This window comes from Microcoleus sp. FACHB-SPT15, assembly GCF_014849525.1.
GTDB lineage: Bacteria > Cyanobacteriota > Cyanobacteriia > Cyanobacteriales > Coleofasciculaceae > Symplocastrum > Symplocastrum torsivum.
This window is the reverse complement of sequence record NZ_JACJNU010000063.1, coordinates 1-46,115: the sequence shown is the minus strand read 5'-3', so window position 1 is coordinate 46,115 and position 46,115 is coordinate 1. Positions and strand designations below refer to the sequence as shown.

At 45.5% G+C, this 46,115-nt stretch carries 45 protein-coding genes and 1 pseudogene; 31 read left to right on the top strand and 15 right to left on the bottom strand.

All coding sequences use genetic code 11. The features are described from left to right. Positions 1–182: 182 nt before the first annotated feature. The 8 genes from H6F98_RS27150 to H6F98_RS27115 form a co-directional block, all read right to left on the bottom strand. Positions 183–377, bottom strand: coding sequence for a hypothetical protein (locus H6F98_RS27150; RefSeq protein ID WP_192221851.1), 195 nt, complete (start codon positions 375–377; stop codon positions 183–185). A gap of 2 nt (positions 378–379) precedes the next feature. Then, positions 380–706, bottom strand: coding sequence for a hypothetical protein (locus tag H6F98_RS27145; RefSeq protein WP_192221850.1), 327 nt, complete (start codon positions 704–706; stop codon positions 380–382). Positions 707–994: 288 nt separating this feature from the next. Then, a complete protein-coding gene (locus H6F98_RS27140) occupies positions 995–2,140 on the bottom strand; it encodes a sensor histidine kinase (RefSeq protein WP_192221849.1) in 1,146 nt (381 codons plus the stop codon). Positions 2,141–2,146: 6 nt separating this feature from the next. Continuing rightward, the gene (locus tag H6F98_RS27135) at positions 2,147–3,298 is read right to left on the bottom strand and encodes an FIST signal transduction protein (RefSeq protein ID WP_192221848.1); all 1,152 of its coding nucleotides are present in this window, start codon (positions 3,296–3,298) and stop codon (positions 2,147–2,149) included. A gap of 101 nt (positions 3,299–3,399) precedes the next feature. Next, the gene (gene glsA / locus H6F98_RS27130) at positions 3,400–4,431 is read right to left on the bottom strand and encodes a glutaminase A (RefSeq protein WP_192221847.1); all 1,032 of its coding nucleotides are present in this window, start codon (positions 4,429–4,431) and stop codon (positions 3,400–3,402) included. Positions 4,432–4,463: 32 nt separating this feature from the next. Further along, positions 4,464–5,291, bottom strand: coding sequence for a PHP domain-containing protein (locus H6F98_RS27125; protein ID WP_192221846.1), 828 nt, complete (start codon positions 5,289–5,291; stop codon positions 4,464–4,466). A 201-nt stretch (positions 5,292–5,492) separates the two neighbouring features. After that, a complete protein-coding gene (locus H6F98_RS27120) occupies positions 5,493–5,861 on the bottom strand; it encodes a hypothetical protein (protein ID WP_192221845.1) in 369 nt (122 codons plus the stop codon). 260 nt (positions 5,862–6,121) lie between these two features. Next, complete coding sequence (locus H6F98_RS27115) at positions 6,122–8,152, bottom strand: zinc metalloprotease HtpX (protein WP_192221844.1); 2,031 nt, start codon at positions 8,150–8,152, stop codon at positions 6,122–6,124. A gap of 189 nt (positions 8,153–8,341) precedes the next feature. Here H6F98_RS27115 and H6F98_RS27110 point away from each other — a divergent pair, with 189 nt between their 5' ends. Both H6F98_RS27110 and H6F98_RS27105 read left to right on the top strand, forming a co-directional pair. Beyond that, on the top strand, positions 8,342–9,658 hold the full coding sequence (locus H6F98_RS27110) for a glutamate-5-semialdehyde dehydrogenase (protein ID WP_192221843.1): 1,317 nt from the start codon (positions 8,342–8,344) through the stop codon (positions 9,656–9,658). A gap of 768 nt (positions 9,659–10,426) precedes the next feature. Next, positions 10,427–10,585 carry a ribbon-helix-helix domain-containing protein gene (locus H6F98_RS27105; RefSeq protein ID WP_192221842.1) on the top strand — a complete coding sequence of 53 codons (159 nt, stop codon included), beginning with the start codon at positions 10,427–10,429 and terminating at the stop codon, positions 10,583–10,585. Between the two features lie 98 nt (positions 10,586–10,683). Here the strand turns inward: H6F98_RS27105 and H6F98_RS27100 are convergent, their stop codons facing one another. Continuing rightward, on the bottom strand, positions 10,684–10,827 hold the full coding sequence (locus H6F98_RS27100) for a hypothetical protein (protein WP_192221841.1): 144 nt from the start codon (positions 10,825–10,827) through the stop codon (positions 10,684–10,686). Between the two features lie 498 nt (positions 10,828–11,325). Next, the gene (locus H6F98_RS34240) at positions 11,326–11,490 is read right to left on the bottom strand and encodes a plasmid partition protein ParG (RefSeq protein WP_313929952.1); all 165 of its coding nucleotides are present in this window, start codon (positions 11,488–11,490) and stop codon (positions 11,326–11,328) included. Positions 11,491–11,675: 185 nt separating this feature from the next. On the opposite strand from H6F98_RS34240, the gene H6F98_RS27090 reads away from it, so the two are divergent. The 3 genes from H6F98_RS27090 to H6F98_RS27080 all read left to right on the top strand — a co-directional run bounded on the left by H6F98_RS27090 (position 11,676) and on the right by H6F98_RS27080 (position 13,729). After that, positions 11,676–11,867 carry a hypothetical protein gene (locus tag H6F98_RS27090; protein ID WP_192221840.1) on the top strand — a complete coding sequence of 64 codons (192 nt, stop codon included), beginning with the start codon at positions 11,676–11,678 and terminating at the stop codon, positions 11,865–11,867. 107 nt (positions 11,868–11,974) lie between these two features. Further along, positions 11,975–12,874, top strand: coding sequence for a hypothetical protein (locus H6F98_RS27085; RefSeq protein WP_242058718.1), 900 nt, complete (start codon positions 11,975–11,977; stop codon positions 12,872–12,874). Between the two features lie 552 nt (positions 12,875–13,426). Continuing rightward, the gene (locus tag H6F98_RS27080) at positions 13,427–13,729 is read left to right on the top strand and encodes a 2Fe-2S iron-sulfur cluster-binding protein (RefSeq protein WP_192221838.1); all 303 of its coding nucleotides are present in this window, start codon (positions 13,427–13,429) and stop codon (positions 13,727–13,729) included. 72 nt (positions 13,730–13,801) lie between these two features. Here the strand turns inward: H6F98_RS27080 and H6F98_RS27075 are convergent, their stop codons facing one another. Continuing rightward, on the bottom strand, positions 13,802–14,935 hold the full coding sequence (locus H6F98_RS27075) for a cob(I)yrinic acid a,c-diamide adenosyltransferase (RefSeq protein ID WP_192221837.1): 1,134 nt from the start codon (positions 14,933–14,935) through the stop codon (positions 13,802–13,804). 343 nt (positions 14,936–15,278) lie between these two features. Here H6F98_RS27075 and fraC point away from each other — a divergent pair, with 343 nt between their 5' ends. The 5 genes from fraC (at position 15,279) to H6F98_RS27050 (ending at position 20,248) form a co-directional block, all read left to right on the top strand. After that, positions 15,279–15,839, top strand: a complete 561-nt coding sequence (gene fraC / locus H6F98_RS27070; protein ID WP_192221836.1) for a filament integrity protein FraC — start codon at positions 15,279–15,281, stop codon at positions 15,837–15,839. Positions 15,840–15,852: 13 nt separating this feature from the next. Next, positions 15,853–16,881: a DUF5357 family protein gene (locus tag H6F98_RS27065; protein WP_192221835.1), complete on the top strand. Its 1,029-nt coding sequence runs from the start codon at positions 15,853–15,855 to the stop codon at positions 16,879–16,881. Positions 16,882–16,935: 54 nt separating this feature from the next. Further along, complete coding sequence (locus tag H6F98_RS27060) at positions 16,936–17,709, top strand: ABC transporter permease (protein WP_192221834.1); 774 nt, start codon at positions 16,936–16,938, stop codon at positions 17,707–17,709. Further along, a complete protein-coding gene (locus H6F98_RS27055) occupies positions 17,699–17,893 on the top strand; it encodes a hypothetical protein (protein WP_192221833.1) in 195 nt (64 codons plus the stop codon). Before H6F98_RS27060 ends, H6F98_RS27055 begins: the two co-directional genes overlap by 11 nt. A gap of 105 nt (positions 17,894–17,998) precedes the next feature. After that, the gene (locus H6F98_RS27050; protein WP_192221832.1) at positions 17,999–20,248 is read left to right on the top strand and encodes a GAF domain-containing protein; all 2,250 of its coding nucleotides are present in this window, start codon (positions 17,999–18,001) and stop codon (positions 20,246–20,248) included. Positions 20,249–20,300: 52 nt separating this feature from the next. Here the strand turns inward: H6F98_RS27050 and H6F98_RS27045 are convergent. Continuing rightward, positions 20,301–21,621: pseudogene (locus tag H6F98_RS27045) on the bottom strand (IS4 family transposase). A 248-nt stretch (positions 21,622–21,869) separates the two neighbouring features. On the opposite strand from H6F98_RS27045, the gene larE reads away from it, so the two are divergent. From larE to H6F98_RS27030, 3 genes are all read left to right on the top strand, one after another. Beyond that, positions 21,870–22,697: an ATP-dependent sacrificial sulfur transferase LarE gene (gene larE / locus H6F98_RS27040; RefSeq protein ID WP_192221831.1), complete on the top strand. Its 828-nt coding sequence runs from the start codon at positions 21,870–21,872 to the stop codon at positions 22,695–22,697. Between the two features lie 115 nt (positions 22,698–22,812). Beyond that, positions 22,813–23,151, top strand: a complete 339-nt coding sequence (locus tag H6F98_RS27035; protein ID WP_199348974.1) for a PadR family transcriptional regulator — start codon at positions 22,813–22,815, stop codon at positions 23,149–23,151. Positions 23,152–23,155: 4 nt separating this feature from the next. Continuing rightward, positions 23,156–23,809 carry a sugar transferase gene (locus H6F98_RS27030; protein ID WP_192221830.1) on the top strand — a complete coding sequence of 218 codons (654 nt, stop codon included), beginning with the start codon at positions 23,156–23,158 and terminating at the stop codon, positions 23,807–23,809. A 257-nt stretch (positions 23,810–24,066) separates the two neighbouring features. Here the strand turns inward: H6F98_RS27030 and H6F98_RS27025 are convergent, their stop codons facing one another. Continuing rightward, the gene (locus H6F98_RS27025; protein ID WP_192221829.1) at positions 24,067–24,402 is read right to left on the bottom strand and encodes a hypothetical protein; all 336 of its coding nucleotides are present in this window, start codon (positions 24,400–24,402) and stop codon (positions 24,067–24,069) included. Between the two features lie 645 nt (positions 24,403–25,047). Here H6F98_RS27025 and H6F98_RS27020 point away from each other — a divergent pair. From H6F98_RS27020 to H6F98_RS26980, 9 genes are all read left to right on the top strand, one after another. Continuing rightward, positions 25,048–25,359, top strand: a complete 312-nt coding sequence (locus H6F98_RS27020) for an urease subunit beta (protein WP_192221828.1) — start codon at positions 25,048–25,050, stop codon at positions 25,357–25,359. A 20-nt stretch (positions 25,360–25,379) separates the two neighbouring features. Further along, positions 25,380–25,916, top strand: a complete 537-nt coding sequence (locus tag H6F98_RS27015) for a DUF1349 domain-containing protein (RefSeq protein ID WP_192221827.1) — start codon at positions 25,380–25,382, stop codon at positions 25,914–25,916. A gap of 12 nt (positions 25,917–25,928) precedes the next feature. After that, positions 25,929–27,656 carry an urease subunit alpha gene (gene ureC / locus H6F98_RS27010; protein WP_192221826.1) on the top strand — a complete coding sequence of 576 codons (1,728 nt, stop codon included), beginning with the start codon at positions 25,929–25,931 and terminating at the stop codon, positions 27,654–27,656. 256 nt (positions 27,657–27,912) lie between these two features. Further along, positions 27,913–28,587, top strand: coding sequence for a hypothetical protein (locus tag H6F98_RS27005; RefSeq protein WP_192221825.1), 675 nt, complete (start codon positions 27,913–27,915; stop codon positions 28,585–28,587). Positions 28,588–28,880: 293 nt separating this feature from the next. Beyond that, the gene (locus H6F98_RS27000) at positions 28,881–30,029 is read left to right on the top strand and encodes a HEAT repeat domain-containing protein (RefSeq protein ID WP_192221824.1); all 1,149 of its coding nucleotides are present in this window, start codon (positions 28,881–28,883) and stop codon (positions 30,027–30,029) included. A gap of 209 nt (positions 30,030–30,238) precedes the next feature. Then, positions 30,239–31,336, top strand: coding sequence for a glycosyltransferase family 4 protein (locus H6F98_RS26995; RefSeq protein WP_192221852.1), 1,098 nt, complete (start codon positions 30,239–30,241; stop codon positions 31,334–31,336). Between the two features lie 139 nt (positions 31,337–31,475). Beyond that, on the top strand, positions 31,476–31,946 hold the full coding sequence (locus tag H6F98_RS26990; RefSeq protein WP_192221823.1) for a tetratricopeptide repeat protein: 471 nt from the start codon (positions 31,476–31,478) through the stop codon (positions 31,944–31,946). Between the two features lie 175 nt (positions 31,947–32,121). Further along, positions 32,122–33,117 (top strand): LD-carboxypeptidase, encoded by a 996-nt coding sequence (locus tag H6F98_RS26985; RefSeq protein ID WP_192221822.1) that lies wholly within the window; start codon positions 32,122–32,124, stop codon positions 33,115–33,117. A gap of 210 nt (positions 33,118–33,327) precedes the next feature. Further along, a complete protein-coding gene (locus H6F98_RS26980) occupies positions 33,328–35,238 on the top strand; it encodes an ATP-binding protein (RefSeq protein WP_192221821.1) in 1,911 nt (636 codons plus the stop codon). On the opposite strand, the gene H6F98_RS26975 is transcribed toward H6F98_RS26980, so the two are convergent. Next, a complete protein-coding gene (locus H6F98_RS26975) occupies positions 35,219–35,734 on the bottom strand; it encodes a hypothetical protein (protein WP_192221820.1) in 516 nt (171 codons plus the stop codon). The genes H6F98_RS26980 and H6F98_RS26975 overlap by 20 nt on opposite strands. Before the next feature lie 730 nt (positions 35,735–36,464). Here H6F98_RS26975 and H6F98_RS26970 point away from each other — a divergent pair. The 9 genes from H6F98_RS26970 to H6F98_RS26930 all read left to right on the top strand — a co-directional run bounded on the left by H6F98_RS26970 (position 36,465) and on the right by H6F98_RS26930 (position 45,748). After that, on the top strand, positions 36,465–37,688 hold the full coding sequence (locus H6F98_RS26970; RefSeq protein ID WP_192221819.1) for a NupC/NupG family nucleoside CNT transporter: 1,224 nt from the start codon (positions 36,465–36,467) through the stop codon (positions 37,686–37,688). A gap of 68 nt (positions 37,689–37,756) precedes the next feature. After that, complete coding sequence (locus H6F98_RS26965; RefSeq protein WP_192221818.1) at positions 37,757–39,106, top strand: adenosine deaminase; 1,350 nt, start codon at positions 37,757–37,759, stop codon at positions 39,104–39,106. A 24-nt stretch (positions 39,107–39,130) separates the two neighbouring features. Further along, positions 39,131–39,286, top strand: coding sequence for a hypothetical protein (locus tag H6F98_RS26960; protein WP_192221817.1), 156 nt, complete (start codon positions 39,131–39,133; stop codon positions 39,284–39,286). Positions 39,287–39,598: 312 nt separating this feature from the next. Then, positions 39,599–40,096, top strand: a complete 498-nt coding sequence (locus tag H6F98_RS26955) for a DUF2231 domain-containing protein (protein WP_192221816.1) — start codon at positions 39,599–39,601, stop codon at positions 40,094–40,096. Beyond that, entirely contained in the window at positions 40,093–40,689 is a 597-nt protein-coding gene (locus tag H6F98_RS26950) for a DUF2231 domain-containing protein (protein ID WP_192221815.1), read from the top strand. The genes H6F98_RS26955 and H6F98_RS26950 overlap by 4 nt, the downstream gene beginning before the upstream one ends. Positions 40,690–40,777: 88 nt before the next feature. Further along, entirely contained in the window at positions 40,778–41,776 is a 999-nt protein-coding gene (locus H6F98_RS26945) for a cytochrome c oxidase subunit II (protein WP_192221814.1), read from the top strand. Between the two features lie 124 nt (positions 41,777–41,900). Continuing rightward, positions 41,901–43,610 (top strand): cbb3-type cytochrome c oxidase subunit I, encoded by a 1,710-nt coding sequence (locus tag H6F98_RS26940; RefSeq protein WP_192221813.1) that lies wholly within the window; start codon positions 41,901–41,903, stop codon positions 43,608–43,610. Then, complete coding sequence (locus H6F98_RS26935; protein ID WP_192221812.1) at positions 43,607–44,236, top strand: heme-copper oxidase subunit III; 630 nt, start codon at positions 43,607–43,609, stop codon at positions 44,234–44,236. Before H6F98_RS26940 ends, H6F98_RS26935 begins: the two co-directional genes overlap by 4 nt. 9 nt (positions 44,237–44,245) lie before the next feature. Continuing rightward, positions 44,246–45,748, top strand: a complete 1,503-nt coding sequence (locus H6F98_RS26930; protein ID WP_192221811.1) for a GMC oxidoreductase — start codon at positions 44,246–44,248, stop codon at positions 45,746–45,748. 100 nt (positions 45,749–45,848) lie between these two features. Here the strand turns inward: H6F98_RS26930 and H6F98_RS26925 are convergent, their stop codons facing one another. Further along, positions 45,849–46,037: a DUF3368 domain-containing protein gene (locus H6F98_RS26925; protein WP_192221810.1), complete on the bottom strand. Its 189-nt coding sequence runs from the start codon at positions 46,035–46,037 to the stop codon at positions 45,849–45,851. Positions 46,038–46,115 lie beyond the last annotated feature (78 nt).

The window sequence follows — 46,115 nt, the reverse complement described above, 5'->3', positions numbered from 1 at the left end:
ATCAGCGTTCGATGGGGCTGGTCAAAGCCGTGCGCCAACGACAACGACGCACTGCCTCTCAATCTCTTGACATTTGGCTAGATGCCTTAACTTGACGCCTATGGCAGGATGCCCACCCCACAATGAATTATTTCTGCAAAAATGGGATGCACCCGTGCGATCGCACTTTGTTGAAAAACCTGTTACAAACTTACTTGTGAAACGTTTTGCGCTTCTTGGGCTTCCAATCTAGCCAGCGTTGTAGCGGCATCGGCTAGCTGTAGAGCCAGATTTGCTCGACTAGTCGGGTCTTTCTCCTTCCAGAGATCTTGCCCCAAGCAATACACTCGATAACGGAATGCCTTGATTGACTGTGATGGAATGACCTTGACTGTCATGGTTACAATCGGCTTTCTACAGAAGCTTGAATTTGCAGTAAGATTCGTTCCGGTTCCAGGTAAACAAACGTGAGCAAGATTACCTTATCCTCAGCATTGATGATTACATCATAGATTGCTTCTGTTGGTTGAACCTGTTCATGCTTCACAATTACAGTGTATTCACCCGTAGGAAGGTCATCAAAGCCTGCATCTGCATAGATCAAATCAACAAGTTCTTCCGCCAGCACTTGCCCATCTTGTCGAAGTAACGTAATAAAGGCAATACCATCAATTGAAGTCAGGGCGCTGTTATCCTGATTACGAATCATGACAAAGATATCCGACATTCAGCCACCCTTGAGTTGCAAGTGTCACGAAATTATTGCATAGGAAAGCGATCGCCTCTCATATAGCAATCAGCAGTCAGCTTTGGGCGGTCAGCTTCCAGTCAAAAAGCCTCCGGTTAATGAACTCGGCTTCCGCCGATGTCCTAACCTTAGTGGCTACTGCTATATTTCAAATCTGTTCTTGAGACTTGGATAAGGCAGAGATACTACTGTCCTTCATTTCGTGAAAAGGACAATCTTGCCTTGACTTATTTTAAGTGAGAGCGGAAGCATCGCTTTGAGTTCCGTTTAGCAAGGATGGGGATCGTGAATTGACTGCCGCAGGGGAATCTGAACCACAAACTCTGCACCTTGCCCTGGTGCTGAATAGCATTGCATTTTGCCACCATGCTTTTCCACCACAATTTGGTAACTGATCGATAAACCCAACCCAGTACCTTTGCCTACAGGTTTGGTGGTGAAGAAGGGGTCAAAAAGCTTCGAGTGAACGTCCTCACTCATCCCTAACCCATTGTCACCAATCCGAATTGCCACCCAGTTGTCCTGAACAATCTCTGTGCGAATCTGAATAATTGGAACTTGGGATTGGGAATTAGAGATAGAGGAGAAACTCTTCCCTTGCATTAAGTGCATCTCTTCAACTTTTTGCCCAGCCTCCAGTTCCCAGTCCCTAATCCCCTCATCTAATGCATCAATAGCATTGGTTAAGAGATTTATAAATACCTGATTCAGTTGACCAGGGCAGCACTCAACTGGGGGTAGTTGTCCATACTCTTTGATAACCTCAATACCGGGATGATCTGCTTTAGGTTTCAATCGGTTATGCAGAATCATTAAGGCACTATCAAGACCTTCGTGGATATCTACGACCTTGAATTCTGCTTCATTCAGGCGAGAGAAGTTGCGTAGAGATTTGACAATCTCACGAATCCGCTCAGTCCCCACATTCATGGACTTTAGGAGTTTAGGTAGATCTTCACACAAGAAATCAAGATCACTTGCTTCGATCATCTCCTGGATTTCGCTAGTGGGATTGGGGTAACACTGCTGATACAGTTGCACCAATTCTAGTAAGTCGTGGGTATATTTCTGAGCGTGAATCAGATTGCCATAAATAAAGTTGACAGGGTTGTTGATTTCATGAGCAACACCTGCCACCAAAACACCCAAAGCCGACATTTTTTCCGAGGCAACCAGTTTGGCTTGCATCGCTTGGAGATTTTTGAGGGCTTGCTCTAAATCCCAGCTTTTTTCCTCAAGTGTTGTTTTTGATTCCTCCAACTCACGGATCACACTTTTGAGCAAAGCCTGATTTTTGTCATTAGTCTTCTCTAAGTCAACGCGATCGGCTTCAGAGCGTTCTAGTTTTTTTTGAAGAATTCGATTCGCTTTTTCGAGTTCCTGGAGTCTTTTTTCGTAGTCTGCAAGTTCCATCAGCTCTCATTTCGTCCCTAGAAGCAACGTCACGAAAGTTTTGTTATGAAATTCAGTCTGGCCTTTTTGCTCTAGGGGAGCAATCTCACCACTACTATAGAAACCACAAATTGGTAAAGCCTTGGTAAGACAGCTTTTCGCAAGCTCATACTCTTCCTTGGTTCGTGTACCAAGAATTTTCCGGCGACTGGCACAGGAAAAAAATAGAGCCGCCTCTGGCTCACTGCCTGGATAGCTTGCGATCGCATTTCTAATTGATGTTTGAGAAGCTGCTAGGATATCTTCACGAGTTGCTTCTGCGATTTGAACAACTGCCTGTTCAGAAATATCTGCAAAAAGGGTGATGCTCCCTGACTCTTCGTCGAAAACGTTAGCAGCTCTTAGAAAAAAATGCTTCTCTTCTCGATCAAAGACAGCTAGGGGATATTCAGCGGAAGGAGGAAGGTCGCCAAAATAATGACGATAGAACTCTATCGCAGGTTTGTCATCAATTTCATAGATGATGTTTTTATTGACCTTAGTGACTCTGCTTTTTTTCCCGATGGGATGCCAACCACTGGCTAAGCTATGGGAGAAAAGTAATGCTCCTGAAAAGAGCAGGATTGGCACAGCATCACTCAAAACTTCTGTGCGAAAGAATTGGTAAGTCTTTTGAAATCTCCAGTGATCAGCGGCTAATCCACCCAAAATAGGCACATTCTGCCCAAGAACTCGCTTCAAACCATCCAAAATTGAAACTCCGCTGGCTGTAAAGCCTTCTGGAACAGTCAGACACAACTGAGGTGTGGTCGTACTGTTGCCTTGTGCTTGATCAACGGCTTGCCTGATTACTTCAACGGGGTTCTTTGAAACCTCACGTCCAACTCCTGCTTTGATTTCAATTTCTTCTGAGCAGAACACCATTAAAGTCAGAGAGTCTTGCTGAAACTCAAGAACGGAAGAAAGTTCTCCATCAGTTGTTCCACCAATTAGCTCAATGCCAGGAAAAGCCTGATGAATTTGTTTCAGAATTAAGGAATGCTCAAAGTCGATCGCAGCAAAAAGGATACCAGCCTGTGGGGTTACTCCTGCTAAAGAGCGGATGCATTGCTCTAGAACCTCATCGATTGCTGACTGGGAATCCGGGTCGTTGCTGTGACCAACAGCTACCTTCAACATACATCTTCTGTAGGGGATATCCTAGGTTTCTCTTACTTTCTCAATGGCTGCTAGTTGGATGGATTTGTAAGATTACGTTGTGTTTAACTGAGTTGTTCTACTTAGTTTATCTTGGATGTGTCTTCGGTTTCAGGAGTAGTGTCAGGCAACGTCTGATAATACAAAGAGTTAAGGAACTGGGCGTTATCCATCTGTAAGTCAAACATGTGTAGTCCAATTCGTTCGGAGAGGTCTTCACAAACTCTCATTCCCCTAACACTGCTACCGTGAGAGTCAAGGGGTGGCGAGAAAACGGCAATACCCATTTTCTGAGGAACGACGACAATAATTCCACCCGATACGCCACTCTTTGCAGGCAAGCCAACTTTGTAAGCCCACTGTCCGGCAACGTTGTACATCCCGCAGGTGTACATCACAGTCAGAATATCTCGGATGTAGCGTGCTTCAACAGCACGTTGTTGAGTGACGGGGTTAATACCACAATTAGCAAGGGTCGCTGCCATTGTCGCCAAATCTCGGCAGTTGACCATCACCGAACATTGCTGAAAGTAAAGGTCGAGCGCTTCATCAATTTTTTCATCGATCATGCCAAAGTTGAGCATCAAGTGTGCCATTGCTCGGTTGCGATGCCCCGTCGTTCGCTCTGACAAGAATACAGGCATATCAATGAACAGGTTATGACCGACATAGCGCTCAAACATACTGAGTAGACAGTTGAGTCGCTCACTTGGACTTGAACCTTTGATTAAACTAGTAGTTGCGATCGCGCCTGCATTGACCATTGGGTTATACGGTCGCTTCGAGGACTCTTCCAACTGAATAATCGAGTTAAAAGCATCTCCTGTTGGCTCCACCCCAACTTTGGTCAAGACGTAATCCCGCCCATGTTCCTCAAGGGCGAGTCCATAGACAAACGCTTTGGAAATTGACTGAATTGTGAATAATTGCTCGTAATCGCCCACTTCATAAACTTGACCATCCACTGTCACTACGCAAATGCCAAACCAGTTAGGGTCGGCTTTCGCAAGTTCCGGGATGTAGTTTGCCAATCTTCCATGCATGAGTGACTTGTACTTGTCGTACAACTCCGAAAGCAAATTCTCAAGGACAGGACTTCTTGATGCATTCCCCATATCAAGCAACTTGCTATAGGCAAGAACAATGATTAATTTAAAGTGTGCGCCGCCTCTTTAAGCGGGTCAAGTAAGGTTAATGGCAAACGCATCATATTGAGCGTGCTACTACTGGGGCTTTTACCATCAGGACTGGGCCCGTGGTAATCACTGCCACCTGTCATCAGTAAGCTGTATTGAGAACATAGCGCCTCAAGATGTTTTCTCTCTTTTGGCGTGTGGCTGGGATGGTAAACTTCAATTCCCATCAACCCCGCATCAACCAGTTCCTTTAACACGTCTTCAACTTCACCACCTCTAAACAAGTAAGGATGCGCCCAAACTGGCACAGCACCGCAGTTGTGTAACAACGTAATGCCTTCAGAAATTGAGAATTTCTCGTAATGCACATAGGCGGGTTTATCATCACCCAACAGACGGTCAAACGCTTCGCGCATCGACTTGACATGACCCGCGTCTACGAGTGCTTTAGCAAGATGAGGACGCCCTGGTGCCATTCCTTCCCCCAGTTCCGGTAGCGAGATTGGATAGCCTAGTGCTTCCAACTTGGCGATCATTTTCTGAGAACGGCGTTTACGTCCTTCTAAGCGTTCCGATAAAGGGGCACTTAGCTGTTGGGCATTTGGGTAAAAACCCAAAATGTGTAGGGAACGGTCGTTGTGTACCGTACTCAATTCAACACCCGGAACGATTTCCAGGTTATGAGGTTGAGCCGTCGTAATCGCTTCTTGCCAACCAGAGAGCGTATCGTGGTCGGTAATCGCTAAAGCCAAGACTCCTTCACGAACTGCCGCATGGACAAGTTCGCTTGGGGTAAGGGTGCCATCGGAGCAGGTAGTGTGACAGTGAAGTTCAAGCATTCCTTCATTATGTACGTCTACCTGCTGAGTGGAAGATTAAACTTTTCTTTAAGCACAACTTAGTCATTTTTTAGAACACAATATTGTTGTGCCTCTACCACCTTCAAAGACTCTTTTGCTTTCAGGCGATCGCAAGAGGTTTAGATTCCCGACTTCTTTGAGAAGTCAGGAATCTCGACTTCACGAATCCTTTAGAACTGCTTAGTTTTGCTCGTTAGGTATAACTCGAAAGAAAACACGCCAAAAGTTTTGCTTTCTTCTGATTGGCTGTTGAAGCGTCTCATCAACTTCTTGGATTGGATAGGCAATCCAATTTGCCCTTTCGTAAAAGTCTCTCCCCTCTCTCTTCGTGCGGTTGAGAGTTTCAGAAGAGACATCCAAAAGACTAGCAGCCCTTTCAGTAAGGCAACAATGCTCAATCTCAATGAGTTGATGATTGAGTTGATGCTGTAACACTAACTGCTCAGTTTTTGAATTGACCAATAAGTCTGATTCATTGACCTGATAGGTATCAGATAATTGGCTTGCATTTACTTTGGTTTCTGAGCTATTGTAGGTAGAGAGAATCATTTAGTCTTAGCAAAGAGTAGTGAACAAAGCCAACAAGCAAACTTGCAATTTGCTTAGTTTATCAAAAGTGCCAATAGCGGCTATTCAGTAACGATTATCACTTCTTAATTATAGCAAAATGCACCTCCAAATGCTTGGAGGAGAAAAGGGTTTATCTCGCTAGCTATAACGAAAAACTTTAGACGTTTCAAATCAAAAGTTTGGCAAACTAACTAAGATCGTTACTGAAAGGACACAGCGTACTGTGCCCCTTCAAAGTCCTAAACGAAGTTTAGTAAAAACAAACCAACTAGAATTGCCACTCCTCCCCAAATGAAAGCCCAGAGGCGGTGAAAACTCTTAACCGTGGTACCACTTTCGCTAGTTAGGTGAGTTAGGTCAACCCAAGCGACAACACTGCGTCTGAACCAACCAGTCGTGCTAACCTGTGCCCCAAGCAGATTCTTTACACGATTCATTCCGAATAGGAAATTCCCGATCGCACCAAAGCGGGAAGCGTAGCGTAAATAAATCATGCCAGTGCTGTCTTGGAGTTTCAGATCTGACCCAAACTGATAACCAGCATCACCACGACCAATTAACTCACCTTGAAGTTTCACGGGTTGACCACGCAACGGACTGGCATAAGGATTGGACATTAACTTGAGTACATCTGATTCCGGTGCTTGCTTGATGCTGGGGAACATCACAAAGGTTCGGATGAGGGTTCCTAATCCAAAGCCAAGGAAGGCGAAGGCGAAGGGTGCCGTTGGGAAGCTACCCATAACCGCAACTCCAATCAGCAAACCAATAACCAATCCGATTGGCATGGCACAAAAGAGCAAGAGGTCTAAGGCAAAGGTGCGATAGAGCTTTTTTTTGCTGAGGTTTCTGCTCTCACCTACAACTTGACCCATGTCAAACTCGGTTGGCAAACCCAGTTGTTCTGCATAACGGCTGAGGGCGCGGATACGTTTACCCGTTAAAGGGTGAGTGGAATTTAATTCCATCAATCCTGCCCAAGGGTTAAACAAATCCCACAAAAATACTCGACCCATCTGTCGAGGTTTTTGGGCAATGCGGTAGGCAGTGCCAGTACTCACGGCGGCTTTGTGGTCATAAATACCCAAGGCACGAGTGCCTTCGATTAAGCGGCCGGGTTCTGAAGCTTGCTTGCTCTCTTCTAAAATGCCGTAAGCAATTTTCACCAAAGCACGCGAGAGGGCGTTAGGATTGCCAGTTGTTTCTGCGGCAAAGTGGTCAGCAAAGTATTCCCGTGTCCGGGATAGGTACAGCAACAAATAGGTACCAATGATGTAAAACACATAAGCCGCGATCGCAGCCGTCCCAGCCGCATCTTTGAGTTTACTGTTACTACCACGTCCCAAGCGTCTGGCAAAGAGGTAAATCAGGTAGGTGATATGTACCAACGTCGATGCCAAAGTCATCACTGCAAAGTCCCAATGGACAATATGACCGAGTTCGTGAGCATAGACGGTAGCAATTTCCTCCTCATCCAAATAGGTAAACAACCCCTCACTAACTACCAGACGAGCGCGGTTGGGGAGAGAACCATAGGTGAAAGCGGTTGGATTTTTGTCGTCAATGATTCCCAGTCGGGGTGTTTTCAGTTTTTTCGCTTGGCAGACACGCTGAATTACCTTTGCTGCCTCAGGACTATGACGCTCAACCTCGGCAAGACTCACCCAGCGCGTTTGGTAGAGCCACTTTTGGGTTAAGTCCATGAGCAAGGGAGAGAGGAAAAAGGCAGCGATGTTGAAAACTAAGGTAAAACCAATTGCGATCGCAAAACTCAAGGTTGGCTTATCGCTATCAAGAAGAAACACAACCCCTAAACTCAACGCCAACACCATGCCGAATAACAAGGAGATGGTGACACCAGAAGCCAAAGCTAGATTACCAACCTTACCTGCTAGAGCTAACTTGACCCCCACTTTAGCCGCACGACCCGCTTTTTGGATGGGATTGGGTTGATCAACTGTTGTTGCTACTGTTGCGAGTGCTTGAGGGGTTTGGGGGATTGGGGGAGTTTGGGTCTTCGTAAAAGTCCGGAGAGCTTGAGTTGCCCAACTGCTTACCTGGGGATTTCTGTTTGTCGCCAACTTTTGGCAAAGTGCGATCGCTTGTTCTGTTTCACCCAATCGGTGATATCCCCTGACCAACCCAATCTGAGCCTGAATATAATCTTTAGAACCTTCCTGGGTATAGTACTGGCAAAATTCTTTCAGGAGTTGAACTGCCTCTCGGTGATTGCCTTGTTTAAGGGCTTCTAATCCAGCTTGGAGTGACATAAGGCATCTCCCTTAAAAAGCAATATTGGTACTCGGTCAAGTAAGACTCTTAGATACACCAGTGATCGCAGAAAATTCGCAAAAGTTGCTTGAAACGTCAATCATTGAAGACTTTAGAGATAGGCAGACTGTATCTGTGCGTCGTTTGCTAAAATTGGAAATTACGTCTTCAGTACCTGCCCAAAATCCATGACTGCTTCTCCAGTTGCGTCCCTACCCTTGAGTGCGATCGCCAAAGCTTGTCGTCAAGCGGCACGACAACTGGCGGTGTTGCCAACAGAAGCAAAGAATCAGGCAATCGAAGCGATCGCGATCGCCTTAGAAGCAGCAACTCCTGAAATCCTGGCAGCAAACGCGGCTGATTGCGTCGCTGCACAGACCGATGGAATTCCTAAGCCCTTGTACAATCGCTTAAAATTAGACGAAACCAAGCTAAAAGCCGCGATTGATGGCGTTAGAGATGTTGGTAAGCTGAGTGATCCAGTCGGTGCCGTGCCAATTCATCGCGAACTGGACGAAGGTTTAATCCTGAAGCAAGTTACTTGTCCCGTCGGCGTTTTGGGCATCATCTTTGAAGCACGTCCCGATGCGTTGATTCAAATTACGACACTAGCTATCAAATCAGGTAACGGCGTTATTCTCAAAGGCGGCAAGGAAGCGATTCGCTCTTGTGAAACCCTTGTAAGGGTAATTCACCAAGCTTTATCAGCGACGGCGGTTGCTCCAGCAGCTATCCAACTGTTAACTACCAGAGAAGAGACAATCGCACTGTTGCAGTTGGATGAGTACATTGATTTAATTATTCCGAGAGGTTCCAACTCCTTTGTTCGGTTTGTGCAGGAGAATACTCGCATTCCGGTACTCGGTCATGCTGATGGCATTTGTCACGTCTATATCGATCAAGCGGCTGACTTGCAAAAGGCGGTAGACATCACGGTTGATGCAAAAACTCAATATCCAGCCGCTTGCTGTGCAATGGAAACGCTACTTGTCGATTCTGCGATCGCACCGACGTTCCTACCCCTAGCCGCAGCCGCTTTGCATAAACGCAACGTAGAACTGCGAGGCGATGAGGCAACCCAAAACATTCTTAATACTAGTTACAGCGTTGTCCCAGCAACCGAAGAAGATTGGTCTACTGAATACAGCGATTTGATTCTCTCAATCAAAGTAGTAGATTCCCTAGACGCTGCTATTGACCACATTAATACCTACGGTTCCCAGCATACGGATGCAATTGTCACCGAAGACCAAGCTGTTGCCGACACATTCCTTGCTCAAGTCGATTCCGCTAGTGTCTTCCACAACTGTTCCACGCGCTTTGCTGATGGCTTCCGCTATGGTTTAGGGGCAGAAGTAGGAATCAGTACGCAGAAAATGCCACCTCGTGGGCCCGTGGGGTTAGAAGGATTAGTGACTTACAAGTATCAAGTCGCAGGGAATGGTCACATTGTTGCCAACTACGTGGGTGAGAAGGCAAAACCTTTCACTCATCGGGATTTATAAGGGGGAATGGGGAATGGGGAACTTTATAAAAATGCTTCCTCGTCTCCCATATCTTACTTTTGGTCAGGATTAAAATGACCTTTCTTTAGATGAGATTTGTTCTACACTTCTGCAAAATACTGAAGATTTAATCTCTTCTAATTGAAGCGATCGCACAATTCTAGAGGCTCCTGAAGCAGTGCTAATACAGGCGGAGCAAGTTAATGCTTGATTGCGAAAGCTGCGAAGAACGCTAAGAAGATTAACAATGCCAGTAAAGGTGGGTTAAACCATCTGAAAGAGCTTTCTGGGTTGGGTATTAATACAGGTATTGGGGAAACATCAACCGTTGCGCGAACTTTAATATCCCTCTTCTGTCACTCTCCGGTTTTTCCTATTATTAATATTTTCTACAAAGGAGTTATATTAGGGAATACAGCGTTTGCCCATCTAATTTTGGCAATTTCCCTACTCTGATCAATTTCTATGAAGGAAAAAGTCTGCGATCGCCTACCATAGGTTAGTTCTAGACTTCAGCAATGGCAAAAGTTTTCGGAGAGTGACAGAAGAGGGATATAGCGATTCTCGTATCAGTGAGGTACATCTTACTTTCTTGCCAATTCCCAATTCCCAATTGGTTTGACTTTATAAGGATTACTTTTATTCAGCTTGAGGATAACACTGTACACATTGCATTGTTATATAGTAGTTTATTTAGCAAAAGTAATGGATAGTCAGCTATAAACAGATATATAATGAAGTATCTTAAATCATCAAACTGTAGAGCTGATGAAACTAAAAGGGCGAGTAACGGCATATCTACCAGAAGAAATTCAAACAGCCCTAGAAAAATGGGCTGAAGAAGAAAGTCGCTCATTGAGTAGTCTGGCAACATACCTGTTGACTCAGGCTGTAAAAGAGCGTCAACAAAAAGAGAAAAAGGACTGATGAGAGCGCTCATCATACTTAAGAAAGTTAACAAGTAAGCTTGCTAAGCTGTGAGTCATTTATTTTCGGAAAACTTTGCGTTTTCAGGAACAGGAGAATTAATTTAGGCAATGGGAGAGCCTGAAAATAAATTCTCCTGAACTCTCAACTACAGCAATGCTTTCTAAGAGAGCGATCGCATCAGGGTGCATCTCAAATTTTGCAAAAATACCAGGAGAAACGGAAATCGCAGCTATTTGCATTCAAAGCCTGCCTCCACAGGCTGAATTGAATCCGTATAAGCGGACTTAGTTTGTATAGTGCCAGACTTCTAGTTTGTGGGCGATTTGCAAATATCCGATACGAGCATCGTATTATGAGCAAATGCTCTATTCACAAATTATTCACAGTTGCTCAGTAAGCTTTAAATACGAATTTCATCCGGTGCCCTCTGGAAAGCAGATGTCCAGAGGGTGTTTTTTTTCAGTCATTGTGCCGTCTGTAGAAATTCCTTAACAAGTCACTTCTCTACAGGTAATACCAATTTCCTAAATACTTGCTTATGTGATCACAAGTACCAAGTTGCCAAGGCAAAGTAAGGGTGCGATCGCATTATGGAGAGAAAGCGCCATCACCCTCAACTACAAAATTTGTACTGATGGCAATGGGTTAACTAGGCGACCACCCAAGCTAGGGAAAGAACGAGTGATGGTTCCACATTCAGCTTTGCTCTCTTCTGGCAAAACGCCCTCACTACCTACTCACCTGTTTTTTTGCTGCTGTGGGGGTGTTTCATTTTGCTCTAGCCACTGGTCTATCAGTTCATTCACTACATCGCTCATGTCCCTGTCTTGCAAGACACAGGCAGCCTTAAAGCGCACTTTCTTTTCTTTTGATAGGTAGACCCTAATTGAGTCTTCAGCCACAGTTTCACTAACGATAAAGTACTCCAGTCCATTCTGGCAGTAATCCGTTAATCTCTGGAAGTTAATGCACTTGTTAACAAGTTAATTTATGTGCTATTTTTATAGCAAGTCAGAAGCCAGCGCCTCTACCTACCAAGTTTCCGCGCTGGCTCTGGCTCCCAAATAACAAAGGAGACAAATTCATTATGACTTACAGAGACTGCCTCAAGCCTTGGGCTGTTGCTCGTCTACTACCTAATCTGCAATGGGTGATTATTGGTCGCTACCACAGCCGCTCAGATGCTGATGGACATCTTCAGTTGTGTCGTCAGCGTATTCCGAACATCCAATTCAAAGTGGTGTTCGATCTACCTAAACAGTTAGGTAAGTGCCAATAAATCCATTGTGAAAATGGTAGGGGCGTAAGGTTTTTGCCCCTACCAGCTACCTTCATCTTTCTCTTTAATAAGAATGAGTAGCTAACTAGTACTACTCCCTAAATGAAATGCATCTCTTAAAAGCTATGCCTGAACTAGAAGAAGCACTACAATTCATTGAAAAAATTGAACGTGAAAACTCTGGTAAGTCTGTCTATGAAATAGCGAATAAGCTTCGGGGTTATACCAAAAAGGGATATACAACTCCGTTATGGAATACAGCAACCGGATATAGCCAAGAGTATATTGCTGGGGAATTTAAAGAAAAACTGAATCAAGAGTATTTGGTATTGAGTGGTGAAGTGACTGATTTTGGTCATTTCATTGCGGCACTCTCTGATCAAATCAATCAACCTGGGGTTAATTGGTCAGATTTAACCAGTTGGACAGGTGACCACACATCTTGGGCTGGAGATATTGGTTCAGCAATTATCGTTTATTACTCCAAAGACAGCAACAACATTAAAGATGTAGAGGAAGCCTTGAGTAAGTTTGCAAGAGACTCTGACTATACAGCAGATATTGCGGCTTATGTCGTTGGGGCATTAATTAACTCTGGCAAGCACACTTCTATTTCTCAAGCAATTTATCACTATAACACCATTTCTTATGCCGAGAATGTCAGAACATTCCTGAAAAAGCGTCTTGGTGGAACGATGGAAGGTCACAAACTTAAGAACGCAGCAAATGTTGAAGCAGAAATTAGAAGGGCTGTATCTACATTTATCCGCTCGTCTAATGCTCCTGATATCTTTAAGTCAGTAAAAAACCTCTTGAAGTTACAGCCGAAGTTAGAGTTGGAAAATACGACTATTCCTAATGGTACAGATATGCTTCAAGGTTCTCTGCATTTCTTAAACCACATGGTTAGAAAGGGAGGATTGGATAGCTTAAGATTTAAGCCCTACCAGTTGCCAGGGGTGCCTTGGTTGGGAACTGTGACTTACGAAGTCAAGGTGCCAAGGTGAATAAGCTCTGTTTTTGGGAATTGGGAATTGGCAAGAAACTTAGATGCACCTTACTCTCATTGAGAATTGCTATATCTCAGGTCAAAGGGAAAGGGAAAAAGGGTTATTTTTAAACATCTTTTCCACTTAACCCTTTTTCTTCGTCCTAGTAGTAAAACTAATTTTGTACGATAGAATACAACTTAGGATTAAGGTTCATCGTAGCCAGAACTAGAGCGGAAGAATTGTCACGATCCCCTGATTTATTAGTTTTGTAATAGAGCGATCGCACAACTATTGATTTCAACACTCAGTAAGCGCTAGTAAAGCCAATTCAGCCATTATTCGCCTAGAGAAGGACTCGCTTCAGGATAACACTAACCCTACAGCATCTGTCTGGAGGAACACTTATCTTACAGCATGAACTATCTATTGATAGAGACAAAACAATTTTCAATAAAGATAACTTTTCTACTAACAAGTGAACTGGGTAGCGAGTAGTTTTTTATTCTTGCGCTTGGTCGCTTCTAGTGAACCTGTTGTTGTAGTTTCTCTTGATAGGATGACCTCTTTATGGCTGCTACTTACAAAGTCAGATTAATTAACGAAGGCGAAGGACTCGATACCACGATTGAAGTTCCAGAAGGTGAGTCTATTCTCGATGTTGGGGAAGAAGAAGGGCTTGATTTGCCTTATTCTTGCCGTGCTGGTGCCTGTTCCACCTGTGCTGGTGTATTGAAAGAAGGTTCAGTCGATCAGTCTGAGCAACAATTCTTGGATGATGAGCAAGTTGAAGCAGGATACGTGCTGACTTGCGTCGGTATTCCTACTTCTGATTGCACTATCATGACTCATAAATCTGAAGAACTGGAGTAAGAATATTACTCTCGTCATTGCGAAATTTACTTTGGAAAACATCGGGTTTGGGGGAACTCCCCCAAGCCTTTATCAAAAATCTACGCCTCGTTTCAAATCCACACCTTTTTCACAGTAGTGCTTGTGACAAATCATCTCGGAATGAACACTAGCAATGTCGAAGTAGGCGGGTTGATTTAGGCAGCGACCTGTAATAATTACTTCCGTATCGCGAGGTTTACGCAAAAGAGCATCGACAATTGGCTCTACTTGTAACAGTTCCAGGTCAACAGTGGGATTAAGTTCGTCCATAATGATGGTTTTATACAAACCCGACGCTAAAGCGGCTCTAGCAATTTCCCAACCTCGCTCTGCTTCTACATAATCCGCGATTTCCTGTTGTCCCCGCCAAACGATCGCATCTCGACCACAACGGTGATGATCGACGAGTGCAGGATAGGACTGCTTCAAAGCGGCGATCGCGGCATCTTCTGTATAGCCACTACCACCCTTAAGCCACTGCATGATCAGAACTCGATGGGATTTATCGGTACTAATCCCTCGACCGATTGCTTGCAACGCCTTACCTAAAGCATTGGTGGATTTACCCTTGCCTGCACCCGTGTAGATTTCGATCCCTTCAATTCCCTGTTGCCTGGATGCAGGATGGTCATGAGGTACCGATTCACTGTGCAAATCCGCAATATCTAGTAATGCCTGGGGAGTTCCTCGACCTGTGACAATAATTTCCAGATTCTCAGGCTTGTTCTTCAGGGTTTTGATGACTTCATCGATCGCCAGTAAACCCAAATCCAGGACAGGATTGAGTTCATCGAGGACAACAACCGAATAGAGATCGGACGCGATCGCACCTTTCGCTACATCCCAGCCTCGCTGTGCTTCATCCGCATCGAAGCGTGTCACCTCATCTCTAGCAAAGAAAGATGAACGTCCTGTCCGTACTTGGTCAATCAGGTGAGGAAAACCCCGTTGCAAGGCTTCAATCGCGGCATCCTCATCATAGGGGCGTCCTGGTCCTTTAAGAAACCGCAGCAATAAGACGCGACTGCCAGTATCTGAGTTTATCCCTAGTCCAATTGAACGCAAAACAACGCCCAAAGCCGCTTGAGATTTACCTTTTCCTGCGCCATCATAAACGTGAATTTGACCCGTGATGCGCTCAGAACGCTCAACCGCTGTCCGTATACCAATACCAGTTCTGGACATTCCGCTCCTTGAAATTCAGCCCAATGCAAAGAGTGTACTCAAGCAGTTTAGCCTTCAGCCTCGTTCCAGGAAAGACTACTTTATGCAGTTGTTCATAACCAGTTCACTGAGATCGATAGATAATATTGCTTGATGCCTGCCTACTTGATACTCCCTTACAAGGGTAGGTTTTTTAGATTGGGATGTTGGGGAGATAAGGGGGTAGGAAGTTAATATACATTAAACTTTGGGAATTTTTCACCCATCACCTCATTACTCCATTATTGATGGCATTTATTAGAAACCTACCCTTGAAAGCTCTCCACTCCCCACTCCCTATTTTCCCGATAGGAGCGACAACGCTATGACAGCATCCGTTTTACCAATACCGACAATCTTGTTCCAACTCTTATTCCTGCTGGTGGCGATCGCACTAGAAGCCGCAGTCTTTCACAAACGGCTAAACCTAACGCGCAAAATTAGCATTGACTATGCTGTTTCAATCAATTTATTGTGTGTGATTGCTGGTTGGTTGGCGTTTTTCCTACTTTTGAGGTTCGTACCCCAACCCTTAAAAACTCAGATAATTAGTTTTGTTTTTTTCGATCACCTTCTGGCTCCCCAGCCAGGTAACCTAAATTTAATTATTGTTTCGACTGGGATTGTCATTTTCTTCTGTGCCTTCCTCATTAAGTTAAAAGGGCTAGAGGTACTAGAAGCGTTGTTACATCGGTCTCCAGGACAGAGTTCCTCAGACTCACCTGACGAAGGACGTAGCTTATCTTTGTCAGCCCGGTTAAATCGGGCAATTGCACATACTGACGTTAATGAGGCAACTGTTGTTCTTTTGGCAAATGCTCTTAGCCATAGCGCCATTTTGTTACTCTTGTTTTTCCGTTTTATTCAGGTCAACGCTCTAGGATAGGATACAAACTATCGTGAAATTTTTTCTCAATATTGTAGAATGGCTGCAAAAAAACTTTAGACCTCCCAGTGCCTTTTCTTGGGAAACTCTCATTTTGCTCAGCTTGTTTTCCTACTACATGGCATTGCTGGCAAGTGACATTGGCTTCACCAGAAATTTGCTGCTGAATTTGGCTTGGATTTTTCTGATTTTGGGTGTTTTCTGGGGAACGACAGCTACTAACCAATTGCGAATTGGTTATGATGAGAAAAAGGAAAAAGATGGCTTTCCTTTAAGCCCTTGGATTACAGGGGCATTGGTCAGTATTTATATATTTGGTGGTCCTACAGGTGAAGTCTCAAAAGAGGCTTTAATTTACTGGCCTGTCATCTCAGCCATAATCGCGGCTATCCCAGATTTTGTAAATGATCGGTTAAGACCTACAAAACCACCCCTCCATAAGCGTCAAAATCTAGTCATTTTGTTCGGCACTCAGATTTTAATTAGCTGCTGGTTCCAGTTTTATTTCGTGGCTCAAGACTGGTTAACTCAATACCCCAGCCTTGCAATCGATGACTTCAGCCAGAGTGCTTTTGTCACGAAACTAGCCTCCTCAGAATCGGTAATACCCAGAGGAGAGTTACTTTTAAATGCGATGGAACCAAAGCTAGCCCAGCAGTTGAATGCTAAACCTTGGTCTGTAGTTGAGCGATCGCTTTTACAGGAAGAACGAGAAAAGTTGATCGATACAGTTGCTCAACAAGCTAAGCAACAAATCACAACTGTTGAAGAAGATAATCTCTGGGGAGTGGTATCGGGTGTCTCCTCTAGAAGTGCTGGGTATAATTTAGAACTACGGGCAGTTTGGCAAGGTCCCCGTGCTTTACCTCAAGAATATTCCCAGACCAAGACTTGTCAAATTATTCAAGTTCCCACAACAACAAATTCCCCCAATACTCAACCTGGACAGCCACCAACATTTATTAGTCGTTTTGAATGTGAGCCTGTTAGAGGTTGGGGAATAGATGAGCCAATCATTGCGAATGATAGTTTCTTACAATGATGCAATATTTCCTGTTTGGATTCATTTAGTGATTGGAAGCATCGGAGGTGGCGGTTGAGTATCGGAAGAATTTGGGCAATTGCTTCAAATGGGTTTCGGGAAGTGATTCGCGATCGCGTTTTATATCTCATTGGCTTTTTTGCGCTGCTACTCGTGATCGCACTACAGCTATTACCAGAAGTTGCCGCAACCACAGAAGACAAAATTTTCCTAGATTTTGGTCTGGCGGCAATTAGTATCTTAGGTGTGGTTGTTGCGATATTTGTGGGGACTAATCTAATTAACAAAGAAATTGACAAGCGCACTGTATTAGTATTAATCCCAAAACCTCTCAATCGTGCTGAATTCATCATCGGCAAACACTTAGGGTTAGTGGGTGTACTGGCTATCCTGATTGTTGCGATGACGGGGATTTATCTGGCGCTACTAAGTTTCAGCCGGGTTAAGTATCCACTGGGTACGATTTTGGTTTCAACGCTTTACCAATTTTTAGAGTTGTCTCTAATTACAGCCGTAGCGCTGTTATTTAGCGTCTTTACAAGTTCCCTATTGGCAGCATTACTCACCTTCGGGGTGTATTTGATGGGCAACTTAAGTCGCGATTTATTAGAGTTAGGCAACATCAGCCGCAACTCTAATGTTCAGACGCTAACTCAAGGTCTTTATCTGGTTTTACCTGATTTATCGCGCCTTAATTTAAAAAATGAAGCCGTTTATGGAATTTTGCCGCCTCCTGTAACGCTTTTAGGTCATGGGTTGTATGGTTTACTCTATACAGTATTGCTTTTAGCGATCGCTATCCTCATCTTCTCGCGACGTGAATTTTAGTAGTATTAAGCTCAATGTCACTCTCGTTGAGCGCAAAGTAATCGTTCGTTGGAAAAACCCGGATTGGGGGACGTTGCCCCCCAAACCCCCCACTGGGGGACGGAGTGCCTCCCCCAGACCCCCTGCACAAATGGTGGTTGGTGTGATGAATTTTCTTAAGTCAGTACCATTCGTATTAAGCTAATGAGCATTCAAATGTATGTAGGAAAAGCATAAATACTTGCTGCTCTTAGCTTTTGAATTTTGAATTGTCTAATAGACTTCCATTGAAATAAACAGCGTTACCTTCATGTCCATTGGCTCTGAGCTAACGCCATCGTTGCCGAAATCACTCCAACCCACAATTGTACGCTTACTGATTGTGGTGGATGTCGCTGCTGATTTTGAGTTAATCACAACGACGCTCGAAGCGGCTGGTATTGTTTTTATTTACGATGCTGCTACCACGCCTGAACTCTATCAGCAATCCTTGCAGAACCATACCTATGACAGTGTTTTGTCTGCTTATTGCCTGAAAACACTCAGCGGTATGGAAGCGTTGCAATTATTACAGCAATCTGGACAGGACATTCCTTTTATTTTAGTGACTGACCGCTTGGGTGATGAGAGAGCGGTAGAGTGCATTAAAGCTGGGATGACTGACTATGTTCTCAAAGAACAGTTGTTTCGCTTGCCAGAGGTTTTAACCCGTGCGATCCAGGAAGGTAAACAACGCAAACAACAACAGTTAAGCCTGAATCAAGCCAAGCGGCAAGCTCAACAAGAAGCGATTATCAACCACATTGTCCAAGCGATGCGGGGCACATTGGTATTGGATGATGTCTTACAGACAACTGTTAATCTGCTACATAAAACTCTCAATGTCAGCCGTTGTCTAATTTTTCAGCCTGATTCAGATAATCAGATGAAGGCTCACCACGTTAGTGAAGCGACAGCTCAACGTGAGAGTTTGATCGGTGTCTATTGCGATTTTTATCGCTACTACCATGAGACATTATCCCAAGGAGAGCCACTGGTACTGGCACAAATTGATGCCAGCTTGCCAGAGGTGATTCAAGAGTCAGCCGCTGTGTGTGACATTTGCGCCATCCTGATTGTGCCTCTGTTGTACCATCAGTCATACCTGGGAGGCATTAGCTTACACCAGTGTGGGAACCAAGCGGTTCAGTCTCGCCAATGGACACAGGACGAGGTGGCTTTGGTGAGTGCGATCGCGACTCAGTGTGCGATCGCGATTCATCAAGCTCAGCTATTTGCCAAAGTGCAACAGCAGGCGGAACGAGAGAAATTGCTCAATCAAATCAGCCGAACCCTAAATTCAACATTGGATACAGACGAGATTTTGCAGGAAATTGTCACTTTAACCGGGGAATGTTTCAATGTTGATCGAGTCAATATTTACTCGATAGACACAGAGCATATTAAGACTCTGAATGAATGGCGCTGTAGTGAGCAGGTTATTTCTGCACTCGGCATGAAGTCACCTGTATCGGAGTGGACTGATAGGTTAGACCCTAGCTCAGAATTTAGCTTACATCAGGTTTTTCACGCTCCCATTTATGCAGAAACTCCTCAACCTGCCCCCCGACTGGCAATGATGCAGCAGTTGCAAGTTGTGTCAATCCTGAATGCACCGATTTTTATTCGTAACCAGTTGTTTGGAGGCTTGATGTTGCAAACAAGTACCCAACGAACCTTTACACCCGAAGAAATTCAGTTGCTAGAGCGAATCGCTGACCAAGCCGCGATCGCACTTTACAATGCACAGAGCTACGAATACTTAGAACAGCTAGTACGCGATCGCACCCAAGAACTAGAAGCTCAACAACAACTTTCAGAAGCCGCTAACCAGGCAAAAAGCGAATTTCTTGCCAATATGAGTCACGAATTGCGGACACCCTTAACGGGTATATTGGGGTTTTCTCGCCTACTTTTAGAGCAAATTTTTGGTCCCCTTAACGATAAACAGCACCAATATGTCACTGGTATCTCTTCCTGCGGTGAACACCTGTTGGCACTGATTAATGATCTACTGGATTTATCAAAGATTGAAGCAGGTCGAGAAGAGTTATCCCTAGAACCGATAACAGTGGAAGCCATTTGTCATGAATGCTTATCGGTTGTGCGCGAGCAGGCATCTGAGGCTGGCTTACAATTACAACTGGATATTGCTCCTGCTATTACTTCTTTTGTTGCTGACCATCTCAGATGCAAGCAAATTTTGGTGAATCTTCTCTCAAATGCGGTGAAATTTACTGAATCTGGCTCGGTAACACTAAAAGTTGAGCAGACTGCTGAATATACTCGATTTCTGGTGATTGATACTGGTATCGGCATGAGCGAAGCTGACGCTAGCAGTCTCTTTCAACCGTTCCACCAACTCCCTAACCGTTCCCCTCGGAAATACCAAGGAACAGGTTTGGGTCTGGCTCTTTCACTGAAGTTAGCACGGCTACATGGTGGTGACATTACCATACAGTCTGAAGAGGGGCGTGGTAGTTGTTTTACGCTAACTTTGCCGCATCAAATACCAAATTAATACGACCTCGAACCACCATCTGTAGGGGCGCCCAGCTGTCATTGGTGTCAACTTAAGGGCAGCTCCAAATAAGTTGGGTGTGAACGTCAAGATCTCGATGGCGTTTACGCCTAGCTTTCACTACACCCAAGAGCTTGGCTTTACTTTGGAAGAAAGCCACAACATCAGTAGCATCACCACGCAAAAAAGCACGAGCAAAATGATAAAGACCACGAAACACCATCTCGACGGAGATGCGCTCTAAGGGTTGGTTGAGGGCAACCGCGACTTGAGAACATAAGTCATTGAGTACGGCATAAAAAATCCAGGTGGCGAAGATTTGAATCTGTACCCCATTGGTATCGCCAACCCAAAGGTAGGATAAGCCTAGCAGGCGTTTAGTGAGCAAAAACGCCTCTTCCACGCGCCAGCGACGGCGGTAGAGTTCACAAACTTGTTGAGCCGATAAGTGTTGAGGGTCAAGGACATTGGTCAGATAGTAGTACCAAGTGTCACCCCAAAGCACCGAGACCAGGCGTAGTGGATGCTGGCAAGGGTTAGAGCGATACTGTCCCAGGTTGATAATTTCGTCACGGAAATATAATCCCTGACTCAGACAGCGAGTCACGCTATAGGCGGTTTTCTCACGCAGGCGGGTAACGAAAAACTTTTCAGCGTTAGTGAACGCATCAAACCAACCAAACTTGAAAAAGCCTAAATCGAAAATTAACAGTCCCCGTTGCGGTAAGCATTCGAGCAAATTGTCGGCAAATGTCTTGTCATTAGCTTTGGGTTCGTCGGTGTATCAGCTTGCAACGGGACGATGGCTGAAGGCTTCTACTACCATCATCAGTTTCCCCCCTAACAACGTTTCGGGTTTGTCCCTGAGGGCTTTAAGTTTACGGCGTAATTCTTCCAACGTCGAACCATCGGCAATCCAGACAGCTTGAAAGTTCTCTGTTAAAGACCTCCAGCCCTCCGGCAAGCTCAACTCGCGGCGCTGACAACGCAATCGCTCTAGCACCTGTTCAAATACCGTAGCAAACGAGTCGGGCGGGTATTCTCATCAGTCGTTTAGATAAGGCTTGCTTACTCACCTGCAATCGCTCTACCCACAGCAGCCCTTCTTCGTTTAGCACTCGCACGACTTCACTTAATCCAGCAATTTGCCGATACACCAAACTCAAGACCACTGCCATCATTACGGGTAGAGTTAAGATGCGTTCACGTAGCCGTTTATTGTCCTTGTCACGCTCTAAGCGCAACGGCTTAAAGTTGCCTGGGCTTAACAAGTTGTACAACTCCTGCTCCAATGGTTCAATTGCAGGAGCTGCCACTTGTGTTTGACGACGCAAATCGGGGTTAGCACTGCTCCACGGACGACTTCGGCTCATTGTTGGTAGGCAGATTTTAATGTGATGATTTGACTTTCACTCTATCTTCCCTACTCTCTTTTCGCTTAAGTTGACACCAATGAAGGCTTTGCGCCCTTCCTATATATTGCGTCTGTGCGTAAGTCCCCAAAGTTGACTTCCAAGGGCGCGGCACTAGTTGCAACAGACAACAGATAGAGACAATGAGCAAAAAGCGACAATTGATATATGAAGTGATTAAACGCACTCAAAAATCATTGAGATGAACCATGCTAGAGCAGAAACTAAAGCAACTCAAAACAATTTTCGCCGAGATGGAGCGGGCTTTGATTGCCTATTCTGGGGGAGTTGATAGCACCCTGGTAGCCAAGATTGCTTATGATGTGCTGGGCGATCGCGCTTTGGCTGTAACGGCTGAATCTCCTTCACTTTTGCCGGAAGAACTAGAAGATGCCCGTATCCAAGCAGCAGCAATTGGCATTCCTCATGAGGTGATAGAAACACATGAGATGAATAATCCCAATTACACCTCCAACCCTGTCAACCGTTGCTATTTCTGCAAAAGTGAACTCCACGACACGCTCAAACCCCTTGCCCTTGAGCGAGGCTATCCCTATGTTGTGGATGGAGTCAATGCCGATGATTTGGGAGACTATCGACCAGGGATTCAGGCAGCCAAAGAACGAGGAGCGCGATCGCCTTTAGCTGAAGTGGGCGTTACCAAAGCTGAAGTCCGCCAACTTTCCCAACAACTAGGGCTTCCTTGGTGGGACAAACCCGCTCAACCGTGCCTCAGTTCCCGCTTCCCCTATGGCGAAGAGATTACAGTCAGCAAGCTACAACGAGTCGGACGTGCTGAAATTTATTTGCGTAAATTGGGATTATCAAATCTTCGGGTTCGTTCTGAAGGCGATACCGCCCGGATTGAATTACCACTAGAACAAATTAAGGAATTTGTTTTAACTACAGATTTACCCAAGTTGGTGTCAGCGTTTCAGGAGTTTGGTTTCCTCTACGTCACCCTCGACTTAGAAGGTTACCGCAGTGGCAAACTCAATCAAGTCTTAAATCAGGAAGCCTTGAGCCTCAAAGCCTAAACCTAATTCCACCTCTTAACTGGGTAGGGGCGCTCTTGGGGTGCGCCCTTATCTTGACACCTTAATATCAGGTTTGTAAGATAAGTAGGCAAGTTGATAAACTGAGTTCAAGGTTATGCCATCTCAGGAAAATTTTGATTTGTCAGCACTGGAAGAGGACATCATGACAGTGCTTGACTTCCATGAACTTTATGGATTGCAAATCATTAAAGCCATTGAAGAAGCTAGCGGCGGCAAACGTCGGCTTGGTGTTGGCTCACTTTATCCCACACTCCACAGGCTAGAGAAGAAAGGATTTGTCACATCAAAATGGGGTGATGATCGTCCTGAAGAACGCGGTGGGGCACGGCGGAAGTATTACAAAATCACAGCTTTAGGTCGCAAGGTACTGCGAGAAACTCAAGCGACTCGCGCCAATCTTGCTCAGTGGCAACCAACATTTGAAGGAGTTTAAGGGAATGGAGAACAGGTTAATACTCATACTCAACCGTCTTGTGAAGCGCTGCATCGATATTGTGGGGAGTTTGATTGGGTTGCTGATTCTGGCGATTGTTTTTGTGCCAATTGCGATCGCAATCAAGCTGGATAGTCCAGGTTCGATTTTCTTTATACAAACCCGTTACGGAAAGCAAGGGCAACCGTTTCAAATACGGAAATTTCGCTCAATGGTGGCAAACGCAGAAGAACTAAAATCGGCAGTCCCACTTGAAGTGCAAGGAACGAATCGACAAGACTCGCGAGTCACTCGTGTTGGACGCTTCCTCCGCCGCACTGCCTTAGATGAACTACCCCAATTTTGGAATGTGCTAGTGGGAGAGATGAGTTTGGTAGGAACTCGTCCACTAACCTTTGATGAGCTGAGCTACTATGGCGAAGAGCCATTACAACAGGTCACTGTTAAACCAGGAATAACGAGCGAATCATTGGTTATTGGCTCTTATGCTGTGAAGGATTGGGAGCAAATTGTTGCTTTAGACCAACGTTACCAAAGTCGGTGGAATCCCTTATCTGACTTCGTGATTTTTGGGAAAGCGATCGCGATTATCTTGGCAAGAATCGTTTTCGGTGAATCATTAGGCAACGACAACTCTGCAAAAAAAAAGGGAATATAAGGCTAATTTCAAGGTTGACTAGCCTAGTACCCGAAGAATTTCAAGAAGAAGCACTAGGTGATTTGCAGGAGAAACGTTGCCAATTGCTTGTTGAAGGATGTCCGCTGTGGCTAGTTAACCTCAGAATGGTTTTATGGAGCCTAGACTTGATTTTTTCCTGCTGGTATCTGAAGTCTAAATAGAACATAAGCTAAGCTATTGCCTTTAAGGATACATCAGACTCAGCAGGACTGCCATTGGTTGAAATCGGTTACTAATTAATGCAGTATTTCTTTGATTTCATCAAGTTTGCTAATGAGATTGGTTATTTGCGTCCTTCGTTCTTGTGCTTCTTCTTCATGCTCTCTTATATAGAGTAGCTTTTCCACCCATTCAGTCACTATATTAGTAACTTCTATGCGCTCTTCCAGTAAGAGGTCATGATTTAGCAAAAAAATTTTGGTTGCGTCAAAAGCTGCTTTGATTTCAGAGTTTTTATAATCCCTACTCTGGATTGACAAGACTTTTATCACAGCTAGATTTCGTATAATTCCTTTCAGGTTTTTCATTATATTTTTATCAAAGCTACTATTTACTACTTCAAGAAATGACATGAAAAACCGTAACTATGTTTTAAAGATTTTGCAATGAAGTAAAATGGTTTTTGATATCATTTTGACTTAAAAATAATTGGTTCATGCAAACAGAGAACCATTTTTTAGGCGAAAACCAACCTTGGCAAGGTGATTTAATAGTTAGAAGTTTAATGACATCTATACACAGGATACTGGCGCACTTCTACCTCTCGACATCGCTACTATGGCTGATTGTCTATACGCATAATTGCTGAAGTGGTCAGACGGTGATTAAAAAGTAAGCGAAGCTAAAAAAAGAATGCTACCCTTGTGCGGCTATGATGCGTCATGAAGAATGAGAATGGTTAGCAAGCCTATCTCAGCTCTTGGATGCGGGCTTCTACTTGCCAATACACTGAACATGAACATAACTCAGGATAAACTAGCAAGTTTGCTTGCTAACAGTACCCCCTAGGGGTGCTAAATATAGAAAATCTTGCCCTCCATTTTTAGAACCTTACAGTGTCGCCTAGAGCATTCCCCCAGAAGAGATTGTCAGGTATCCTGTTTTGTACTTGAGAAGCGCAGCAGATTGGAGAGTCACAAACTGTACAGTCTGGGCACCTGTTGCTGCTGTTGTGCTTTATCGTTGCCTATAGTAATTTCATTTCGATAGAGGTTGGCATGATTCCAGGGGAAGTTGTTGTCCAAGAAGGGGAAATTGAACTGAATGCAGGGCGTACCACTGTGCAGTTACAAGTGGCGAATACAGGCGATCGCCCAATTCAAGTCGGTTCTCATTTTCATTTCTACGAGGTAAATGAAGCCCTGGAATTTAACAGAGAATCAGCAAAAGGGATGCGACTCGATATCCCTGCGGGCACCGCTGTCCGCTTTGAACCAGGAGATGAACGCGAAGTGAATTTGGTGCCATTTACAGGTAGCCGTCGAGTTTACGGCTTCAATGGCAGAATTAATGGCGCTTTAGACGAGTAACTTCTGGGGAGATAACACCAATGGAATGGTACAACGAACCACCTGTCTGGAACCTCCAAGGAGACACAATTACTATCACGTCTGGGCAAAAAACTGACTTCTGGCGTGAGACTCACTACGGCTTCATTCGAGATAATGGTCACTTTTTTTATCAAGCAATCAAGGGAGACTTTGTTGCTGAGGTGAAAGTTAGTGGTGAGTATCAGGAGTTGTACGATCAGGCGGGAATCATGGTGCGTTTAGATGAAGCCAATTGGTTGAAGTGCGGCATTGAGTTTGTAAATGCTGTTCAACAAGTCAGTGCTGTAATCACACGAGATTACTCCGATTGGTCTGTCGTACCATTGCCACAAAACCCTATTTCCATCTGGATGCGCGTAACCCGACGCGGCACAGCTATAGAGGTGCAATACTCGTTTGATGGGGAACAGTACACGATGCTACGTCTTGGCTATCTCACTCCAGTTGAGACAGTGAGTGTGGGTGTAATGTGCGCTTCTCCAGAGGGAAATGGCTTCCCAATGACGTTTGAGGGATTCAAAATTGGCAGTTTGTGAGGAGAGGCATCTATGAGTTACAGAATGGATCGCCGCGCTTATGCGGAAACCTTTGGTCCAACAGTAGGCGATCGCGTTCGTCTTGCGGATACAGAATTATTCATTGAAGTTGAACGCGATTACACCACGTATGGTGATGAGGTGAAGTTTGGTGGCGGTAAGGTAATTCGGGATGGCATGGGACAGTCTCCCATCTCCAACGCTGATGGTGCGGTTGACATGGTGATTACCAACGCCTTAATCCTCGATTGGTGGGGCATCGTCAAAGCCGATATTGGGATACAAGACGGCAAAATTCGCAAAATTGGCAAAGCGGGAAATCCTTACATTCAGGACAACGTAGACATTATCATTGGGCCTGGTACAGAGATTGTGGCTGGAGAAGGGCATATCCTCACAGCAGGCGGGATTGATTGCCACATTCACTTTATCTGCCCCCAGCAAATCGAAGTTGCGATCGCCTCTGGTATCACCACCATGATTGGCGGCGGTACTGGCCCAGCAACAGGAACAAACGCCACAACTTGCACACCTGGCCCTTGGAACATTTACCGGATGCTGCAAGCCGCTGAAGCCTTCCCAATCAATCTCGGTTTTTTAGGTAAAGGGAATAGTAGTCAGCCTCAAGCACTGATAGAACAACTTGCGGCTGGGGCAATGGGTTTAAAGTTACACGAAGACTGGGGAACGACACCAGCAACAATTGATACCTGTTTAAGTGTTGCAGATAACTATGATGTGCAGGTGGCAATTCACACCGACACCCTGAACGAAGCCGGATTTGTGGAATCGACCATTGCTGCTTTCAAAAATCGCACTATCCACACCTACCACACTGAAGGCGCAGGCGGCGGACACGCCCCAGACATTATTAAAGTGTGCGCTGAAGCGAATGTGCTGCCTTCTTCCACCAACCCAACACGTCCCTACACTCTTAACACCCTGGAAGAACACCTGGATATGTTGATGGTGTGTCACCACTTGGATCGAGGAATTCCTGAAGATGTGGCGTTTGCCGAGTCCAGGATTCGTCGGGAAACGATTGCAGCAGAAGACATTCTGCACGATTTGGGTGCCTTCAGTATGATTGCCTCGGATTCCCAAGCGATGGGACGAGTGGGAGAGGTAATTATTCGTACCTGGCAAACCGCCCACAAAATGAAGGTGCAGCGTGGTTTTCTCCCTTCTCCTGACTTAGGAGAAGGACGGGGAGTGCAGGCGGACAACTTTCGGGCAAAGCGCTACATTGCTAAGTACACGATTAACCCTGCAATCGCACATGGGATTGCTGAGTATGTTGGTTCTGTGGAAGAAGGCAAGCTAGCGGATTTGTGTCTTTGGAAACCAGCATTTTTTGGCGTGAAACCAGAGATGGTGATTAAAGGGGGTGCGATCGCCTGGGCGCAAATGGGTGATGCAAATGCTAGTATTCCCACACCCCAACCTGTTCATATGCGTCCGATGTTTGGCAGTTTTGGAAATGCGATCGCCGCAACATCTCTTACCTTTGTTTCCCAAGCTGCATTAGAAAACGAAATTCCTACTCAAATCGGCTTACAAAAACCTGCTATTGCTGTCTCAAACACTCGGCAACTCAGCAAGCGGGACATGAAGCTAAACGAAGCCCTACCCCACATGGAAGTAGACCCAGAAACCTACGAAGTCAGGGCTGACGGAGAATTATTGACCTGTGAACCCGCAACAGTTTTACCAATGGCGCAGCGTTACTTTTTGTTTTAGTCATGTCAGAGGTTCAGATTCCCGACTTCTTAAAGAAGTCGGGAATCTCGCCTTCACAAATTATTTAGGACGGCTATATGTTAATAAATGTCTAAATTATCCGGATTTTAAAATGACCCAATCGGGTGAATCTCTTAAATAAGATTTACCCAGTAAACCCAAACTTAACTAGAAATAAATTTAGCTGGAACAATTTTTTTTCCTCTCGGTCGATTAAGTATCCGCATAGGTATTTACTAAGTAGAGAGGGTTTTCAATGTTTAACTTCCATTCATTTAAATCAGGAACTGCTGCGCTACTAGCACTAGCAATTAGTAGCAGTACTGTTGTCCCCCTCATCACATCAGCACCCGCTTTAGCTCAACGTCGTCCTGCCCAAAGGGAACAAATTAACATCGTTGTTCCTTCTGGTACGTCTATTCCTGTGCGATACGACAAAGACAAAGTTGTTGTCATGCCTGATGAAACAGTGCCTTTGACCTTAACCGTGGCAAGAGATGTCAAAGCAAGTGATGGCAAAGTTCTAATTCGCGAAGGTAGCGAAATCACAGGTGATCTCAAACCTGTATCTGGAGGAACTCAGTTTGTTGCAAAGCAGCTAACTTTGTATCGTCCTCGCCTTGAAAGGCAGACAAGACCATTCACGATTAGTGGCACCTCTAATGTAGTGAGAAGAACAGAAGAAATTACTCAAGGAGCGAGTACAGGTTCAATTCTACAAGGTGCTGCAATTGGGGGTGCGGCGGCAGCAGCGATCGCAGCCCTTGTTGGCGATCGCGCAATTGCGACTGAAGAAATTCTTGGTGGTGCTGGATTGGGTGCGATCGGTGGGTTCTTTTTGAACCGGAAAAAAGCGAATGTTCTTGTTGTCTATCCTGACCAGGACTTGGCTGTGAAATTATCGTCTCAATTTGCCTTCGTCTCATCATAAAGTGGCGTTTCTCCGGATTATTCTGCCAATAATCACCCGGATGGGCGAGGCTAAGTGTTTACAGGAAGTTTTGAAATCTCTTGGGTTGAAGGTCACCTTTGGTAGACTTTCTCTTTGTCCTACTACAAAGATTTCATGAAAACTCAGCTAGGCTAACAGAGCTTCAGCTAGAGAAACAACCCAATTGTCAAGGAATCGCACAGAAAACCGGATGCTGTTACGATTGTGGAGTCCAGATGCAATTCCCCGTCTGAGCAAAGCGGACGAGGGTAGTTGAAGTCTTTGGTTCTTCTATGATTCGCCATCGTTCCACTGCACTTCTAGCTGCCTGTGTTACTGGCTTGGGTCTGGTTTTGGGTACCAGTTGTAACCCAGGAGTAGCGCTAGCGATCGCTAATTCAGTAGTGAAGCAAGAGAGTGGGACACTCCCTACCGCAACGTCTGAACTAAATACCCCTAACGCCATCGGCTTAAGCGTTTGGAAGCATCCAAAAACCTCTCAAACTTCAAGCCCCACCCTCCTAAGAAACATAAGGCAGAAGGCAGAGGGCCCAAGGCAAGAGGGAAGTGTTTCTTTCGTCGGTAACAATCGGTACGCCGCTAGTTCGAGGCTTGCAATTGCACTCCCAGGCAACCTAAACAAGAGCCAACTGAAGTGGGTGCTAGTCTTAGTCGCTACGCTAGCGATCCTAGGAGTAGGAATTTTATTCTTGCTAAAGTGGTTGAACAACACGAAAAAAGCAGTAGAACAAAAATCCCTACCTAATCAAAACGACCTGACAGAACAGAATTCCACAGCAAACGACGTTCTCTCCCAACCGGATACCCTCAACCCAGAACATTACCCCAATGGTCACAACCATTCAGCCTTGATAGTTTCCTCGTCTAACGATTCCGAAATGTCCTCACCCCTTCATCTATCTGGTGATAACCTACCCGTTAAAAAAGACACATCTCTCTCCAAAATTGATATTGTTGATGAACTCATTGGAGATTTGCAAGAACCTGACCCACAGAAACGTCGCAAAGCCATTTGGGAATTAGCACAGCGGGGAGATTCGAGGGCAATACAGCCCCTAGTCGATTTAATGATCGATTCAGATTCTCAGCAGCGCAACTTAATCTTGGAAGCACTTTCGCAAATTGGTACCAAGACACTAAAACCGATGAATAGGGCACTCGCTATCTCGCTACAAGACGACAATGCCCAAGTGCGTAAGAATGCGATTCGGGACTTAACGCGAATCTATGAAGTCGTTGCCCAGACAACACAGATGTTGTACCACGCGGCTGATGACCCTAATCCAGAAGTTCGGGAAACAGCACGGTGGGCAATTGGTCAGTTAAGCCGGATTCGCACCCTATCCACACTTGATAACTTGCCGTCTTCGCAAAGTTCACTCAACTTACCAGAACATTACGACCAGGAACCACCACCTTAGTAGTTTACGTAGGGGGGCTGGGGTAGAGAAGTAGGCATTGTTTTATGCACCTCAGCTTAATCCCTGACTCTCCCCAACCCGGCTTAAAAAGAGAATTGAGTCAAAGTCCCCCAGGATTGGGGGATTTAGGGGGCAAGTCTGTAACTCCTGTAATCAGTTACACTCTCCTCATCCCCCTATTTCCCCACCTCCTCATCAGCTTTCTATTAATGGCGACTACATCACCTAATAAGTCCCTAAAACTGCTATTCGTCTCCAACCCGATTGGGCCGTTGGGTTCAGGATTGGGAGGCGGAGTCGAATTGACGTTGCGTAACATTGCAACCGAACTGCATCAGCGGGGTCATAGTATCAAAATTGTTGCCACTAAAGGCTCCACAGCTTGGGGAATGCCGCTAATTGAAATTGCTGGTGCGCCACAAATTAGCGCTCAAACACAAGGGCGTGATGCTCCGGTCATTATCCCAGCATCTTCTGTTTTGGCAAATTTGTGGGACTATGCACGGCAGGTGCAAAACGACCATGACCTGATTCTTAACTTCGCCTATGATTGGTTGCCGTTCTACCTAACGCCTTTTTTCACCTGTCCTGTTGCCCACCTAGTCAGCATGGGTTCCTTGACGGAGGCAATGGATCAGATTATTGAACAGGTCGCTACTCAGTTTCCTGGTACGATTGGTGTCCACAGTTATGCCCAAGCGGCAACGTTTGCTTTTGCTGACCGTTGTCGGTGCTTGGGAAATGGCATAGATTTATCGCTGTATGACTTCTGTGGCGAACCTGCCTCTTGGGTAGGATGGGTTGGTCGAATTGCACCGGAAAAGGGGCTGGAAGATGCGGTAGCTGCTTCTCAAATTACTGGAATTCCGATGAAAATTATGGGTTTTCTGGAAAATGAAGCCTACTGGCAACAGATTCTCCACGATTATCCCAACGCCCCAGTAGAGTATGAGGGATTTCTTTCAACAACTGAACTTCAACAACGTTTACGTCAGTGTCGATCGCTTTTGATGACACCTCGTTGGGTAGAAGCGTTTGGGAATGTGGCGATTGAAGCCCTAGCTTGTGGTGTGCCAGTAATTGCCTACCGTCGGGGTGGGCCGGCTGAAATTGTTGAGGATGGGAAAACAGGCTTTTTGGTAGAACCTGATTCTGTGGCAGGTTTAGTCGAGGCAATGGGACAACTCGATCAAATTGACCGTTATGTCTGTCGTCAACGAGTAGAAGCCCAATATTCTGCAAAAGCAATGGGCGATCGCATCGAACAGTGGTTTCTCGACATCTTGAGCGGTCGTCAGAGTTCCTGAAATATTGAAGTAGAAGCACAAGCCGCTTACTCTAACAACACTTTACGTCAAGCTCTTGCTAGAAGCGATCGCCTGAACAGGTACACAATAGATAAATGAGTGAGTTTATACAAAACTTTACATAGGATCGCCCATCCCAATGAACGAACCATCCATCAGTGCCTTACTAGAAGACCTAAAAAATCCTGACGAGAACGTTCGCCAGCAAGCAACCGCAGAACTTTGGCGCATCTGGTTCTATCAAAAGGGAAGATACGGAGTCGAACTGATTGAGCGCAGTCAGATGATGCTTGAAGCTGGCAATGTTACCCAAGCTGAAGCGTTACTCACAGAACTGATAAAAGACCAGCCTGACTTTGCAGAAGCGTGGAATCGACGTGCAGTGCTTTATTACACGCTTGGACAGTACGAAAAGTCAAGAGATGATTGCCAGGAAGTTATCAAACTCAATCCAGTTCATTTTGGGGCACTCCACGGTTTAGGGTTATGCCATGCGGCATTGGGAGACTACTCCGCTGCAATCCAAGCCTTTCAAAAAGCTCTCCTAATTCAACCCTATGCTTTAGCTAATCAAAAGTTGCTTCTGGAATGTACAGCGCGATTGAGCTGATGAAAGTACTGGCTAATATAGCCGAAAGTTGTCAGCTATCAGCTATCAGCTATCAGCTATCAGCTATCAGCTTCTTTGCTCTCCTTGCTCTATCTAGAAAATAAGGCTCCAGGGCAGAAAGCACAAAACCGCCCTAACTAATAACTAATAACTAATAACTAACAACTAACAACAAATGACCAATAGCTTGCATTGCCAGCTACCACCACCGCTAAAACCTGGAGATTTACTTCGGGTTGTTGCACCCAGTGGAGCGCTACGGGAGTTTGAGGCGTTTCAAAAAGGCTTAGAAATTTGGCGAGGCAGAGGCTATAAAGTCGAACTGCCAATTAATTGGGATGCTAGAGAAGGCTACCTTGCTGGTACAGATACTGAGCGTCGCCAGCAATTAGCAGACGCTTGGAAAGACCCGGAATGTCGAGGTATTCTCTGTAGTCGAGGTGGTTATGGTAGTGCCCGACTTCTGGAAGATTGGACATGGCATTCAGTAGCAAGAGACAATCGAGGCAATTCCCAATCTCCCAAGCTAGCGAGCGAGTCAAGCTCTCCAATCGAGAAGTGGCTGATTGGTTTTTCTGATATTACGGGTTTGCTATGGAGCCTTAGTCGGTCGGGTATCTCTGGGGTTCATGGCCCAGTCTTAACAACCTTGGCGGCCGAACCAGAATGGTCGCTTAACCGCTTGTTCGACTGTATAGAAGGGCGCTCCCTTGCTCCCCTTACAGGCGTTAGTTGGGGCAGTGGTAAGGTTAGTGGGAGACTGATGCCTGCAAATCTCACTGTCGCAACCCATCTACTAGGGACATTTGTACGACCCAACTTAGATGGGATTATCCTTGCCTTGGAAGATGTTACAGAAGCTCCCTATCGCATTGACCGAATGCTGACCCAGTGGCGTATGAGTGGGGCATTTCAAGGAGTACGCGGCATTGCATTGGGGCGATTTAGTCGTTGTGATCCACCCAAGGAAGTACCAAGCTGGACGGTAGAAGAAGTATTACATGATCGCCTTGGCGATTTAGGGATTCCGATTGTTAGTGATCTTCCCTTTGGTCATGAGGGAGCTAATGCCGCTCTTCCGGTTGGGCAGTGGGTTGAACTCGATGCTGACAACGCTACACTGAAGTGGAATACCAATCAGTTGGAGTATTCTTCTGTACTTGAAAGCTAAAGGAGTTTCACCGATAATAAATAGCAATCAATTTTAATAAGAATTACTATCTCAATACCTGATTGGGCAGCGAAAACACCCAGCGAGTGTTCTAATAGTGGCGTAAGTTCTGTAACTGCAAGGAGCGCCGTTTGCCAGGTGGGAAATACTCGATTTATTCTGTCAGGGCAGTATTAAAGTCAAAGAAGCGTTAGTTAAAAACAAGTTGCCATGCCGGGAACTGATCAGGAACATAGAGTCAGTAATCACAAGCCTGAACACCATCTATTACCCGAAAATAGCGAACAACAGAACATCGCTGCATTACAACAGGAATTGCTGCTGGCGTGGCAACGAGTATCTAGGCAGAAATTGCTCAATAAAATCATTCAGGCGATGCGGGGTACGCTGGTCTTGGATGAGATTTTACAAACAACAGTTAACCAGTTACAAGTTGCGCTCCAGGTCAGTCGCTGCCTGATTTACCGACCTGACGATCACAATCAAATGTCGGTTCGTTACACGTCAGAAGTAACAGAGCTAGGTGAGAATTTAACAGACCGCTACGGTTCTTTCTATCCTCACTACCACGAAACCCTATCTTTAGGCAAGCCTGTTGTTTTCTCGCAAATTGATGAGACGCTGCCTCCCGAAATTCTCTTAGAAGTCCAGAAGCGGGGAATTCGGGCGATGCTGATTGTGCCACTGATGTATCAGAACGCCTACATTGGGGGAATTAGCCTCGTGCAGTGTGATGACAATCGCGTAGCCGGAACGAGGTCAGGAGCCTCAGAGGAAGTTAGCCTAACAGCCGAGGAGGCAAGGATAGCAGGTTTTTTGCGCCTGAGTGAAGCCGATCTACTACATCAGCAGAGCCTACACGGTAGAGAATGGACAGCTTCAGATGTGGAATTTGTCGAGGCGATCGCAGATCACTGTGCGATCGCAATTTATCAAGCCGAACTTCATCAGCAGCTACAAGCTGAATTAGCAGAGCGCAAGCAAGTAGAGGAGGCACTGCGACAAAGTGAGGCACGCTACCGTGCGATCGTTGAAGATCAAACTGAACTCATTTGTCGGTTTAAACCCGATGGCACTGTGACTTTTGTTAATGATGCCTACTGCCGCTATTTCAACAAGCAGCGTTCTGAGCTTATTGGGCAAAAGTTTCTCCCAGCGATGCCCTCCGATGACCGAGAGTTAATTACCCAAAACTTTCGTTCTCTTTCTCAAGGGCACCCCATCAACACCTATGAACACCGAATTATTCTACCGAGTGGAGAGGTTCGCTGGCAGCAGTGGTCAGATCGAGCCTTATTTGATGAGCGAGGCAACTTCATTGAGTGTCAGGCAGTAGGACGAGACATCACCAAACTCAAGCAGGCAGAAGCTGACATTCGCATAGCATTGGAAAAAGAAAGAGAAGTCAACGAACTTCGTTCTGGCGTTGTGTCCTTGGTGTCTCATGAATTCCGCACACCGCTAACGATCATTCAATCTTCGGCTGAACTACTCGAGCACTATCACCATAAATTCTCTGAGCAAAAAAAACAAAGTCACTTTACACACATTAGAAATGCTGTGGAACGGATGACTCAGCTATTGGAAGATGTTCTAACCATCGGCAAAGCTGAAGCAGGAAAGCTCAAGTTCAAGCCTACCTCAATGGATTTACTAGCTTTCTGTGACCACATTGTAGAAAATCTACAAATGAGTGCAAGTTCTCTACACACGCTCAACTTTGCGATCGAGGGTGACTGTAGCGATGCCCAAATGGATGAAAAGCTATTGGCGCATATCCTCACTAATTTGCTCTCAAATGCGATTAAATATTCACCAAAAGGCGGAACCGTCGATTTTAACCTGATTTGCAGAGATGGACAGGCAATCTTCCTGGTTAAAGATCAGGGCATTGGTATTCCCCAAGAAGATATAGAGAAACTATTTGAGTCCTTCAGACGAGCTAGTAATGTTAGCAATATTCCTGGTACCGGACTAGGGCTTGCGATCGTGAAGAAATGTGTGGACTTACATGGGGGTGAAATTACTGTGCATAGTGAACTTGGAGTCGGCACAACGTTTACTGTAACTCTACCGTTGAACAATTACCCAGTTCCCACTCTCAAGAAAGATCTGAGTTAAACAAACACTGCAAAATTTCTCGGTCAAAGAGTACAACTTTTTGATGTTCTAAAAACTGTCCCTTGGAGAGGCATACAGCAGATTGACCCAATATTTCACTAAATAGAAGCTGCTGGAACATAAAATTATCGGTTAAAGACATGATGTGGCGGGCGCTAGCACACTCTCCTTGCCAGTTGAAGTCCACATTTAGCTTGACATGATGCAGATCATGAATGCATCGAAAAATCAGATTAACCTCTGGATCTAGCAGATCTGATTCATTAAATTGAGTGTTAATCAGCAAGTTTCCTTGGCTGACATCAGCCTGGATATCTTCTAAACACAACCTTGACCCTCTGAAATAAGGTTGGAAGTCAACATATTGAACGTTTACTCCTTGTAGTTCTACTTGCGCTAGGTTAATAATAAATTGATGAAAATCCCTAGCGAGCTGAGAAGGCACTTCATAAGCTGGAGCTTCAATGTAGTGTTTAGCAATCTTTTCAATGTTCATGAATGTCGTATAGTAGATGCTCAAGGTCTGCAAAAGATGTAAAAAGAGTAAATCCTTATAAAGCCATAAGGTTTAACACTAATTTTGGCTTTATGAGCCACAAAAAACGATGAGGAAATTACTTAAAGTTTCTGCAAAGCTTTTTGTAAAGATCAGGTAAATATACGGAATGCTTTAGGTTCGCAGCAGAAATTCTGAATATTAAGAAATTAACGTTAAATAAAGCCCAAAATTACGTTTAATCTTAGGCTTTATTTACATTTTTTTTAATCTGATTAAACCTTAGCCGAAGGTGTTTCCTCTTACCCATTTATCTGTCGGCTTTGAGCGACGGATGGGGGTGATGAATTTATTGAGAGGAGCAGTTTCCACCGCTGTGTCAGAGCTAGGTTTATTATTTTCCTCTGCCTAGAGTGATGAAAAAGCATTATGACTGCTGTTGAAAGTTTAAATTACGAAACAAGCACAATGCTTTATGCAAATCTTGACACTAGTTTAGAGGTGGCTTACAAGGTTGGGAGTGTAGCAATCATGAAATCATTAATCACTGGGAGCAATATGAGCCGACTATTCCAGGAGAGATAGCACACTCGAATTAAAGTAGTGAATCTTCTCTACTCAGGGATAGATATATACCCAAAAAAGCCTGATTTTGTAATCTCTTCCACGTTTTCCCCCTCATCATATTAAATAGAATCCGCTTTATTGTTGCTCAGCTCTAGGAGAATTCATGGAGCGCTTGATTTCAGCTTTAGGCTTAGTCGTTTTCATCGGCTTAGCCTACGCTTTCTCTGTCAATCGACGTGCTATACGTTGGCAACCTGTCTTGTGGGGCATTGCCTTGCAGTTGATTTTTGCGTTGTTAATCCTCAGGACAGCCCCAGGTTTTGCTGTGTTTAGCTTCTTAGGCGACGTGGTGGGTCAGTTCCTGAACTTCTCTGACGCAGGCGCATCGTTTGTCTTTGGCGAGAAGTTTGAAGAAAACTTTTTTGCCTTCAAAGTGCTGCCGACGATCATTTTTTTCTCCTCGTTCATCACGCTGCTTTACCACTACGGCATTTTGCAGCGGGTCGTGCAGGGAGTCGCTTGGGTAATGCTCAAAACTCTGAAGACATCAGGTTCTGAGTCCCTTTCCGCTGCTGCCAACATCTTTGTTGGTCAGACAGAGGCACCGTTGTTGATTAAGCCGTATGTTGGCTCGATGACGATGTCAGAGTTGCACGCTGTTATGACCGGAGGATTTGCGACAATTGCAGGTGGTGTGCTGGCTGCTTATGTTTCTTTTGGTGTGCCAGCACAACACTTGATTGCCGCTTCGGTCATGTCAGCACCTGCCGCCCTCGCGATCTCAAAATTGCTTTACCCGGAAACGGAGAAATCCCCAACGGCTGGCACAGTAACCGTGGAAGTCGAGCGAACCGCAGCAAACGGGATTGATGCGGTAGCAACAGGCGCGATCGAGGGGCTAAAACTTGTGGGTAACATTGCGGCGATGTTGATTGCCTTCTTAGCTTTAGTTGCCCTTGTCAACGCTGTTCTGGGATGGCTGGGGGGGCTGATTGGGTTGCCACAGCTATCTTTGGAGTTAATTTTTTCCTTTTTACTAGCTCCTGTAGCGTGGCTGATGGGAGTTCCTTGGGCAGATTGCGGTCAAGTTGGTGTGTTGTTAGGCAAAAAAACGATTCTTAATGAGTTTATTGCTTACTTAGACCTTAAAGAGCTAATTGAGGAATCCAAAGCAGGGACAAGTGAGTTTTCCGAACGAGCAATCATCATTGCCACCTATGCCCTCTGCGGTTTTTCCAACATTGGTTCAATTGGCATTCAAATTGGTGGTATTGGTGGTATTGCACCGGAGCGTCAGGCTGATTTAGCTCGCTTGGGTGTCAGGGCATTGTTGGGTGGATCACTTGCCTGTTTTATGACGGCTTGTATTGCTGGAATATTGTTGTAATAAACAAAAACTCATAAGCTTTTAGAATTTATTAGTGTCATTAAACTTGAGAGGATGGTTTTGACGTTTTGACTAGTTTCTTAGAATGGTTTGAACAACTCAAGAAGATTACGACAAAGGAACAACTTTACACCTTTTTGTTCAAGTTGCCTAAAGGAGGAGACCTTCACAATCATCTCGATGGTTCAATGTCTCCTGAATGGTGGTTTAAAGCTGCTACCGACCAAACAATGAATGGAGGAAAGAAATTTTTCACTCGCACGCAAAACCTGAATTGTCAGGATAATAATGAGCCATTTTTAGCATACAAAAACCTTCGTGAGCCTTCTTACAACCAACTTTCAGATTGTGTTAAATCAGAATACGAGCCGATAAGCACTTTAAACGAAGAACATAAAAGAAACTGGCTTTCTTCCCTAAAGCTTGATACTCCTGATAAAGGTTGTGATGAATTTTTTGAGTGCATCTTCCCTCGCCTACTTGATTTACGCCAAGACTTAGAACTTTTAACAGAGTCCCTAGTTGAAAACATGAGGCAACTTGGTGATGAAGGGGTTCGCTACCTAGAAACTATCATGAACCCATTTAGATTTCAGGATGTTAATGGTAACTTAATCAATTCAGAAACAGTTGCCTCTCACTTTCGTCAGCGCCTAAGTCAGCCGGATGCTTTAGCCACAGGTGTTACTGTTCGTTTCCAACTCTTTGTAATGCGTTTTGCCCCTGATGCAGAACAGCAAATTGAGGACGCTTATGCATTTGTTGCAGCACACCGAGATTTATGGGTAGGTGTTAATTTAGTTGGTCGTGAAGATAACGAGCAAGGGCAACCCCTACGCTTTCTCAATACCTTTCGGAAACTCCGTCGAACCTACAGTGGAATTCAGCTTTCAATTCATGCTGGTGAATCAGCAGAACCCAATAGTTATGTCCGTGACACTCTGTTGTTAGGCGCAACACGGATTGGTCATGGTATTAATCTAATTAGTGACCCAGAAACAATGCTGCTAATGAGAAATAGCAAGTATTTGGTTGAAATTAATTTAATTAGCAATCGCCTATTAGGGTATGTGCCAGATTTGAGTCTTCATCCTTTCCCAGAGTATCTACGCATTGGTATCCCCGTTTGCCTAAATACTGATGACAGAGGAATATGGGATTCAAATATGACAGATGAATATTACACAGCGGTTAGACTATTTAATCTTTCCTGGAATGAGATTGTTCAGCTAGGACACAATAGTTTGGAATACTCATTTGTTGAGTCGGAAGTAAAAGCTAAACTCTTGGCAGACTACCAAGTAGATATTGCTAAATTTGAGCAGAAATACTTGGCTGAAGATTGGGTAGAAAAATTGGAGGACGTGAAGCCAGTTTCTTCAGGTTATGCTGAAAAGAATTTTGGCATCAACTTTTAAGAGTACCAAACAAGAGAATGTGTCATGAGGGCGATCGCATTCTATCAACCGATCAAAAATGCGATCGCTTTTGAGCCACTAGATTCTCTGGTCGATGATATTTCTCATCGGACTTTTGGTTTGGCAACGATGGAGTTTGGAGTTCTGGAAAATGACCGAAAACGCCTGAAACCCTTGTAAACATTAGATCTATGCACGTTCAAGCTGAAAGGACTTCTCTATCCGGGTTTGAAGCCGTTTTTATCTAAGTCCCACTAATCAGCGGGGCATTGAACGCATTATCGGGGAGAGGCAGGAGGACGCTTCTCTCTTTGGATTGATTTTGTAAAACAAGAAATGAGGCTAACCTCCAAACAGGAACTCTTAAAACTCAGGAGTTATCGATCTATGTGTATTAGATCTTTATTAAATATCCTCTTAAGCAGTTGAATTGCCCAGATAATTCCTCAGTACTACCCTCATTTCACTGTCACTGGATTTTTCTGAAAACCTGTGTTTAAGTATCTTCCGCCTCTCAACGAGCATAACCTTCCTTATCCCGATACCATTCACCCGATCGTGGTGCATTTCGTGATTGCGATGGTGCTGTTTGCAGTGTTTTGCGATCTCCTTGGGTATTTCACAAAAAATTCCAAATTGTATGAAGTCAGTTGGTGGAACCTCGCGTTTGCAACGGTTTCGATCTTCATTTCAATTATCTTTGGACAGATTGAAGCTGGTCTAGCAGAACCTTACGCGGCATCGGTTTCAACGCTGAATGTCCATACAATTTTGGGCTGGTCGCTTTCGGGAATTCTGGCAATCGTTACTGCATGGCGCTATGTGATTCGGTTGCAGGAAAGACCACAGTTACCCATTCCTTACCTCGCAGTGAGTGTGCTGCTAGTTGGGCTAGTTTGTGTTCAAACCTACCTGGGTAGCTTACTCGTTTGGGTCTATGGCTTGCACACGATTCCTGTTGTAGATGCAATCAGAGAGGGCTTGTCATGAATCCAGACCTGCTGAAAGAGTGGGGAAGTTTGGGAATCAATGGGTTGCCCTACCCAATTCCTATCCATCCCAACCTGGTGCATCTAACACTAGGGTTATTTATCATAGCGATCGCCTTTGACATTGTAGGGGTGTTGTTTCCCCTCGACAAGGCAGCGTTTAAGTTTCTGGCGATTCCCGTTACTCGCTCATCGCTGTTTGATGTCGGTTGGTATAACCTGCTGGCATCTGCAATCATCACCTTTTTTACGGTCATGGCGGGTTTGTTTGAAGTTTCTTTGGCTGTACCGCTTGCGGATGTCACCAGCGCCTGGGGGCTTCATGCCCTGGAAACGATGATTCTACACGGCGTAGGAGGAGTACTCATTTTGACATTGATTGTGGGAATGACCGTTTGGCGAGGCTTTCAACGCTATCAGTGGCGCAAAGACATGGCAAGGCAGGTGCAGTGGAGTTATCTCGCTGCTGGTTTATTTGTTTTTGCTCTGATGTTTGTGCAGGGAACACTAGGCGCACATCTGGGTGCTGAGTTCGGCATTCACGTTACAGCCGATCAAATGCTGCACTTAGGCGAAAATCCTAATCAACTATAACGCAATGGGTAATGGGTAATGGGCAGCAGTAACCATTGCTCTCGCCTTCTGCCTTCTGCCTTGTTCTAAATTTAGTGCGATCGCTCTCATGCTCAAACTCCGTGCAATTCTAATAATGACGGTTTACGCCATCCTGGTTACGTTTGCTAGCTTTTGGATGGCGAAGCAATCCTATTCCTGGTTTCCGCCAGAAGCGGCAGCAGAAGCCAAGTTGCTGGATGATTTATTCAGTCTCTTCACTGGGTTAGGTACATTCATTTACTTAGGTGTGATGGGGCCTTTCCTCTACTCGTTGGTCTTTCATCGAGCCAGTAAGTATGACATGAGCGATGGACCTCCGATTGAAGGCAACCTCTGGCTGGAGATTGTCTGGACGGGAGTGCCATTGGTTTTAGTGTTAACGCTTTCCTTTGTTAGCTATCGTACTTACGAAAAAATGGCGGTGCGGGGTCCGATGGAACTGGTGCATTTGCATATGCCTCAGATGATGCAGTCTGCTTACGCTGAACCCTTTGATAGCACACCTCAGCAGGACATTCAGAATGCAGCCCAAATGGCTCCCGTTGAGCAAATTGATGTAACGGCTAAGCAATGGGCATGGGTTTTCCATTATCCAGAACGAGATGTGACCAGTACTGAGTTACATTTACCAGTCGATCGCCGCGTGCGGTTCACGTTGCGATCAGAGGATGTGTTGCATGGCTTTTACATTCCTGCCTTTCGCCTGAAGCAAGATGTCGTTCCCAATCGCGAAATCGATTTTGAACTGACTCCCGTAAAAGAAGGAACCTATCGCCTGCGCGATTCCATGTTTAGTGGCACTTACTTTGCTGCTAATCAAACGGATGTGGTGGTGCAATCACCGAGCGATTATCAACAGTGGTTAGCAGATGCGGCTGCTCAAACACCCAGTCCTGCTTTTAATCAAGCTGCCTACGAGTACAGCCAGAGTTCTGAGCCAGGAGCAGGTAACACCAAGGATAAGGTTGCTGTTCGCGGTTGGGAAACAATTCCACCTGCGCCACCACCTGTAGTGAACTATGCCCCTAAGCATGAACCGGATATAGCAGTCCTAAACCATTCGTGAAAGACAAGATCCCCGACTTCTTCAAGAAGTCGGGGATCTGATTTGTCCGCCTGCCTGATGTGGCTTGCTCTCATTTAGCGTTAGCGTAGCGTCCCGTAGGGAATCGCTCAAGGATTAGTAACTTATGACGAACATCTCGATTGATGCTCCAGAAGTCGTTCGCGGACAGCCGTACCCCGGTGCGCCCGACAACTGGAAGCGATTTTTTACCTTCAGCACCGATCATAAAGTCATCGGCATTCAATACATCGTCACGTCTTTTGTCTTTTTCCTGATTGGAGGCTTGTTGTCGATGGTGATGCGGGGTGAACTGATTACCCCCGATGCCGATCTGGTCGATCGCACAGTTTATAATGCGCTGTTCACGATGCATGGCTCGATCATGCTGTTTATGTGGACATTCCCCGTTTTAGTGGGACTGGGAAATTATCTAGTGCCGCTGATGATCGGGGCACGAGATATGGCATTTCCTCGCCTCAATGCGGTTTCGTTTTGGATGATTCCCGTAGTGGGAATTCTCATGCTTGCCAGTTTTCTAGTGCCGGGAGGCGCATCACAATCTGGATGGTGGGCATACCCCCCTGTAAGTTTGCAAAACCCAACCGGAAATCTGATTAACGGGCAAGTGTTGTGGATTTTGGCAGTGGCAATTTCGGGCGTGTCTTCGATCATGGGCGCGGTGAACTTTGTCACCACCATCTTCCGGATGCGGGCACCGGGAATGACTTGGTTTAAAACCCCTGCCTTTGTCTGGGCAGTGCTGGGGGCGCAGTTAATTCAACTGTATGGGCTGCCTGCACTAACTGGGGGGGCAGTCATGCTGTTGCTCGATATCACGATCGGCACCAGTTTTTTTGCACCAGAGCGAGGCGGCAATCCTATACTTTATCAACACTTTTTCTGGTTTTACTCCCATCCGGCGGTCTATGTGATGATTCTGCCAGCGTTTGGGATGTTTTCCGAAATTTTGCCCGTTCATGCCCGCAAACCCCTATTTGGATACCCTGTGATTGCGGCATCATCTATTTTGATTACGGTTGTCAGTGGTGTAGTGTGGGTGCATCATATGTTTGCCAGTGCCACTCCAGGTTGGATGCGGATACTCTTCATGGTGACATCTATGCTGGTTGCCATTCCTTCCGGTATTAAAGTATTTGGTTGGGTGGCAACGATTTGGGGTGGCAAGATTCGCTTCACCACGCCAATGCTATTTGCGCTGGGCGGCATTAGTAACTGGCTATTTGCTGGCATAACCGGAATTTTTCTGGCTTCTGTGCCGATCGATATTCACGTCAACAACACCTACTTTGTGGTCGGACATTTCCATTACGTGCTGTATGGTGCGATCGTCATGGGCATCTATGCCGGAATCTATCACTGGTTCCCCAAAATGACTGGACGCATGTATTACGAAGGGTTGGGCAAACTGCACTTTGCCTTGACTTACCTGGGAACGGCGTTAACCTTCCTACCCATGCACCCGGCTGGATTGATGGGAATGCCCCGTCGTGTCGCATCCTATGACCTAGAATTTGCCTACTGGAATGTCTTAGCGAGTCTTGGCGGGTTTCTGTTGGGGCTATCAACGCTACCCTTTATTCTCAACATGGTGAGTTCCTGGATTCGGGGCGACAAAGTGGGCAACAATCCCTGGCGGGCATACGGCTTAGAGTGGCTCACCTCTTCACCACCCACAGTAGAAAACTTTGAAGAAACGCCGATCGTGGTTTCGCGTCCCTACGGCTACGGTAGCAACGAACCATTGGTCGGAAACGTTCCTAACCCAGGCTTGACTGAATTTCCTGAATCTTTCACGCAGCAGCAACCATCATGACAGCAGAAAAGGCGAACCCCTCCGGGGAGCTACGCAACGCACAAGACGTTGAAGCTAACGTTCGACAGCACCAGGAGCATGACGAAGCAGGAAACAGCAAATTTGGCTTTATCGTGTTTCTGCTGTCGGAAAGTGTCATCTTCCTGAGCTTCTTTGCGGGTTACATTGTCTACAAAACCACCAGCCCGGACTGGTATCCACCAGGAGTTACTGGCTTGGAAACCAGAGAGCCACTGATTAATACAATCGTGCTGGTTTCCAGTAGTTTTGTCATTTATGTGGCTGAGCGTTATTTACACGATAAAAAACTGTGGGGCTTTCGCCTATTTCTATTAGCTACGATGGCGATGGGTAGCTATTTCCTATGGGGGCAAGCTGTGGAATGGCGTGGTTTACCATTTACCTATCAATCAGGTTTGTTCGGCGGCACGTTCTTTTTATTAACTGGATTTCATGGCTTGCATGTTCTCACCGGAATTCTGCTGCAAAGTTTGATGTTGGGGCGATCGTTTATTCCCGGTAACTACGACAACGGTTTCTTTGGTGTTGAAGCAACGTCTTTGTTCTGGCACTTTGTCGATGTCATTTGGATCGTGTTGTACACGCTCATTTATGTTTGGCAGTAGGAGACTCCCATGATCATTGACGACCAATACTATGACGTAATTATTGTTGGTACAGGTGCAGGCGGCGGAACACTGGCGCGAAAGCTGGCACCAACTGGTAAAAAGATTTTGCTGCTAGATCGGGGAGAACTGATCTATCGCGAAAGTTCCGAGTTAGTCGATACAGAAGTTTTTAAGAAAGAGCAATTTCACGCGCCTGAAACCTGGTATGACAATACAGGGGAGCCGTTTTCTCCGCAAACGTATTATGCGGTTGGTGGCAATACCAAAATCTGGAGTGGCGTTTTGCAGCGAATGCGCGAACGTGACTTTGAGCAAGTGCAGCATCAAAGTGGGCTTTCTCCCGCATGGCCACTAAAATATCAGGATTTTGAGCCTTACTACACAGAAGCCGAGAAGCTGTATCAAGTACACGGTAAAGCTGAAGATGACCCCACTGAACCGCCCCATAGCGAAGCCTATCCGTTTCCGGAAGTTGCCCATGAACCGATGGTGCAACGCATTGGTGACACCCTTTCTCAGCAGGGGTTGCATCCCGTTCATTTGCCGCTAGGTTTGGGCGATCAGGGTAGAACTGATGCAGAAGACACCGGAGTTACCCCAATCCTTAACAGCGAAAACGTGACGCTGAAAACTTCTGCTCAAGTCGTTTGTCTGCATACCAACCCATCGGGTTCAGAGATCAAGGCGGTTGAGGCAAAAATTGGGGAACAGTCCTATTTGTTTTTAGGCGATATTGTGGTGCTTGCCTGTGGTGCCGTGAATTCGGCGGCATTGCTGCTGCGATCTGTCAATGAAAAACACCCCAACGGGATTGCGAACGGCTCTAATCAGGTGGGGCGAAATTTGATGAAACAACTGCTTTCAGTTGTGGTGCAGTTAACTTCTAGCGCTAATTCTGCGTCATTTTCGCGCACACTGGGGCTAAATGATTTTTATTGGGGAGATAAGGATTTTCCCTATCCGATGGGTCATGTGCAAAACTCTGGCGGCATTTTTCAAGATGTCATTTTTGCAGAAGCTCCCCCTGTTTTATCAGCCTTGTCTAGACTTATGCCAAATTTTGGCTTGCGGCAGTTGGCAACCCATTCAATTGGCTGGTGGCTGAAAACGGAAGACTTGCCCCATCCCGACAATCGCGTTCGCTATGTGGGAGACAAACTGCGAATTGATTACACCGCGAATAATGTAGAAGCGCACGATCGCTTGGTATATCGTTGGGTTGATGTATTGAAAAGCGTTGAGCAGTCTCAGCCCAATGTATTTAACCGCACAACTCATCCTCGTAGTGATATGCCTGTACAGGTTGTTGCTCATCAGTGCGGCACCTGTCGGTTTGGAGAAGACCCGGCGACTTCTGTGTTGAATCTAAACTGTCGTGCCCACGAAGTGCATAATCTCTATGTCGTAGACAGCAGTTTTTTCCCATCTCATGCCAGTGTGAGTCCCGGCTTAACAGTGATTGCCAATGCTTTGCGGGTGGGCGATCGCTTAATTGAGCAGTTGAAGTAAGGCGTTCATTGCATCGAGTCTTGTTGGCTGGTTGCTGCGATCGCTTTTTGGATGGATGGGGGGAGAGTGCGATCGCTTCCTCTTTTCTGGGAGCCAAACCCTACTCTCCTGACAATCGCAGAACATCACTGATGATTTTGTCAGTCAACCACATACCTTTACTGCGAAGCATATTAATAACTGGTGCTACGGCTGAGAGATATCCTGACTGTTTGGCTTTTACCAATACACCAAGAGTGCCTGTGTATTTTAATCTGAAGTTCCCCTTTGACAAATCGCCATAACCCATGCTGTGACTGAAGTAAGGGCAAGAAATCCCCCGACTTTACTGGGTACAAAATACACTCACGCCCAGCAAATCAAAAGC

Excerpts from the sequence above, each read along its gene's own strand:
- H6F98_RS27120 (WP_192221845.1), bottom strand. The coding sequence starts at position 5,861 with ATGATTCTCTCTACCTACAATAGCTCAGAAACCAAAGTAAATGCAAGC.
- H6F98_RS27000 (WP_192221824.1), top strand. The coding sequence starts at position 28,881 with ATGATTCGCCATCGTTCCACTGCACTTCTAGCTGCCTGTGTTACTGGC.
- glsA (WP_192221847.1), bottom strand. The coding sequence starts at position 4,431 with ATGGGGAATGCATCAAGAAGTCCTGTCCTTGAGAATTTGCTTTCGGAG.
- H6F98_RS26980 (WP_192221821.1), top strand. The coding sequence starts at position 33,328 with ATGCCGGGAACTGATCAGGAACATAGAGTCAGTAATCACAAGCCTGAA.
- H6F98_RS26960 (WP_192221817.1), top strand. The coding sequence starts at position 39,131 with ATGAGGGCGATCGCATTCTATCAACCGATCAAAAATGCGATCGCTTTT.
- H6F98_RS27135 (WP_192221848.1), bottom strand. The coding sequence starts at position 3,298 with ATGTTGAAGGTAGCTGTTGGTCACAGCAACGACCCGGATTCCCAGTCA.
- H6F98_RS27145 (WP_192221850.1), bottom strand. The coding sequence starts at position 706 with ATGTCGGATATCTTTGTCATGATTCGTAATCAGGATAACAGCGCCCTG.
- H6F98_RS26975 (WP_192221820.1), bottom strand. The coding sequence starts at position 35,734 with ATGAACATTGAAAAGATTGCTAAACACTACATTGAAGCTCCAGCTTAT.
- H6F98_RS26995 (WP_192221852.1), top strand. The coding sequence starts at position 30,239 with ATGGCGACTACATCACCTAATAAGTCCCTAAAACTGCTATTCGTCTCC.
- H6F98_RS27020 (WP_192221828.1), top strand. The coding sequence starts at position 25,048 with ATGATTCCAGGGGAAGTTGTTGTCCAAGAAGGGGAAATTGAACTGAAT.
- H6F98_RS27140 (WP_192221849.1), bottom strand. The coding sequence starts at position 2,140 with ATGGAACTTGCAGACTACGAAAAAAGACTCCAGGAACTCGAAAAAGCG.
- larE (WP_192221831.1), top strand. The coding sequence starts at position 21,870 with ATGCTAGAGCAGAAACTAAAGCAACTCAAAACAATTTTCGCCGAGATG.
- H6F98_RS26935 (WP_192221812.1), top strand. The coding sequence starts at position 43,607 with ATGACAGCAGAAAAGGCGAACCCCTCCGGGGAGCTACGCAACGCACAA.
- H6F98_RS27025 (WP_192221829.1), bottom strand. The coding sequence starts at position 24,402 with ATGTCATTTCTTGAAGTAGTAAATAGTAGCTTTGATAAAAATATAATG.
- H6F98_RS26990 (WP_192221823.1), top strand. The coding sequence starts at position 31,476 with ATGAACGAACCATCCATCAGTGCCTTACTAGAAGACCTAAAAAATCCT.
- fraC (WP_192221836.1), top strand. The coding sequence starts at position 15,279 with ATGACAGCATCCGTTTTACCAATACCGACAATCTTGTTCCAACTCTTA.
- H6F98_RS26950 (WP_192221815.1), top strand. The coding sequence starts at position 40,093 with ATGAATCCAGACCTGCTGAAAGAGTGGGGAAGTTTGGGAATCAATGGG.
- H6F98_RS26970 (WP_192221819.1), top strand. The coding sequence starts at position 36,465 with ATGGAGCGCTTGATTTCAGCTTTAGGCTTAGTCGTTTTCATCGGCTTA.
- H6F98_RS27105 (WP_192221842.1), top strand. The coding sequence starts at position 10,427 with ATGAAACTAAAAGGGCGAGTAACGGCATATCTACCAGAAGAAATTCAA.
- H6F98_RS27075 (WP_192221837.1), bottom strand. The coding sequence starts at position 14,935 with ATGTCCAGAACTGGTATTGGTATACGGACAGCGGTTGAGCGTTCTGAG.
- H6F98_RS27050 (WP_192221832.1), top strand. The coding sequence starts at position 17,999 with ATGTCCATTGGCTCTGAGCTAACGCCATCGTTGCCGAAATCACTCCAA.
- ureC (WP_192221826.1), top strand. The coding sequence starts at position 25,929 with ATGAGTTACAGAATGGATCGCCGCGCTTATGCGGAAACCTTTGGTCCA.
- H6F98_RS27085 (WP_242058718.1), top strand. The coding sequence starts at position 11,975 with ATGCATCTCTTAAAAGCTATGCCTGAACTAGAAGAAGCACTACAATTC.
- H6F98_RS27005 (WP_192221825.1), top strand. The coding sequence starts at position 27,913 with ATGTTTAACTTCCATTCATTTAAATCAGGAACTGCTGCGCTACTAGCA.
- H6F98_RS26940 (WP_192221813.1), top strand. The coding sequence starts at position 41,901 with ATGACGAACATCTCGATTGATGCTCCAGAAGTCGTTCGCGGACAGCCG.
- H6F98_RS27125 (WP_192221846.1), bottom strand. The coding sequence starts at position 5,291 with ATGCTTGAACTTCACTGTCACACTACCTGCTCCGATGGCACCCTTACC.
- H6F98_RS27090 (WP_192221840.1), top strand. The coding sequence starts at position 11,676 with ATGACTTACAGAGACTGCCTCAAGCCTTGGGCTGTTGCTCGTCTACTA.
- H6F98_RS27080 (WP_192221838.1), top strand. The coding sequence starts at position 13,427 with ATGGCTGCTACTTACAAAGTCAGATTAATTAACGAAGGCGAAGGACTC.
- H6F98_RS27115 (WP_192221844.1), bottom strand. The coding sequence starts at position 8,152 with ATGTCACTCCAAGCTGGATTAGAAGCCCTTAAACAAGGCAATCACCGA.
- H6F98_RS27110 (WP_192221843.1), top strand. The coding sequence starts at position 8,342 with ATGACTGCTTCTCCAGTTGCGTCCCTACCCTTGAGTGCGATCGCCAAA.
- H6F98_RS27030 (WP_192221830.1), top strand. The coding sequence starts at position 23,156 with ATGGAGAACAGGTTAATACTCATACTCAACCGTCTTGTGAAGCGCTGC.
- H6F98_RS26930 (WP_192221811.1), top strand. The coding sequence starts at position 44,246 with ATGATCATTGACGACCAATACTATGACGTAATTATTGTTGGTACAGGT.
- H6F98_RS27150 (WP_192221851.1), bottom strand. The coding sequence starts at position 377 with ATGACAGTCAAGGTCATTCCATCACAGTCAATCAAGGCATTCCGTTAT.
- H6F98_RS26925 (WP_192221810.1), bottom strand. The coding sequence starts at position 46,037 with ATGGGTTATGGCGATTTGTCAAAGGGGAACTTCAGATTAAAATACACA.
- H6F98_RS27035 (WP_199348974.1), top strand. The coding sequence starts at position 22,813 with ATGCCATCTCAGGAAAATTTTGATTTGTCAGCACTGGAAGAGGACATC.
- H6F98_RS26945 (WP_192221814.1), top strand. The coding sequence starts at position 40,778 with ATGCTCAAACTCCGTGCAATTCTAATAATGACGGTTTACGCCATCCTG.
- H6F98_RS27100 (WP_192221841.1), bottom strand. The coding sequence starts at position 10,827 with ATGCAAATAGCTGCGATTTCCGTTTCTCCTGGTATTTTTGCAAAATTT.
- H6F98_RS27015 (WP_192221827.1), top strand. The coding sequence starts at position 25,380 with ATGGAATGGTACAACGAACCACCTGTCTGGAACCTCCAAGGAGACACA.
- H6F98_RS26985 (WP_192221822.1), top strand. The coding sequence starts at position 32,122 with ATGACCAATAGCTTGCATTGCCAGCTACCACCACCGCTAAAACCTGGA.